Annotated in this window: 42 protein-coding genes and 2 tRNA genes; 28 read left to right on the top strand and 16 right to left on the bottom strand. The window is 64.2% G+C overall.

Features of this window, described 5'->3' with window-relative positions:
• The first annotated feature begins 54 nt into the window (after positions 1-54).
• A complete protein-coding gene (locus QM590_RS20485; RefSeq protein ID WP_269596170.1) occupies positions 55-285 on the top strand; it encodes a hypothetical protein in 231 nt (76 codons plus the stop codon).
• A 52-nt stretch (positions 286-337) separates the two neighbouring features.
• On the opposite strand, the gene QM590_RS20480 is transcribed toward QM590_RS20485, so the two are convergent.
• From QM590_RS20480 to leuS, 4 genes are all read right to left on the bottom strand, one after another.
• Complete coding sequence (locus QM590_RS20480) at positions 338-2,173, bottom strand: DUF262 domain-containing protein (RefSeq protein WP_269596171.1); 1,836 nt, start codon at positions 2,171-2,173, stop codon at positions 338-340.
• 62 nt (positions 2,174-2,235) lie between these two features.
• Positions 2,236-2,664, bottom strand: coding sequence for a hypothetical protein (locus tag QM590_RS20475; protein WP_269596172.1), 429 nt, complete (start codon positions 2,662-2,664; stop codon positions 2,236-2,238).
• Positions 2,661-3,533 carry a hypothetical protein gene (locus tag QM590_RS20470; protein WP_269596173.1) on the bottom strand — a complete coding sequence of 291 codons (873 nt, stop codon included), beginning with the start codon at positions 3,531-3,533 and terminating at the stop codon, positions 2,661-2,663. Before QM590_RS20470 ends, QM590_RS20475 begins: the two co-directional genes overlap by 4 nt.
• A gap of 264 nt (positions 3,534-3,797) precedes the next feature.
• Positions 3,798-6,620, bottom strand: a complete 2,823-nt coding sequence (gene leuS, locus QM590_RS20465; protein ID WP_269596174.1) for a leucine--tRNA ligase — start codon at positions 6,618-6,620, stop codon at positions 3,798-3,800.
• Between the two features lie 68 nt (positions 6,621-6,688).
• Here leuS and QM590_RS20460 point away from each other — a divergent pair, with 68 nt between their 5' ends.
• The 4 genes from QM590_RS20460 to gad are packed head-to-tail and all read left to right on the top strand — an operon-like array spanning position 6,689 to position 10,487.
• Entirely contained in the window at positions 6,689-7,093 is a 405-nt protein-coding gene (locus QM590_RS20460) for an SdpI family protein (protein ID WP_094611645.1), read from the top strand.
• Positions 7,094-7,097: 4 nt separating this feature from the next.
• Entirely contained in the window at positions 7,098-8,078 is a 981-nt protein-coding gene (locus tag QM590_RS20455) for a DUF1648 domain-containing protein (RefSeq protein WP_269596175.1), read from the top strand.
• A gap of 9 nt (positions 8,079-8,087) precedes the next feature.
• Positions 8,088-9,089, top strand: coding sequence for a bile acid:sodium symporter family protein (locus QM590_RS20450; RefSeq protein ID WP_149408152.1), 1,002 nt, complete (start codon positions 8,088-8,090; stop codon positions 9,087-9,089).
• A gap of 36 nt (positions 9,090-9,125) precedes the next feature.
• On the top strand, positions 9,126-10,487 hold the full coding sequence (gad, locus tag QM590_RS20445) for a glutamate decarboxylase (protein ID WP_269596176.1): 1,362 nt from the start codon (positions 9,126-9,128) through the stop codon (positions 10,485-10,487).
• Positions 10,488-10,498: 11 nt separating this feature from the next.
• Here the strand turns inward: gad and QM590_RS20440 are convergent, their stop codons facing one another.
• Positions 10,499-11,116: a YqgE/AlgH family protein gene (locus QM590_RS20440; RefSeq protein ID WP_068047637.1), complete on the bottom strand. Its 618-nt coding sequence runs from the start codon at positions 11,114-11,116 to the stop codon at positions 10,499-10,501.
• Positions 11,117-11,204: 88 nt separating this feature from the next.
• Positions 11,205-11,894 (bottom strand): TetR/AcrR family transcriptional regulator, encoded by a 690-nt coding sequence (locus tag QM590_RS20435; RefSeq protein WP_149408154.1) that lies wholly within the window; start codon positions 11,892-11,894, stop codon positions 11,205-11,207.
• A 118-nt stretch (positions 11,895-12,012) separates the two neighbouring features.
• On the opposite strand from QM590_RS20435, the gene QM590_RS20430 reads away from it, so the two are divergent.
• Genes QM590_RS20430 through QM590_RS20420 form a run of 3 tightly spaced genes read left to right on the top strand, consistent with a single transcriptional unit; the run spans position 12,013 to position 15,815 of the window.
• Positions 12,013-12,945, top strand: coding sequence for an NAD-dependent epimerase/dehydratase family protein (locus QM590_RS20430; RefSeq protein ID WP_149408155.1), 933 nt, complete (start codon positions 12,013-12,015; stop codon positions 12,943-12,945).
• Positions 12,946-12,969: 24 nt separating this feature from the next.
• Positions 12,970-14,256 carry an MFS transporter gene (locus QM590_RS20425; RefSeq protein WP_149408156.1) on the top strand — a complete coding sequence of 429 codons (1,287 nt, stop codon included), beginning with the start codon at positions 12,970-12,972 and terminating at the stop codon, positions 14,254-14,256.
• A gap of 59 nt (positions 14,257-14,315) precedes the next feature.
• Positions 14,316-15,815 carry a glycoside hydrolase family 183 protein gene (locus tag QM590_RS20420; RefSeq protein ID WP_269596177.1) on the top strand — a complete coding sequence of 500 codons (1,500 nt, stop codon included), beginning with the start codon at positions 14,316-14,318 and terminating at the stop codon, positions 15,813-15,815.
• 53 nt (positions 15,816-15,868) lie between these two features.
• On the opposite strand, the gene QM590_RS20415 is transcribed toward QM590_RS20420, so the two are convergent.
• Entirely contained in the window at positions 15,869-17,335 is a 1,467-nt protein-coding gene (locus tag QM590_RS20415) for a CCA tRNA nucleotidyltransferase (RefSeq protein ID WP_269596178.1), read from the bottom strand.
• 101 nt (positions 17,336-17,436) lie between these two features.
• Here QM590_RS20415 and QM590_RS20410 point away from each other — a divergent pair, with 101 nt between their 5' ends.
• From QM590_RS20410 to QM590_RS20375, 8 genes are all read left to right on the top strand, one after another.
• Entirely contained in the window at positions 17,437-17,997 is a 561-nt protein-coding gene (locus QM590_RS20410) for an NUDIX hydrolase (RefSeq protein ID WP_068047657.1), read from the top strand.
• On the top strand, positions 17,994-20,405 hold the full coding sequence (locus QM590_RS20405) for a glycoprotein (RefSeq protein WP_269596179.1): 2,412 nt from the start codon (positions 17,994-17,996) through the stop codon (positions 20,403-20,405). Before QM590_RS20410 ends, QM590_RS20405 begins: the two co-directional genes overlap by 4 nt.
• Positions 20,402-24,595, top strand: coding sequence for a lipid II flippase MurJ (locus QM590_RS20400; RefSeq protein ID WP_269596180.1), 4,194 nt, complete (start codon positions 20,402-20,404; stop codon positions 24,593-24,595). The genes QM590_RS20405 and QM590_RS20400 overlap by 4 nt, the downstream gene beginning before the upstream one ends.
• A gap of 99 nt (positions 24,596-24,694) precedes the next feature.
• A complete protein-coding gene (sigM, locus tag QM590_RS20395; RefSeq protein ID WP_094687344.1) occupies positions 24,695-25,276 on the top strand; it encodes an RNA polymerase sigma factor SigM in 582 nt (193 codons plus the stop codon).
• A gap of 59 nt (positions 25,277-25,335) precedes the next feature.
• Complete coding sequence (locus QM590_RS20390) at positions 25,336-26,064, top strand: RsmA family anti-sigma factor (protein ID WP_149408159.1); 729 nt, start codon at positions 25,336-25,338, stop codon at positions 26,062-26,064.
• A 126-nt stretch (positions 26,065-26,190) separates the two neighbouring features.
• The gene (trxB, locus tag QM590_RS20385) at positions 26,191-27,180 is read left to right on the top strand and encodes a thioredoxin-disulfide reductase (protein WP_094638551.1); all 990 of its coding nucleotides are present in this window, start codon (positions 26,191-26,193) and stop codon (positions 27,178-27,180) included.
• A gap of 34 nt (positions 27,181-27,214) precedes the next feature.
• Positions 27,215-27,547, top strand: coding sequence for a thioredoxin (trxA, locus tag QM590_RS20380; protein ID WP_068047667.1), 333 nt, complete (start codon positions 27,215-27,217; stop codon positions 27,545-27,547).
• A 136-nt stretch (positions 27,548-27,683) separates the two neighbouring features.
• The gene (locus QM590_RS20375) at positions 27,684-28,877 is read left to right on the top strand and encodes an N-acetylmuramoyl-L-alanine amidase (protein ID WP_149408160.1); all 1,194 of its coding nucleotides are present in this window, start codon (positions 27,684-27,686) and stop codon (positions 28,875-28,877) included.
• Between the two features lie 34 nt (positions 28,878-28,911).
• On the opposite strand, the gene QM590_RS20370 is transcribed toward QM590_RS20375, so the two are convergent.
• The 9 genes from QM590_RS20370 to rpmH form a co-directional block, all read right to left on the bottom strand.
• Positions 28,912-29,592, bottom strand: coding sequence for a GNAT family N-acetyltransferase (locus QM590_RS20370; RefSeq protein WP_269596181.1), 681 nt, complete (start codon positions 29,590-29,592; stop codon positions 28,912-28,914).
• Positions 29,593-29,826: 234 nt separating this feature from the next.
• Positions 29,827-30,903 carry a ParB/RepB/Spo0J family partition protein gene (locus QM590_RS20365; RefSeq protein WP_149408162.1) on the bottom strand — a complete coding sequence of 359 codons (1,077 nt, stop codon included), beginning with the start codon at positions 30,901-30,903 and terminating at the stop codon, positions 29,827-29,829.
• A gap of 4 nt (positions 30,904-30,907) precedes the next feature.
• Complete coding sequence (locus QM590_RS20360; RefSeq protein ID WP_149408163.1) at positions 30,908-31,918, bottom strand: ParA family protein; 1,011 nt, start codon at positions 31,916-31,918, stop codon at positions 30,908-30,910.
• A gap of 81 nt (positions 31,919-31,999) precedes the next feature.
• A complete protein-coding gene (gene rsmG, locus QM590_RS20355; protein WP_068047690.1) occupies positions 32,000-32,677 on the bottom strand; it encodes a 16S rRNA (guanine(527)-N(7))-methyltransferase RsmG in 678 nt (225 codons plus the stop codon).
• 1,728 nt (positions 32,678-34,405) lie between these two features.
• A complete protein-coding gene (locus tag QM590_RS20350; RefSeq protein ID WP_269596182.1) occupies positions 34,406-35,080 on the bottom strand; it encodes a Jag family protein in 675 nt (224 codons plus the stop codon).
• Between the two features lie 25 nt (positions 35,081-35,105).
• On the bottom strand, positions 35,106-36,197 hold the full coding sequence (yidC, locus tag QM590_RS20345) for a membrane protein insertase YidC (RefSeq protein WP_149408164.1): 1,092 nt from the start codon (positions 36,195-36,197) through the stop codon (positions 35,106-35,108).
• Between the two features lie 4 nt (positions 36,198-36,201).
• Complete coding sequence (yidD, locus tag QM590_RS20340; RefSeq protein ID WP_149408165.1) at positions 36,202-36,531, bottom strand: membrane protein insertion efficiency factor YidD; 330 nt, start codon at positions 36,529-36,531, stop codon at positions 36,202-36,204.
• The gene (gene rnpA / locus QM590_RS20335) at positions 36,528-36,908 is read right to left on the bottom strand and encodes a ribonuclease P protein component (RefSeq protein ID WP_149408166.1); all 381 of its coding nucleotides are present in this window, start codon (positions 36,906-36,908) and stop codon (positions 36,528-36,530) included. The genes yidD and rnpA overlap by 4 nt, the downstream gene beginning before the upstream one ends.
• A gap of 30 nt (positions 36,909-36,938) precedes the next feature.
• Positions 36,939-37,082 (bottom strand): 50S ribosomal protein L34, encoded by a 144-nt coding sequence (gene rpmH / locus QM590_RS20330; protein WP_026347786.1) that lies wholly within the window; start codon positions 37,080-37,082, stop codon positions 36,939-36,941.
• A 621-nt stretch (positions 37,083-37,703) separates the two neighbouring features.
• Between rpmH and dnaA the strand changes: the two genes are divergently transcribed.
• The 12 genes from dnaA to QM590_RS20270 all read left to right on the top strand — a co-directional run bounded on the left by dnaA (position 37,704) and on the right by QM590_RS20270 (position 52,775).
• Positions 37,704-39,236 (top strand): chromosomal replication initiator protein DnaA, encoded by a 1,533-nt coding sequence (gene dnaA, locus QM590_RS20325; protein ID WP_269596183.1) that lies wholly within the window; start codon positions 37,704-37,706, stop codon positions 39,234-39,236.
• Positions 39,237-39,820: 584 nt separating this feature from the next.
• Positions 39,821-41,005, top strand: a complete 1,185-nt coding sequence (dnaN, locus tag QM590_RS20320; protein ID WP_269596184.1) for a DNA polymerase III subunit beta — start codon at positions 39,821-39,823, stop codon at positions 41,003-41,005.
• A gap of 65 nt (positions 41,006-41,070) precedes the next feature.
• Positions 41,071-41,997 carry a phosphogluconate dehydrogenase (NAD(+)-dependent, decarboxylating) gene (gnd, locus tag QM590_RS20315; protein ID WP_149408167.1) on the top strand — a complete coding sequence of 309 codons (927 nt, stop codon included), beginning with the start codon at positions 41,071-41,073 and terminating at the stop codon, positions 41,995-41,997.
• Entirely contained in the window at positions 41,998-43,248 is a 1,251-nt protein-coding gene (recF, locus tag QM590_RS20310; protein ID WP_149408168.1) for a DNA replication/repair protein RecF, read from the top strand.
• Positions 43,245-43,808: a DUF721 family protein gene (locus QM590_RS20305; RefSeq protein ID WP_269596185.1), complete on the top strand. Its 564-nt coding sequence runs from the start codon at positions 43,245-43,247 to the stop codon at positions 43,806-43,808. The genes recF and QM590_RS20305 overlap by 4 nt, the downstream gene beginning before the upstream one ends.
• Before the next feature lie 169 nt (positions 43,809-43,977).
• On the top strand, positions 43,978-44,895 hold the full coding sequence (locus QM590_RS20300; protein WP_269596186.1) for a metal-dependent hydrolase: 918 nt from the start codon (positions 43,978-43,980) through the stop codon (positions 44,893-44,895).
• A gap of 32 nt (positions 44,896-44,927) precedes the next feature.
• Positions 44,928-46,025, top strand: coding sequence for a PDR/VanB family oxidoreductase (locus tag QM590_RS20295; RefSeq protein WP_149408173.1), 1,098 nt, complete (start codon positions 44,928-44,930; stop codon positions 46,023-46,025).
• A gap of 257 nt (positions 46,026-46,282) precedes the next feature.
• Positions 46,283-48,325 (top strand): DNA topoisomerase (ATP-hydrolyzing) subunit B, encoded by a 2,043-nt coding sequence (gyrB, locus tag QM590_RS20290; protein ID WP_094638409.1) that lies wholly within the window; start codon positions 46,283-46,285, stop codon positions 48,323-48,325.
• A 68-nt stretch (positions 48,326-48,393) separates the two neighbouring features.
• A complete protein-coding gene (gene gyrA / locus QM590_RS20285; protein WP_068047539.1) occupies positions 48,394-50,937 on the top strand; it encodes a DNA gyrase subunit A in 2,544 nt (847 codons plus the stop codon).
• Positions 50,938-52,329 (top strand): DUF3566 domain-containing protein, encoded by a 1,392-nt coding sequence (locus QM590_RS20280; protein WP_269596187.1) that lies wholly within the window; start codon positions 50,938-50,940, stop codon positions 52,327-52,329. It begins immediately after the preceding gene.
• 109 nt (positions 52,330-52,438) lie between these two features.
• A tRNA-Ile gene (locus QM590_RS20275) sits at positions 52,439-52,512 on the top strand.
• A gap of 190 nt (positions 52,513-52,702) precedes the next feature.
• A tRNA-Ala gene (locus tag QM590_RS20270) sits at positions 52,703-52,775 on the top strand.
• Positions 52,776-52,933: the final 158 nt, after the last annotated feature.

Genomic DNA, 52,933 nt, shown 5'->3' with positions numbered 1-52,933 from the left:
GAGACCCGCCCTCGTTGGCGGTGCCACACGGGTGGGGAATTTCAGTGAGCGTCAGTGGGGAATTTCGATGAGCGCCGTCAGGAGCGAAAGCGGGAAGCCGCCGCGTTGCGTGAAACGGCAAGGGCGAAAGCGACACACGAACAACAGGAACGCGCAAGGAAAGCCAGCATCGCCCGCAAAGAAGCACAAAGCCGCCAGCTGATGGATGAGATCCGTCGTGACGTACCGATCGGAGATCTACAAGAGGCCCTGTCGAAGCTTCAGGGGCGCTGGAACGAATGCTGACTTTTGTCTAGGAACGCCTACGCCGGTGCCAGAACGAATGGGACTTCTCCGCTCAAGCTGAGAAGTGTTCGCCCTCAGGCCAGATTTTTCCAACGATCTCGGCAAGCGTAGTCGCGCGAGCTGTGATGGCCGATTCGTCCCATAGACCGATCTTGGCCACCTCCGCGTTGATCTGCAGCTTCGATTGGGTAGACAACGCCGGCCTCTTCACGTGCCAGGCACTGTCGCTCTGAGACCCATTGAACGAACCGGTAATCAGGGTTAAGTTGCCAAGCCTATGGACATGCTGTGAGCGTTCATACTCTGCACGCAAACGCTCCGCTTCGTCAGCGGCGGCGACGGCCCAGTTCGCCTGCCAGTTGACGGGCATGATGTGCTCTATTTGAAGGTCGTCGTACGCAAAGTCGCCCTGCTCGGTTTTCGGATTCTTAGATCGCAGGTATCTGTCGACCTCAGCGAGCAGGTATCGAAGACGCCCGCGAGACAGGACACCATCATAAAATCTTCGCGTGGTGAAGCTTTCGAGAATATCGTCATCGTTAGGCCACCATAGGGACTTGCTCGATCCGTTCAATGCTGACGCGACGGCTTTCGAGACGGACAACCCTTCGGCTGCGGCCCTCTGACCGTCGCGCAGTACGTCAACGAACGTCCTACCGTATCCACGTGTCGTCGCATTCACGAGAGCTCGCCGCATGAGCCAAGACTCGACCGCTGCTACAGCACGCGCGTGCTCATCCACCGATAGCTTTCCACTGGGGAGCGTGCGCAGCCACAATAGGAGGGGCGTTGCAGTCACAACATCGAGCTCGCGAATTCTCTTGTAAGAGTTCGCAATCCGCGGTTCACCCACCGGAATTCGGTCGTAAATTGTTGCGTAGCCGACTGCGTAGGAGTGAATCTCCGCCAAGATGTCACTCGTCTTGCGTTGGCCGACTGCAAGGTAGCTCCGGACCTCAGCGTAAAGGTGACCGACGTTGACATCGTGGCCCGCAACCGCCGTCAACCATGAGGAGAGGAGAACGTCGCGCCGACCACGAGCAGCGTGCCCGCGACCGACAACCACCTTCCACCAGTCTTCGTCGAACTCGGCCCAGTATTGGTCGTACAGCGTGTCGATGATCGAATCGTCGACGAAATCACCACGCAGAAAGAGTAAATTCTTCACCAAGTCCGATGCCGACAACGGCGTTTGACGTCCGTTCAGGACCTCGAAGATCACTTGCGCGTCATCGTTGTCCTCGAGGTCGATGACAACCAACTTGAACAGGCCGATCAGGGCGTTGACAACAACTTCTGAACGGTCCGAACCATCTTCGGCAACGATGACTTCACGGGTCTGATCGCCGAAGAACCGCCGGGCTTGCTCGTAGAGATGGTTGCCATCGGGTGGCGTCACATCGTCCATGATCCGCTTCCAGATTTCGCGGTCTTTCCGGCGTGGCCACAGCTTGTAGATCTCGTGAGGTTCCTTTTGGAGCTCGACCGGATTCCAAAGCAGTCTCTTGATTGTGCCTGCCAGGTCCGAACCGCGCTCGACCAGAACGTCGAGTACGCCACGCAACAGCAGCATCAGTGTGGTCAATCGCTGCTGACCGTCGATCACAGTCCGCTTGTCCACACCACCTGTGGAAGAAGGCAGTTGCTCGCAGACAACCGCACCCAAGAAATGAGGCGCTACATTCTTCTCCAACACAGCAGCCGGAATATTCACTGCGATCGCTTTGGCGCGGGCGTCCTCCAACCGATCCACCGCTGCAACCAGGTCCTCGAAAAGGAGCGCCCACTGGCCCTGCTCGGTCCACTCGTAGTCCCTTTGAAAAGTGGGGATGACGTACTGAGTGGGCGTTGTGACGACCTGAACGAGCTCGCGAGTTTCGGCCTTCAAGACATTCCTTCTAGATGCTGACACGGTGGAGCAGAGAAACTCCGCTAACTAACTACCACAGGCTACAACTCCCACACGTGATTGGGATCGTCGAGGACCGCTCGGATTTGGCTCAGGTCACCGGCATTCGCCAGCGGAGAAGTCTTGGCTGTCTCGACGATGGTGTCCAGGACCGAGCTGACAGCCTCGCCGTTGCCCTGGTCCAATGCAGTATCCAACCGAGCGAACAGTGCGTCGAAGTTCTGGCGACGCTCCACGAAGGACTTCTCGAAGTAGTCCGACAGCAAGGACTCTGCTGCTCGGATCTTCGCGAGCTCGGTCGACGCGTAAGCCCTGATTTTCTCCTGCTTCGTGTTCTCCGTTGCGTGAATGCTGATGCACGCTTGCGCTGCGTCGACCAACTGAGTAAGTGCGTTGAACCCATCCAGTGCGTTCAGGGGGCCTTTTTTGGGTCCGAGAACGTCACCCTCGTAGACCTTGCGTTCCGTCATGCTCTGCCCTCTGCCATCTTTCGGTACTTCACGGTCACTATGGATCCCTCGGCTGAAAGGTTGCCGTCGGAGTCGAGCACCGGCGCGAGAGCTACCTCCTTGACCGCCTTGACCAGCAACAAAGCTAACTGGAAGAGCTCCGCGTGTTCGGCTGCGACAAACGGCTCGGCGGACTCGAGGGTCTCGAGCGCGTCGAGGGCCTGGGAAACGAGGCTCGATAGAACTGAGCGCAACTCGTTGACTCGGGTTTCAACGGAGTCGAGCAGGGTTTTCGTTGCATCCAGCTCCGCGATGGCGATCTCTACCTCGGCCTGCTTCTCCATGGCCTTGGTAATCGCCTTCTTCCCTTGACCTTTGGCGACAAATCCGCCCAGAAGCAATGCCGGCCCGATCGCGACGACATTGAGCACCGCCGTACCTAATGCCACGCCGCCACCGCCCGCCGACAATGCACCACCACCGAGCCACGCCAGCGTCGCGCTTTGTGCTGCGGCACCCGAAAGTCCAGAGATGGCAGCACCCGTACTCGCGGCACCCAGGGACGCAACAGCCGTCGTAGTCGCAACGTTCACTCCACCTCCAACGGCGGCCGACGCTACGACACCCGTCACCCAGGACCACGCATTCCGGTCGATACCGTCGGGTCCTACAACACGCTCATCAGATACTTCGAGGCCATCGGCCAGCAGTTTCTCCGAGTCACGCACTTGCTTCGCGTTGCGTTCCAGAAAAGCAGCGAATCGAACCACCACCGCGTTCAGCGCACGCTCCTGCTCCGCACCCCAATCGGTCAGACGGCCATTCACCTCATCCAGGTGCTGCTCTGCGTCTGAACGGCGGGCCTCGTACCTCTGCTGCGACTCGTTCATGCGGTCGGTCGCCCTCTTGAATGTCGAGCGCACCCTTGCCACCCAGCACCAAACCACTTCCACCCGTCAAAGCACCCACAGCAATGATTGCCACAGGTATCAGCGGTAAGACCATCGTTCCTCCTCGGACGTCGGCACAGTCTGACATCCGAGTCCGACAAATGGGTCGTAACGGGTCTCGGCTGGATGCCGAGTTCGCAGTTATGCGGGTCATATGGCCCAAATGCGCGTCATAAGTGCGAATTCGGCGCGCTGCATCCCCGATTACTTCAGGACGATGTTCACCATTCGACCCGGGATCACGATGATCTTGGTCGGGGCCTTGCCGTCGAGTAGAGCGACGATCTTCTCGTCGGCCAATGCAGTCTTCTCGACGTCGTCCTTGGTCGCATCGGCCGGGACGGTGATGCGGCTGCGTACCTTGCCGTTGACCTGGATGGGGTAGTCGACGGTATCGGCGACGAGCCACTTCTTCTCCACGCGCGGGAAGGGACCGTGTGCCAGCGACTTCTCGTGGCCGAGCTTGCTCCACAGTTCCTCGGACAGGTGCGGAGCCAGGGGAGCGAGCATCAGGATCAGCGGCTCGACGACCCCACGCGGCGCACCGTCGGGGTACGCCTTGGTGATGTGGTTGGTCAGCTCGATGAGCTTGGCACCGGCCGTATTGTCGCGCAGCGCAGCGTAATCCGCGTGCACACCGTCGATCACCCGATTGAGCACGCGCAGTGTGTCCTCGGTGGGCTTGTCGTCGGTGACGCGGACCTCGCCGGTCACCTCGTCGAGTACCAGTCGCCACACCCGCTGCAGGAACCGCTGCGCGCCGACGACGTCCTTGGTCGCCCACGGGCGTGACGTGTCCAGCGGACCCATCGACATCTCGTAGAAACGCAGGGTGTCGGCACCGTACTCGGCGAAGATTTCGTCGGGGGAGACCGAGTTCTTCAGGGACTTACCCATTTTGCCGTATTCACGGTTGACGGGCTGGTCCTGATGGAAGTACCCGCCGTCGCGCTCGATCACCTCGGCCGCGGGCACGTAGACGCCGCGAGCATCGGTGTAGGCGAAGGCCTGAATGTAGCCCTGGTTGTACAGGCGACGGTACGGCTCGCTAGAGCTGACATGGCCCAGATCGAAGAGCACCTTGTGCCAGAAGCGCGAGTACAGCAGGTGCAGCACCGCATGCTCGACGCCACCGACGTAGAGATCGACTCCGCCGGGATCGTGGGGTCCGTGGATCTCCGGACGCGGTCCGACCCAGTACTTTTCGTTCTCCGGGTCCGCGAAGGCCTCGGAGTTGGTGGGGTCGATGTAGCGCAGCTGGTACCAGGAACTACCGGCCCACTGCGGCATGACGTTGGTGTCGCGGGTGTAGGTCTGCAACCCGTCGCCCAGATCGAGTTCGACCTCGACCCAGTCCGACGCCTTGGCCAGCGGCGGGGACGGCTCGGAGCCGGCGTCGTCCGGATCGAAGGAGACCGGTGCGTAGTTCTCGACCTCCGGAAGTTCCACCGGCAGAGCAGAATCCGGCAATCCGTGCGGGTTGCCCTCGGCGTCCCAGACGATCGGGAACGGCTCGCCCCAGTAGCGCTGGCGAGCGAACAGCCAGTCGCGCAGCTTGTACTGGATGGTTTCGCGGCCGGTGCCGTCTGCCTCCAACCGCGCGATGACGGCGGCTTTGGCCTCGTCCACCGGCAGACCGTCGAGGAAGTCGGAGTTCACCAGGCCGCCGTCGCCGACGTACGCGGCCTCGGTGACGTCTCCGCCCGAAATGACCTCGCGCACCGGCAGACCGAATGCCGTCGCGAACTCCCAGTCGCGGGCATCGTGTCCGGGAACGGCCATGATCGCGCCGGTACCGTAGCCCGTCAGCACGTAGTCGGCGATGAACACCGGAACCTGCTCACCGTTGACCGGGTTGCTCACGTAGGCACCGATGAAGACGCCGGTCTTCTCCTTGTTCTCCTGCCGCTCCAGATCGGACTTTGCGGCAATCGAAGCACGGTATGCCGCAACGGCTTCCGCGGGAGTTGCGGCTCCGCCGGTCCACTTCTCGGATACGTCGGAAGGCCACTCGGGTGCAACCAACCCGTCGACCAGTTCGTGTTCGGGGGCGAGCACCACGTAGGTGGCACCGAACAGCGTGTCCGGGCGAGTGGTGAACACCTCGATGTTCGAGAACGAGACCTGCGCACCGCGGGATCGCCCGATCCAGTTGCGCTGCATGGTCTTGACCTTCTCCGGCCAATCCAGGTACTCGAGATCGTCGACAAGACGGTCGGAGTACGCGGTGATTCGCATCATCCACTGCCGCAGGTTCTTTCGGAACACCGGGAAGTTGCCGCGATCGCTGCGTCCGTCGGCGGTGACCTCCTCGTTGGCGAGCACCGTACCCAGACCGGGGCACCAGTTGACCATCGAGTTGGACTCGTACACCAGACGGAAGCCGTCGATCACCTCGCGGCGCTCACCGACGGTCAGCGATTCCCAGGAGCGGCCGTCGTCCAACGTGCGCTCACCCGAGGCGAACGCCGCCTCCAGTTCCGAGATGGGCCTGGCTTTACCGAGGTCCGCGTCGAACCACGAGTTGAAGATCTGCAGGAAGATCCACTGTGTCCAGTGGTAGAAGTCGACGTCCGTCGTCGCGAGGGACCGTCGGCGATCGTGCCCGAGGCCCAGCCGACGCAACTGGCGTCGCATGTTGGTGATGTTGTTCTCGGTGGTGCTGCGCGGGTGCGTGCCCGTCTGCACGGCGTACTGCTCGGCCGGCAGACCGAACGCGTCGTAGCCCAGCGCATGCAGCACGTTGCGGCCCTGCATGCGGTGATACCGCGCGAAGACGTCGGTGGCGATGTAGCCGAGGGGGTGACCGACGTGCAGGCCACTGCCCGACGGATACGGGAACATGTCCTGGACGAACAGCTTGTCCTTCGGGACGTCTCCGGCGAGGGTTCCGACCGGGTTGGGAGCGTCGAAAGTGCCCTGTGTCTCCCACAGGTCCTGCCACTGCTCCTCGATGTGCCCGGCGAGTTCGGCTGTGTAGCGGTACTCGGGGGCGGACTCGGTGGGTGCTTCAACGGAATCGGTCACACCTACCAGCCTAAAGTGTGATGCGGCCCGCCTGGTACCAGGACCTCGCTGCGCCGTATCCTGGCCAGGTGGTCATCGTCTCGGTTGTGTTGTTCGTGCTCGCGCTCGTCGTCGGCGCTGTCGCTGCCCTGTCGCTGCTGGGTCGGCTCCCACGCAACCGCTTCGCCGGTGTCCGCACCGCCGAGGCCATGCGTGACGACGAGACGTTCACCCTCGCCAATCGCGTCGCCGGACCCACGACAGCCGCATCGGCGCTGGTACTGGCCATCGGCGCGGTGGCCGCCCTCGCACTGAGCGGTATCGCCGCCGTCGTCGGCGTCGTCGTTGCCCTCGTGGCCGCGCTGTTCATCGCCGCAGCCGGCGGATCCATCGGGGCCCGCGCAGCAGCGGCCGTTCCGCCACCCGCCGAGGCGGACGGATGCGGAAGCTCGTGCATCTCGTGCAGCCTCAAGGACGCCTGCCAGCCGAGCTGAGCGGATGAAGGCGAAGGCACTACGCACGTTCGACCCGGCCGGGGTCGTGTTCGGCGTTGCCGTCCCCCTGGTCGTTGCCGCACTCGGACTCGTCCTGGCGTACCTGTGGCAAGGCCGTCTGCCCGAACAGGTCGCCACTCACTTCAGCGGAACCGAACCGGACGACTTCTCCAATCCACTCTCCAACGCCTGGACCCTCGCGATCGTGATCGTGCTGGTGGGCGGCGGGTGCAGTGCGGTTGCGTCGTTGACTCGGGTGCTGCTGATCATGCGTCGAACCATGCTGATCATCGGGCTGACCGTCGTCGGAACGATCGGTGTTCTGCAGATCGCGACCCTCGTCCGAGAGTTGGACATGGCGTCCGAACGGAGCGTGACCATCCCCGGCTGGGCGATCGCGGTGGGGACCGTCGTCGGATTCGCGGCCGGGTTGTTCGGTGCGTCCAGGCTGCGTGACTACCGCGAACGCGTCGACGCCACATCACCGCCGCACGTAGATCTTCCGCGCTGCAGCCCGGAGTTGCCGCTGGTGGTCCGCGTCGGAGCCAGCCGGGTCGCCGGCATCACCGTCGTGGCAGTCTCTCTGGCCGGAGCCGCTCTGACGTGCTGGCTGTCCGGCTCACTGTGGCCGATCTTCCTGTTCGCCCCACTGACGATTCTGATTCTGTCCCTGCTGCGCTTCACGGTGCACATCGACAGCGACGGCCTCTTCGTCTCGAGCCTGGGCATGGCGGCATTCGACTACGACATCGACGAGATCACCGGCGCCTCGGTGCGGGCGGTCGATCCGTCGAAGGAGTTCGGTGGTTGGGGACTTCGGGCCAAGGGACGCGGGAACTACGCCGTCGCCACCGACGCCGGTCCCGCGGCCTTCGTCACCTTCGCCAATGGCGATCGGCTCACCATCGGATCCGTGCACGCCGAGAAGATCGCGGGCACGCTCAACACCCTGACCGCCCGCACTCGCAACGCCACGGTGGATTGAGTTAGCCAAGTGAAGTTGTTGCGGGATACCGTGCTGGATCCCTTCCTGTTGGGCATCTTCGCGGTCGCAGCGCTGGCAAGCCTGTTCCCTGCCACCGGCACAGCGGAGGACGTCCTGGGCTGGGTGACGCGCATCGCCATTGCTCTGCTGTTCCTCATCTACGGCGCTCGACTCTCGCCGCGCGACGCCTGGAACGGCGTCAAGCACTGGCGGCTGCACTCGGTGATCCTGGCGTGCACGTATCTGCTGTTCCCGGCACTCGGGCTGGCCCTGCGGATTCTCGTCCCCGGCGTGATCAGCGACGACCTCTACACCGGAATGCTGTTCCTCTGCCTGGTCCCGTCGACCGTGCAGTCCTCGATCGCCTTCACCTCCATCGCCCGCGGTAACGTCGCCGGTGCCGTGGTGAGCGCCTCGTTCTCCAACATCATCGGAGTGTTCGTCACCCCACTGCTCGTGATCGCCCTGATGACCACGACCGGTTCCGTTACCATCGACCCCAGCTCGGTACTCGATATCGCCCTGCAACTGCTGCTTCCGTTCGCCGTCGGTCAGTTGATCCGGCCCTGGGTGACGGGCTGGCTCACCCGGCACAGCGCGCCGACGAAACTCGTCGACCGTGGTTCGATCCTGCTGGTCGTGTTCGCCGCGTTCAGCGAATCCATGAACCAGAACGTGTGGTCCTCGGTGCCGGTGTGGCGCATCGGCATCGTCGTCGCAGTGTGCGCTGCGCTGCTCGCGGTGGTGCTGGCGATCACCTGGTACGGAGGCAAGTGGCTGGGCTTCGCTTTCGAGGATCGGGTGGTGCTGCTGTTCTGCGGATCCAAGAAGAGCCTGGCCAGCGGGCTGCCGATGGCCGCAGTGCTGTTCGTCGGCCAACCCGTCGGACTGATCGTGCTGCCGCTGTTGATCTTCCACCAGATTCAGCTGATGGTGTGCACCGTGATCGCCCAGCATCTCGCGCGACGACCGGAATCGGAACAGAGCCCGGTGGGCAGCGTCGCGGACTAGATTGGGTGTCACTCGAGCCGATCACGGGAGAAGACGATGACCAGGAAAATCCATGCCGACGGTATCGTCTCTGCGGCCTACACCGGCCGCCTCGCCACCAATCCTGTACCCGCACTGCGGCTTCCCGAGGAACAGCTCGATCCCGACGCCGCCTACCGCTTCATCCACGACGAACTGATGCTCGACGGCAGCTCACGCCTCAATCTGGCGACGTTCGTCACCACCTGGATGGATCCCCAGGCCGAGAAGCTCATGGCCGAGACGTTCGACAAGAACATGATCGACAAGGACGAGTACCCGTCCACCGCCGCCATCGAGGAACGCTGCGTCAACATCGTCGCGGACCTGTTCCACGCCCCTGGACTCGACCGGGAGGACCCGTCGTCGGCCACCGGGGTCTCGACCATCGGCTCCAGTGAGGCCGTCATGTTGGCCGGCTTGGCACTCAAATGGCGCTGGCGAACGAGGGGAGCAGGTACCGGCACTCCGAACCTGGTGCTCGGCAGCAATGTTCAGGTGGTGTGGGAGAAGTTCTGCCGCTACTTCGACGTGGAGCCCAAGTACCTGCCCGTCGAGCGCGGACGCTACGTCATCACCCCGGAACAGGTTCGAGATGCAGTGGACGAGAACACCATCGGTGTCGTCGCGATCCTCGGCACCACGTTCACCGGAGAACTCGAACCGGTACAGGAGATCTGCGCTGCACTGGACGAGATCGCGGGCGGCGGCGGACCCGACGTACCGGTCCATGTCGACGCAGCCAGTGGCGGATTCGTCGTACCGTTCCTGTACCCGGAGCTCGTGTGGGATTTCCGATTGCCTCGGGTCAAGTCCATCAACGCCAGCGGCCACAAGTACGGACTGACCTATCCGGGAATCGGATTCGCCGTCTGGCGAACCAAGGAAGACCTGCCCGAGGACCTCGTGTTCCGCGTCAACTACCTCGGCGGCGACATGCCCACCTTCACGCTGAACTTCTCCCGGCCGGGCAACCAGGTGATCGGGCAGTACTACAACTTCCTACGCCTCGGCAGATCCGGTTACACCGACATCATGAAAGCGCTGCGCGACACCGCAGTTCGCGTCAGCCGACACCTCGCGAAACACCCCGACATCGAGGTCATCACCGACGGATCGGCCATCCCGGTCCTGTCGTTCATGCTGAAGGATCACTGCGAGTTCACCGTCTTCGACGTCTCCCACGAACTACGCGCCCGCGGCTGGCAGGTGCCGGCATACACGATGCCCGACAACGCAACCGACGTCGCCGTGCTCAGAGTCGTAGTGCGAGAGGGTTTCAGCGCGGACCTGGGCCGAATGCTGTGCATCGCCATCGACGAGGTGCTCGCCGGCCTGAAGTCAGGTGGACACTCGACGGCGCAGGCTTTCGCTCACTAGTGCCTGCGGCACTAGTTGCGGTCGACGTCGATCGGATGAGATGCCAGCAGCGCCAACGGCATCGGCTGCCTACGAAGTACGTGTGCCCACAGGTCGATCCGCGGCGGACCGATCACGTCGGATGCCAAGGCCGACAACACGATCCAGTCGTCGCGGTCGAGTTCGCCTTCGAGTTGCCCGAACGTCCAGCCCGAGTATCCGGCGAAGATGCGCACGCCCTCGACGAGTGGGGCGATATCGGCAGGATCGGAATCGAGATCGACCATCACCACTCGGCCGTCGACGCGGCGCAGACCGGGAACACCGTCGATCGACACACCGGTCCGCAGCGTCGCCAGGCACAGGGCCGAATCGCGCTTGACCGGGCCACCGACGTACAGCGCCTGCGGTTTGGCTGCCAGCTCGGACCAATTGGGCAGCACGTTCTGCACCGCCGTCTCGCTGGGACGGTTGATCACGACACCGAGGCTGCCCGCATCGTTGTGTTCGATGATGTAGATGACGGTGCGCCGAAACGTGGGCTCGACGAGTTCGATGGACGACACCAACAGACTGCCGGGACGGACATCGCGCAAGGCCGATGCCGTCTGGTCCTCGGGTTCCTCCGCATGCGCTGCCACGCTAGTCATTGTGGCACCGCCCACCGCCGGATGTGGCGCAAGCGATACGGCCAGTCCTCATGGGTCGTTCCGCAGGCTCCACTCCCGCCCTTGTTACCTACTCGAGCCCGGCGACCTTCGTCAACAATCCCAACTGGTACTCGAACAACGCGTCCCTGCTGGAGAACGTCGTGGCACCGTACTGATCGAACACATCGAAGCTGATGGCCCCGAACAGCGACGCCCACACCATGACGCCCAGTGCGATCAGCCCGTCGGGCAGGTCCATCTCCATCTGCGCACGGATGTCCTCGAAGCTGCCGTGCAGTGACGCCAGCTCGGGCGGGTCGGTCTCGACGTCCGGTCGACGTGTCTGCCACGCCGAGTTCAGGACGGCCACCAGGGTGGTGATCACCCTGGTGCCCGGCCCGGTGGTCTGCTCCGCGGGGGCGTGATAGCCGGGCACGGGGCTGCCGAACAGCAACGCATACCGCGCCGGCTCCCGCAATCCCCACTGGCGAACCGTCCGACCGAGAGCCAGGAACTTCTCCTTGGGCCCGTCGGCCGCGTCGACCGCTGCGTCGACGGTGTCCCCGAGCTCGGTGTATCCGTCGACGACGAGCAGGGTCAGCAACTCATCGCGACTGGCGACGTAGCGGTAGACGGCCGAGGAGACGACACCGAGGTCCCGCGCGACAGCGCGCAACGACAGAGCCGCGGCACCGTCGGCGGCCAGGTGTTCGCGGCCGATGCGCGTGATATCGGCCAGGGTCTGGGCGCGGGCTCGGGTGCGGGGAGTGCTCACCATGGCTGCCACTGTAACTGCTGCTCTTTTCAGAGAGCAGTGCTCTTGCTTTATCGTCGCCGCGGGTGCACACTCTTCGCAACAGAGAGCACCGCTCTCGTTTTCCTCGAATGGAGCGATCATGACCGAACTTCACGTCGTCACCGGAGCCGGGCCCGTCGGCTGGACAGTTGCCGAACAGCTTGCAGCACAGGGTCATTCGGTGCGGGTCCTGACCCGATCCGGCAGCGGGCCCGAGCACCCGATGATCGAACGCCGCGCAGTCGACATCGAATCCGACGATCTCCGTCGACACCTCGACGGAGCCACCGCCGTCTACCACTGCACCCACGTCGCCTACGAGAACACGGTGTGGCGGAACAAGCTCGTCGCCATAGAGAACCGCGTGCTCGACGCGGCCGCGGGCACCGTTGTCGCGTTTCCCGAAAGTCTGTACGCCTACGGCCGAGCCGACGGACCGATACGCGAGGACTCACCCCGGGATGCGACGTTCCGCAAGCTGGGTGTGCGCACGCAGCTACTCGCCGCGCGCGACGCTCACGCGACCCCCACCGTCAGCGTCGCCGCCTCGGATTTCTACGGGCCTCGGGTGATCACCTCGCACATGGGTGAGCGGGTGATCTCGCCGATTCTCGCCGGAAAGCCGGTCCGCGTCCTCGCCTCCGCCGACCTTCCTCACTCGTTCACCTACGTCCCCGATCTGGCAGCTGCGATGATCACGGCCGCGGCCTCACCGTCGATGTGGAACACCGTCCTGCATGCGCCCACCGCGCCCGCGGTCTCGCAGCGCACGATGATCGAGATGTTCTCGGCTGCTGCAGATCTGCCGACTCCGAAGGTCGGTGCCATTCCGGCCTGGGCACTGCGACTGCTGAGCGCGGTACCCGGTCCGATGAAGGAGCTCGGCGACACCCTCTACCAGTTCCGCTACCCCTACCTTCTCGACTCGAGCCGCAGCGAGGCGATCCTCGGGCTACAGCCCACTCCACTCGCCGACGGCACGGCCGCAACGATGGCGTGGTGGACAGCCTCGACGCCCGCCGTCTCCGTATGACGGGCGGGGGCTAAAGTCCCGTCGGTGAGCGACGCTTCCTTCCGTACCCGACTGCGTGAGTCTCCGGGGGTCGGCAAGCTGACGACCATTCGGTTCGCCGGTCAGTTCGGCGACGGGTTGTTCCAGGCCGCGCTCAGTGGTGCCATTCTGTTCAACCCCGAGCGCGCGACCAATCCGGCCGAGATCGCGGCCGGATTCGCGGTGCTGTTGGTCCCGTATTCCTTGGTGGGTCCGTTCGCCGGAGCGCTTCTCGACCGCTGGGATCGCCGGTCGGTCCTGCTGTGGGCCAACATCGTTCGTATGGTGCTGATCGTCGCCACCGCAATCCTGCTGTGCGCCGGGGTGGATGCCACACCGTTGTTGCTGTTGGCTCTGGCCACCGTAGGGCTCAGTCGGTTCGTGCTCGCGGGAGCGTCTGCGTCGCTGCCGCACGTGGTTCGGCAATCGTGGCTGGTACCGATGAACTCGGTGCTGGCCACCGTCGGATCCGGTTTCGCAGCGGCAGGTGCGGGTCTCGCCGTAGCGGTGATCGGAGTGATCGGTGCCGGGGATTTCGGCTCGGGTGTCGCCGTGGGTCTCTCGGCCACCGGGTCGGTCGTCGGGGCGCTCGCCGCCGCGCGGTTCCGACCACGATCCCTCGGACCGGGCATCGAGAACCGCACCGACAGTCCACTGAAAGACGTTGCTGCAGGACTGAAGTCGGGTGCCCAGGCCGTCTGGCGCTCCGCCGGTGTCACGACCGCGATGCTCGGCATCGGCGCGCACCGCATCGTGTTCGGCATCAACACACTGATCATGGTGTTGGTTCTCCGCGAAACGACGAGCAGCACCCTGCCCGGCGGCCTTGCCGGCTTCGGCATCGCCGTCGGTGCCTCGGCGGTCGGCATGTTCCTCGCCGCCCTGATCACCCCCTTCGCCGTTCCCCGGTTCGGGCGCACCCGCACGATCGCTGCCGCTCTGGTGCTCGCCATCGTGGCGCAACTCGGTGCCGTCTCGGGCCTGACGCAGACCAGCCTGCTGCTCGGAGCCTTCCTCCTGGGTATCGCCGGGCAGACCGTCAAACTCAGTGGCGACGCTGCCATGCAGATCGAGATCGACGACGCCCATCGCGGACGCGTCTTCGCGTTGCAGGACACCGTGTTCAACGTCGCCTTCGTCGCCGCCCTCGCTGCTGCGGCCTTCGCCGTCGGCCCCGACACGACCGATCTGAGCCAGGACCCCACCGCGCACATCCTGGTGTTCGTCGGGGCAGGTATCTACGCCCTCGGCCTGGCGGCAGCGGTGGTGAACACCGGGCGCACACGCCGCTGACGTGGTGTATCTTTCCGTATCGGACCGATGGGTTTCGTCGGAGAACACGGGGGCACCGCATGCACGGCCGCTTGACGTCACTCGGCTGCATACTCGCGGTTGCCGCAGGTACGGCCGTTCTCGCTGCGCCACCGGCGTTCGCGGCGCCGCCTCCGCCGGTGAACTCCTGTGGCGAAACAGGATTCGACCCCAAGGACTACCCACCCGAGCCCATCGGACCGGGCAATCCACCACAGCTGCCGCCGTTGCCGGATCGTGTGGTGATCCCCGTGCCCTATCCGTCGATCGAACTCGTACCGGTTCCCGATTTGGCCCCGAACAACACCCGCGTACGGGCCGAACCGTTGACCGACCCGTGTGCGGACCCGTGCCCCGATCTCACCGACGACACCGATTCACCGACGCCGGCAACGGGCTCGGCAGACCATCTGCCGTTCCCGCGCATCGAGATCGACCCGCAACCCGAGACCATCCCGATCCCGATTCCCGGCCCCGCTGCCCCGGGAACGCCGCCGCCCGCGCCCGCCGTCAACCCAGCGGAGCCAGGACCCACGACGGTCCCGCCAGGAGCACCTGCCGTCGGACACGTCGAGGTCGTCTCCCAGCTGACCGGACCGGGATCGGAGAACCGCACCGACAAGCGATGGCAGGTGAACGGAACCGACCTCGGCATCATGTGGGAGAGCAAGCCCGGTGAGGTCGCCGTCGCCTTCGGCGATTCCTTCGGCAAAGGGTGGGAATTCGGCGTCGTGGGCGGCGGCGACTGGCGTTCGAATGCGCTCGGCCACAGCACCGACACCGACCTGTCCGACGGCATGACCCTGGACTCCAGGGTGCAGGATTCCCGTTGTCACGCAGCCGAACTGCTGCCGTCGCGCAAGATCAAGAACTGGGAGACAACGGTCATTCCCACGTCCGGTTTCGCGATCGACGACCGGCAGTACATGTCGTACATGTCCATCAGGCGCTGGAGCACGATTCCCGGCATGTGGTGGACCAACTACGGTGGCATCGCCTACTCGGACGACAACGGTTCCACCTGGGTCAAGGACGAGCATGCCAAGTGGGACAACGTCTTCGGCTTCTCCAAGTTCCAGGTGTCGACGATGGTCCCGGCGGGGGAGTACGTCTACATGTTCGGCACCGTCAACGGACGCGCCGGACAGGTCGGGCTCGCCCGCGTCCCGAAGGCCGACGTGTTGAACAGGACCGCCTACCAGTACTGGGTGAACGGCACCTGGGCTCCCGTCGGATCGAACGAGGCCACCCCCATCGCCGACGGTATGGCCGGGGAACTGTCGGTCCATCACGACGAGGCCCGAGGCCTGTGGCGGTTGACGTATCTCGATCCGCTGCGCGGCGATATCGTTCTGCGCGAGTCGAATTCACCGCAAGGTCAGTGGACCGCGCCGACCACCCTGATCGACACCGCCGAGTACCCCAAGACCTACGGCGGGTTCGTTCACCCGTGGTCGACGGCGAACGAGCTGTACTTCACCGTCTCGGAATGGGACAGCTACAACGTCTATCTGGTCAAGGCCGAGCTTCGCTCGTCGTGAGCGGAAACTCGTAGCAGGCTACGAGGTTTCGTGCACGTGCGGCGCAGCCGCTCCTACTGCCTGGGCCACCACTCGAGCAGCGCGGCCTCCGCGTCCTCGCGGGAGAGCGGTCCCCGGTCGAGACGCAGTTCTTTCAGGAACTTCCACGCCTTGCCCACGTCGGGTCCGGCCGGGATGTTCAGCAACTCCATGATCGCGTTGCCGTCGAGGTCGGGCCGCACCCGCGCCAGATCCTCCTGCTCGGCGATGCGGGCGATGCGTTCTTCCAGGTCGTCGTAGGTGGCCTGCAGCGCGGCGGCTCGACGCTTGTTCCTGGTGGTCGAGTCGGCCCGAACCAGCTTGTGCAGCTTGGGCAGTAGCTCACCGGCATCGGTGGCGTAGCGCCGCACGGCGGAGTCGGTCCACTGACCCTTGCCGTAGCCGTGGAAACGCAGATGCAGGAACACCAGATGCGAGACGTCCTCGATCATCTTCTTGGAATACTTCAAGGCGCGCATGCGCTTACGCACCAACTTGGCACCGACGACCTCGTGGTGATGGAAGCTGACTCCACCACCCGGCTCGTTTCGCTTGGTATCGGGCTTGCCGATGTCGTGCAGCAATGCGGCCCAACGCAATACGAGGTCCGGATCGCCGTCCTCGAGATCGATGGCCTGCTTCAGCACAGTCAGCGAGTGGGTGTACACGTCCTTGTGCTGGTGATGCTCGTCGATCTCGAGCTTCATGTTGGGCACCTCGGGAATGATCCGCTGCGCCAGGCCCGTCTCGCACATCACGTCGATGCCGTCGATCGGGTGCTCGCCCAGGATCAGCTTGTCCAGCTCCACCTGGATTCGCTCGGCGGTGATGCGGTCGATCTGCTCCGCCATGTCCTCGATGGCCCGGTGCACCCGTGGCATCAGAGTGAAACCCAGCTGGGAGACGAACCGCGCGGCCCGCAGCATGCGCAGGGGATCGTCTCCGAACGAGACCTCCGGTGCCGACGGAGTATCGAGAACGCCCTCGAGCAGCGCGTCCATGCCGCCGAGCGGATCGACGAATTCCTGGACGCCGTCCGCTCCGAGACGTACGGCCATGGCGTTGACGGTGAAGTCGCGTCGAACGAGATCTTCTTCGAGGCTGTTGCCGTACTGCACCTCGGGATTGCGGGAGACCTGGTCGTAGGAGTCGGTGCGATAGGTGGTGATCTCGATCGTCTGGCCGTCCTTGGCCGCGCTGATGGTCCCGAACGCGATGCCGGTGTCCCACTGATGGTCCGCCCAGCCCGACAGCAACGCCTGAACGTCCTCGGGCCTGGCGTCGGTGGTGAAATCCAGATCGGTTCCGAGTCGACCGAGAACTGCATCGCGCACCGAGCCACCGACGAGGAAGAGCTCGTGCCCCGCCGCGGCGAACAGTGCGCCCAGCGGAGTCAACACCGGAGCGAGTTCGCGCAGCGTCACAGCTGCTCCCGCCAGCAACCTCTCCCGGCGGGCATCGGTCTGCTCGGCGGAAACGGAGGACAGGGACTGATCGGCCACGGTGGGAGAGCCTACTTGCGCCGAGCCGATCGATTGTCCCGGCCTTCACCCCGCGGTGCGGCACGGTAGAAGAGTGCGCACAGGCAACTAGTATGGATCGGGTGTCTGCTGCCGAACGTGCGAACAGGAGCCGCCGCAACCCGCGGCGGCGTCAGGCACGCGCCGACACCGAAGCACCCAAGCTGCGGACCGTCCGCGAGACCTCGGCAGGCGGCCTGGTGGTCGACGGCCTCGACGGCCCGCCGGCCAAGCGCTGCGCCGCCCTCATCGGCCGCACCGACCGCCGCGGACGCCTCCTCTGGTCCCTGCCCAAGGGGCACATCGAGCAGGGCGAAACCGCCGAGCAGACGGCCATGCGCGAGGTCGCCGAAGAGACCGGCATCCGCGGTACCGTCCTGGCCTCGCTGGGCAGCATCGACTACTGGTTCGTCACCGAGGGCCGACGCGTCCACAAGACCGTCCACCACTACCTGCTCCGATTCCTGGGCGGCGAACTGTCGGACGAGGACCTCGAGGTGACCGAGGTCGCCTGGGTCCCGCTGACCGAACTGCCCTCTCGACTCGCCTACGCCGACGAACGCAAGCTCGCCGCCATCGCCACCCGTCTGATCGAGGACATGAGCAGCGGCAACTCGGGCGCACCCATCCCCGGCGGGAAGTGATCGTGCGGGCCCGGAAGGTCGCTGCCGCCGCATTGACCACGTTCGTTCTTGCGGTGGCTCCGTCGGTCGGCTCCGCAGCACTGGTCCCCACGCAGCTTCCGAACGCCGCGGCCCAACCCGACTCCTCCGTCGGCGATGCGTCCGGCACCACCAGCGCCGTTCCGGACACTCCGATGACGCAGGACGGCAACCCCTTCCTGACGCTGAGCATCGAGACCGTCGCCCCCTCCACTGTCACCACCAGCAGCGACCCGTTCGTCACCGTTCGCGCCACGGTGACGAACACCGGGGACCGCCGCGTCGACGACGTCAGTGTCCGGATGCAGGCCGCTGCCGCCGTCGACACCACCGCGGGCCTGCGGACCTCCCTGACTCTCGACCAGGACCGATTCGAGCGGGTGGGCGATTTCGTCACGGTCGCCGACTCACTGGAGAAGGACGAGAGCCGCCAGTTCGACATGTCGATGCAGCTGCGCAGCACCACCGAACCTTCACTGGGAATCGAGGCGCCAGGCGTCTACCCGCTGCTGCTCAACGTCAACGGCACCCCCGAGTACGGCGGAACCGCACGACTCGACGACGCTCGCTTCCTGCTCCCGGTCGTCGGACTGCCCCGAAACCCGGGTGAGATGGATCCGACCGCACCGGGTGCGATGCCGCTGCCCCCGAACACCCGCAACCCCGTCGCGATGACGGTCCTGTGGCCGCTCGCCGACATCCCGCGCCTCGCTGCCGGAATCCCCGGATCCGTCGACGAGCGCGTGCGACTGATCGACGACGAACTCGCCGGCGAACTCGCCACCGGCGGGCGACTCGACACCCTCCTCAAGGCCGTCGAGTTCGCGACGCAACCCGGCCTCGATCCCGACGGCAGACTGGCGTCGAGCCTGTGTATCGGCCTGGACCCCGACCTGCTCGTCACCGTCTCGAACATGACCCGCGGCTACCTCGTCGTCGACAACCCGGCCGATCCCGCCAGCACGACGCGTGAGGGCACCGGAAGCGCAGCCGCAGGTCAATGGCTGTCCCGACTCGAGACGGTCGCGTCGAGCACCTGCGTGACGGCGATGCCGTTCGCCCAGACGGATCTGGGGGCAGTGGCCGACATCGGCGATCCCACGTTGCTGAGCAGTGCGGTCAGCGCCCCGGCAGACATCGTCGACGGCATCCTCGGCATCACCTCGACGCGCGGTTTCACCTGGAGCACCACCGGTGGCGTGGACGCGGACACCGCCGATGCCCTGCGCACGGCAGGAACCGGCACCGTACTGGTCGCCGACAACAGCATCAGCCCGCCGACATCGGCCCCGACATCGCTGCTGGTCTCGTCCGAGACCCAACCGTCGGACACCCAGCAGACCGAGACGCTGGCCGCCACCCACTACGACGCCGCCACCGCAGCGGCGCTGGCCGGCGTCGGAGACACCCCGTCCACCCCCGCCCTGACCCCCACCGAGCAGCGCTTCGACCTCGCCACCGACTCTCGTACCGCACGCCTGCAGGACGCGCTCGGAGCCGTCAACTTCCATGCGCTCGTCGGCACCGATCGGCCCGGGCGCACCGTCACCGTCGCGCCCCCGCAGTACTGGACCGCGGGGGGCGACGAACCGTCGGCCATTCTGTCGACGGTGTCCTCGCTGCTGCGTTCGGGGTTGGCTACGCCGCGCCCACTGGCCGAGTTGCTCGCCGAGCCCACGTCCGGACCTCCGGTGACCGGCATCGATGCAGCCACCGAACTCGATACCGGCACCATCGGCCTGGTGCAATCGCAGAGCGCCCGGGTCGACACTCTGATGCAATCACTCGTCGAGGACCCGCAGTCGGCGCTGACCCCGCGCCTGTACACCGCCCCGCTGCGCGAGGACATGCTCCGCGCGCTGTCGACGGCCGGTCGCGCAAGTGCCGCCAGTGACGAGACCGGCGTGATGGCGCGCGACCGACTCGCCGCCATTCGCATCGGGCTGGACACCATCTACGGGTCGGTGACCGTGCTGGCCCCTGGCGGGGTCTACACCCTCGCCTCGGAACAGAGTCCGCTGCTCCTCGTCGCCCGCAACGACCTTCCGGTCCCGGTCAACGTGCTGCTCAGGGTCGATGCGCCGCCGGAGATGACGATCAGCGACGTCGGCGTCACCCAACTTCCGGCCCGTGGATCACGGACCATCACCGTGCCGGCCGAAGTGGACGACACGCGCAATCTGTCGGTCGACTTCTCCGTCACGACGCTCGACGGGTCCCGGCTCGGTGAGGTCTCGACGGTGTCCGTGCGATCGAACGCATACGGCCAGGCATTGGCGATAATTACCGCCTGCGCCGGTGCTCTCCTACTGTTACTTGCAGGTCGACGCCTTTGGCACCGATTCAGAGGTCAACCCGACCCGGCCGACGAAGGGTACGAGAGACCATGACAGGCAACGTCCCGTACGACGGCGACCTGCCGCGGTCACGCATGCCCGCATCGCAGGTGTTCCGACGCACGACGCCACCGCGGTCCGCCCCCTGGGAGCGGCAGTCGCGGCCGGAGCTGCGCTCCTACCCGGCACCGCCCTCGCTCGACGGTCAGCCGGCCGCCGACGACACCGTCACGCAGATGATCCCGCGATTCCGGGACGAGGACTACCCCTATCCTTCGTCGAGCACAGCACCGTCCGGAACGGTTCCGCCGACGAGAGTTCCGCCGGGCGGGTCCGACCCGGCACCGCAGCCCGAGCCGCGGCCGCAGAAGTCACTGCTGGCCGCGTCGGGTTCGATCGCGGTGGCGACCCTGGTCAGCCGCATCACCGGATTCGCCAAGCAGGTCGCCATGACGGCCACCCTCGGCGCGGCGCTGGCCAGTGCGTTCACCGTCTCGACGATCCTGCCGAACATGATCTCCGAGCTCGTCCTCGGCGCAGTGCTCGGAGCCATCGTCGTGCCGGTGTTGGTCCGAGCCGAGCAGGAGGACGCCGACGGCGGACGGGCATTCGTGCGACGCCTCTTCACCATCGCAGTGGCGCTGCTCGGAACCGTGGCGCTCGCGGCGACGATCGCAGCCCCGCTGCTGGCGAGGCTGATGCTCGACGGCGATCCGAAGGTCAACGAGGACCTGACCATCGCGTTCACCTATCTGGTGCTGCCCGCGCTGATGTTCTACGGACTGTCCGGCCTGCTCACGGCCGTGCTCAACACCCGGCAGAACTTCAAGCCCGGCGCCTGGGCACCGGTGTTCAACAACCTGATCGTGCTCGCGGTGTTCGCCCTGTACCCCTTCGTCCCGGGCGAGATCACCGCGAACACCATCGAGATGAGCAACCCCAAAATCCTCGTTCTCGGCCTCGGTGTGACCGCGGGTGTCGTCACCCAGGTTCTCGCGCTGATCCCGGCCCTGCGCCGCGAACGCATCGACCTGCGTCCGCTTTGGGGATTCGACGAGCGACTCAAGAAGTTCGGCGCGATGGCCGCCGCGATCGTGCTCTACGTCGTCATCAGCCAGATCGGGCTGATCGTCGCCACCAGGATCGCGTCGGGCACCGACGATGCCAGCAACGTGATCTTTTCGCAGGCCTGGATCGTGCTGCAGTTGCCCTACGGCATCCTCGGCGTGACGGTACTGACGGCCATCATGCCCAGACTCAGCCGCAATGCCGCCAACGGTGACACCCCGTCCGTCGTCGACGATCTGTCGGTCGCGACCCGCCTGACGATGGTCGCGCTGGTACCGATCGTGGTGTTCCTGACCTTCGCGGGGCCGTCGGTGGGCGAGGCGCTGTACGGCTTCGGCCGGTTCGCCGAGGTCGCACCCAGACTCGGCGAGGCCGTCAGCTGGTCGGCGTTCTCCCTCATCCCGTACGCCCTGGTGCTGATTCACCTGCGTGTCTTCTACGCCCGTGAGAAGGCCTGGACGCCGACGTGGATCATCCTCGGCATCACCGCCGTAAAGATCGGCCTGTCGTTGCTCGCCCCGATCGTCGCGTCCTCGCCGGAGCAAGTGGTGCTGCTCCTCGGCGCAGCGACCGGCCTGGGCTACACCGTCGGCGCGATCATCGGCGGATACCTGCTGCACAAGAGCCTGGGCAGTCTGCGGATGGCCAACGTCGGCAAGACGGTCTGGCTGGTGCTCATCGCCTCACTGGCCGGCGGCGCGGCCATGCTCGCGATCGACCGGATCCTCGGGCTCGACGCCATGATGAACGGCTGGGTCGGCAACTTCGCCCGCGTGGCGATCGACGCCGTCATCATGCTCGGCATCACGTTCTCGATCCTATGGTTCGGCAAGATTCCCGAAGTTCTGGCGGTCACCGTGGCCCTGAGCCGCCTCGTCCGCAGGTTCCGCGGAGGATCCGACACGCGGGACGCAGATCTGGCCGCTGCAGAAACCGGCGTTATTCCGGTTATTCGAAGCGAGCCCACATGGGACACTGCGCGGGATCGGCTCCCGTACCCTGGTCATCGGCACCCGGGGGCACAAGCTCATGAGGGTCGACCGTTCGTAGATCAACACGGGGCATATTCGCCTGAAGGAGTGACAGTGACCGACGACGAAGTTGCTGGGGGGCCGGCACAATCTCCAGCAAGCGAAGCCGACCGAACGAGCGGCGGCGTCGAGGTCGACACCCAGGACCGCACCGAGCCCGTGAAGGCCGAGGCTTCTTCCTCCAAGACTCCGAATCCCGCCGAGACGCCGGCGAAGACCGCGCCCGAATCGAAGACTGCAGCCGAGTCGAAGGCACCTGCTCCCGAGAAGGACGTCGAAAAGTCCGCCGACGAGCCAACGGCCGTCGAGCCCGCTGTCGACAAGCCTGCTGCCGCCAAGTCTGCTCCGAAGCCGGCCGACAAGACCGTCTCCATCTCCAAGGCTGCTCTCGCGGCGCGTCCGACCGACAAGACCATCTCGATCTCCAAGGCCGATCTGCCGGTCGAGACCGAAGACGAGAAGTCCACACAGGAGTCGAAGCCCGCGGCGGATGCGGATTCCGAGAAGACCGCAGCAGTACCGGCCACACCCGCTAACGACGACTCGTCTTCCACGGACAACGTCGATACTGCTGCGGCTGCGGCGAGCGCTCCCGGGCGCACGCTCCGCGGCCCGACGCTCATTCCCGGTGCCTCCGTTGCCGGTGGACGGTACCGACTGCTGGCACCGCACGGCGGCGCGCGCGGCCTCAAGTTCTGGCAGGCCCACGACGTCAAGCTCGATCGCGAGGTCGCGCTGACGTTCGTCGACGCCGACCAGCAATCCACCGCCTCGACCGACGACCGCACTCAGGGACCGCAGGCGATCCTCTCGCGCACGCTGCGTCTGGGTCGGATCAATTCGCCCGGCCTCGCACGCGTGCTCGACGTGGTGCGTGGCAGCTCCGGCGGCATCGTCGTCGCGGAGTGGACGCCCGGCCGGTCACTGCGCGAGATGGCCGACACCGTGCCTGCACCCACCGGCGCGGCACGCGCGATCAAGGTCCTGGCCGCAGCGGCCGAGGCCGCACACCGCAGCGGAGGTGCGCTGTCGATCGATCATCCCGATCGCGTGCGCATCAGCTCGAGCGGCAATGCCGTCCTCGCCTTCCCCGCAACACTGGCCGACGCCGACCCCAGTTCGGACGTCCGCGGACTCGGCGCGATGCTCTACGCCCTGATCACCGCCAGGTGGCCCCTGTCCGACACCACCGGCGGCGCCGTCGTATCCGGCGACGCAGCTCCGGCACGCAGCGTCGGCGGTATGCGTCCGGCCGACCGCGACGACAAGGGTGCCCCGCTCGAGCCGAGGCAGGTTCGTCCGGACGTTCCGTTCGAGATCTCCGCCGTCGCAGTGCGGGCGCTGGAACAGAACAGCGGAATCCGTACCGCTGCCACCGTGCAGCACGTCCTCGACCAAGCAGCCGTGGTCAACGACAAGACGGATCTGATGCCGGCTCTGCGATTGGGCCAACGTGCGCCGGGTGCCAGTGGTCATTCGCTCGCCGACCCCGAGGAGATCGCCGCCGAGAAGGCGAAGTCGATGCGCACCAACATCGCCATCGCCGTACTCGGCGCCTTGACGGTCGTCGTGCTCGCGTTCGCGGGCTTCTGGCTGTTCACCTCGATCGCAGGCGACAACACCGAAACTCCGCTCGACACCCAGGACTTCGGACTCACGACTCCGGCCGAGGCACCGCCCGCAGCCGATTCCGCGGCCCCCCCGGCTCCAGCCGGTGGCCCGGTAGCGATGGACGACGTCAGCGTCTTCTCACCCCAGGGTTCCGCCGACAACCCGAGCACCGCGTCCAACGTGATCGACAACGACCCCAGCACCGCGTGGACGACCGACTCGTACTTCCAGCAGTTCCCGGCTCTCAAGAACGGCGTCGGCCTGCTCGTGTCCATCCCGTCCTCGACGCTGCAGAACGCCTGGATCGAATCGACGTCTCCGGGAACCGTCGTCGAGATCCGGTCGGCCCCGAACGACTCACCCAGCCTGAGCGACACCACGCTGCTCGGTGAGGCCACGTTGCAGAACGGCCGAACCGACATCGCCCTCAGCGACGCGGAGCCGACCGGGAACGTCCTCGTCTGGATCACCAGTCTCGGCGAACAGGGTGGCCGCATCGCCACCTCGATCTCCGGGATCGGTTTCGACACCTAATTCGGGCATTCGGTAATCAATACCGGCTCGTTTCGTACTTCACGGTATTCATGGCCTAGGCTCCCCCCAATGCGTTAACACGGGGGGAGCCGTTTTCGTATGACCGAACGTTTCGATTCGGCGCCAGGGGAGCGCACGGATGCGGAGCTTCTGGCTGCTCATGCGGCCGGAGAGCCGAACGCCTTCGCCACGCTGATCTACCGACACCACGAACACCTGTGGCTGACGGCTCGGCGCACCAGCTACACGCCCGAGGACGCCTCCGATGCTCTGCAGGAGGCGTTGCTCTCCGCTCATCGCACGGCCGGGTCGTTCCGCGCCGACGCCGCGGTCCGAAGCTGGTTGCACAAGATAGTCGTCAACGCCTGCCTCGACCGCATCCGCAGGAACAAGGCACGACCGTCGGTTCCGTTGAGCGAGAACGAAAGTCACGAGCCCGTATCTCCCAGGGATCGAATTTCCGAGACGGAGACCAGCATTCTCGTTCGGCAGGCTCTGATGACGTTGCCACCCGACCAACGCGCAGCCGTCGTCATCGTGGACATGGAGGGCTACTCGGTGGCCGACGCTGCCGACCTGCTCGGCGTTCCCACCGGTACCGTGAAGAGTCGATGCGCCCGCGGTCGACTCAAGCTCTCGACGCAACTCGCGTACTTGAAAGATGCAGGGAACCGAATCTGACCCCCTCGCGTCTATACCGTGTGAGAGAGAAAGCAGACTCGGCGAAGGGAGGCAGGATCGTGCCGTCGAGCACCGACGCTCTACAAGCCCCGTTCTCGCCGGAGCTACTCGCCGATCTGCATGCCGATGCACTTCCCGAGGACGTCAGTAGGCGACTGTGGCCACTGGTTCGCCTCGACGAGGATTCGCTGCGGATCCTCGCCGGTCTCGACGCCGTCTCGGCTCGACTGCACGAGTTGGGCGAGGACCCCACCGGGACGTTGTCGATTCCGCCCGACGTCGCCCAACAGATCGATCGCACCCTGCACACGGTCGAGCAATCGACGTCCCCGGTGGACGTCGTCGTTCCGCTCCGTCCGCGCAGACGCCGTATGGTTCTCGGAACCGCCGCTGCCGCAGCACTTCTGACGGCCGGATCGGTTGCTGTCGCGGCGGCCGTGTTCACTCCGGACGAGCCCGAATCGATCGTTGCCGACCCCACTCAGGCTCCGGATTCGTCTCTGGTGCTCGATTCCGCCGACCTCGACTCCGGTTTCGCGTTCGGCATCATCGGCAAGCGGGATCCCGGAGCATTGGCCGATCCGGCCGACCTCGCTGCCTGTCTGCAGTCCAACGACGTGGATCCGGCCACCACCGTTCTCGGATCGAGTCGAGTGCGCGTCGACGGCCGAGACGGAACGCTGCTCATCCTCGCCGGAGAACAGCCCTCACAGTTCATCGCCCTTGCGGTGGGCAACGACTGCAGCACTGCGAACCCGGACGTGCTGACGCGTCGCGATATCGGCTGACAGATCTCTCACCGGGGAACAACTGCCTCTAGGGTGGTGTTGACCAGATGTACGTCGACCGGCGTGTGCGCTGAACACTCGCTTGTCGACTGCACGTATACGCCGCACATGATCGGAAGGTCTGCATTGAGTACCCCCAAGGTTCACGATCTCATCATCGTCGGCTCGGGACCGGCCGGTTACACCGCCGGCGTCTACGCCGCACGGGCGGAGCTGGAGCCGATCCTGTTCGAGGGAACACAGTTCGGCGGTGCGCTGATGACCACCACCGAGGTCGAGAATTTTCCCGGGTTCCGCGAGGGCATCATGGGCCCCGATCTGATGGAACAGATGCGCGAACAAGCGGCGCGATTCGGTGCCGACATCCGGACCGAGGACGTCGAGGAGCTCGATCTGACGGGCCCGATCAAGACGGTGTCCGCCGGCGGCGAGACCTACCGGGCTCGGGCGATCATCCTCGCCATGGGCGCAGCAGCTCGCTATCTGTCCATCCCGGGTGAGGAGAAGTTGCTCGGACGCGGCGTCAGCGCCTGCGCCACCTGTGACGGCTTCTTCTTCCGTGATCAGGACATCGCCGTCATCGGTGGTGGCGACTCGGCCATGGAGGAAGCAACCTTCCTCACTCGCTTCGCACGCAGCGTCACGATCGTGCACCGCCGCAGCGAGTTCCGCGCGTCGCGCATCATGCTCGAGCGCGCCAAGAACAACGACAAGATTCGATTCCTCACCGACACCAAGGTGCTCGAGGTCCTCGGTGACACCAGCGTCACCGGGCTTTCGCTCGAGCACGCCGAAACCGGCGAGAAGACCACTCTGGACGTGACCGGAATGTTCGTCGCGATCGGCCACGATCCGCGCAACGAGCTGGTCAAGGGCCAGGTCGAGCTCGACGACGCCGGCTACGTCAAGGTCGCGTCGCCCACGTCGGCCACGTCCGTCGAGGGCGTCTTCGCTGCCGGAGACCTCGTCGACCACGTGTACCAGCAGGCCATCACCGCTGCGGGTACGGGCTGCACCGCGTCGATCGACGCCGAGCGGTGGTTGGCCGAGCAGGGCGACATCACCAGCAACACGCTCGAACACGCCGACCAGCCGGTCGACGCCGTCAACGCCTGACAGGCACCGAACTTCCACATCGAGGAGATAGAAAATGTCCGACGACAAAAGCACTGTCACCATCACCGACGCGTCGTTCGCCGACGACGTCCTGACCAGTGAGAAGCCCGTCCTGGTCGACTTCTGGGCCACCTGGTGCGGCCCGTGCAAGATGGTCGCCCCGGTTCTCGAGGAGATCGCGGCCGAGCACAAGGACAAGCTCACCATCGCCAAGCTCGACATCGACGCCAACCCGCAGGCCGCTCGCGACTTCAAGGTCATGTCGATTCCGACGATGATCCTGTTCCAGGGTGGCAAGCCGGTCAAGCAAATTGTCGGCGCAAAGGGCAAGGCCGCGCTGCTCAAGGACCTCGAAGGCGTTATCTGACTCACCTGCACACAGTGTGGATTGCAGCGGAAGCCAGTCTTTCTGCGACAATCATCTGATGTGCCGATGCTTCGGCATCGGCACATCAGCCGCAAGGTGTGAGTGCCGTCGGAACGATCGAGAGGCTTTGTCGAGGATGCAGGAACTCAGTCACGGCGATTCCGGACCCGCCGTCGCCGAGGTCCGCGGCACTCTGTCGGCTCTCGGCTTTCTCCACGAAGCGGTAGTTCCGCCCGGTCCCATGGACGACGGCCACTGGACGGCTCCCGGTTCCGTCTTCGACGGTGCCCTCGGAGGTGCTGTCCGCGCGTTCCAACAGCACCGCGGTCTGTTGGTCGACGGCGTCGTAGGCCCGGCCACATATCGCGCACTCAAAGAAGCGTCGTACCGCCTCGGCGCTCGAACCCTCATCTACCAGCTGTCCGCTCCGCTGTACGGCGACGACGTCGCCTCGTTGCAGACGAGACTCCAGGACCTCGGTTTCTACAGCGAGCGCGTCGACGGCTTCTTCGGTCCCCGCACGCACGAGGGACTGTCCTCGTTCCAGCGCGAGATCGGCCTCTCCCCGGACGGCATCTGCGGACCGGCAACTCTGCGCTCTCTCGACCTTCTCGGCACGCGCGTCACCGGTGGATCCCCGCACGCCATGAGCGAGGAAGAACTCGTCCGTAAATCGGGACCGCAGTTGACCGGCAAGCGCATCGTCATCGATCCAGATCTCGGCGGAGCAGACACAGGACGCATTGTCGACGGAACGTTCGGCCGCGTCTCCGAGTCCGAGATCCTGTGGGATATGGCGAGCCGACTCGAGGGCCGCATGGCCGCGACCGGCATGGAGACCTTCCTGTCCCGTGCGCGCGGCACCAACCCCTCGGTAGCCGACCGCGCCGAGACCGCCAACGCCTGGGGTGCCGATCTGATGATCTCGCTGCGCTGCGCATCGAGCACCAGTCCCGTGGCCAACGGCGTCGCCAGCTTCCACTTCGGTAACTCGCACGGCTCCACCTCGATGATCGGTCAGGTACTGACCAGCTACGTGCAGCGTGAAATTGTCGCTCGCACACCACTTTTGGACTGTCGCAGCCATGGCCGCACGTGGGATCTGTTGCGTCTGACCAACATGCCGACCATCCAGATCGATCTCGGCTACCTCACCAACGAGTCCGACGTCGAGGTGCTCAGCGATCCGCGCTTCCGCGACATCATCGCCGAAGCAATTCTGATCGCCGTCAAGCGTCTGTACCTACTCGGTCAGGACGATCAGCCGACCGGAACGTTCACCTTCGCCGAGTTGCTCGCCGAGGAACTCGCTGCTTCCGATCGCCCCTGAACCACCGCGCGGGAACGCGTCGGTGGGTGAGGTGTCACCGCGCCCCGACCGTCGACTTCTGCTCGATGTCGACGACGGAGATGCTGGCTGCGATCAGTAGCTGCTCGAGTGCAGATTCGACGTCCTGCTTCCAGCCGTGATCGCGATCGAGCTCGAGCCGCAGTCTCGGAAATCTGTGGTGGGGAGCAATCACCTCGAACCCGACCTTCTCGAGGAAGTCCGCTTCGATCATGCACGTCGACGCCGAACACATCAGCTGTGCCGTGGCGTTCGGAACCACCGGCGCAGCATCGTCGGCGTTGCGTCGAATGCCGAACGCTTCCAGAGCACGGACTCCACGATTGACGAGATCGCCCACGACGGCCTGGATCAACGTGGCCGAATGCATGTCGGCGTCATCCGGCGAATCGATTCGCAACTGAGTCAGTAGAACTGCATCGTGGCTCACCGGCGACGTCGGGAACGTGCCGGCTCGTGGAACTGCTCGGGGTGGGCAGTAGAGCGCGCAGCCGATGGTCTTGCCGTCGACGGACAGCAACTGTCCGCAGGATCCCCATTCGAGCATGATCGTCGACAGCCATACTTCGTTCTCGAATTCGAGATCGACCGAGGAACTCTCCGACGCGGGATCGAGTACCCAGAAGCTGCACCGCCGCGAATGCGTCGGCAAGTGCTCGAACGAACCGAGCGTCACTCCGGTCACCATCGCCGACACCGCTTACCTCAGCCTTCGTGCACTCGTTCACCGCGAGAATTCTCGATCGGAGCCGATCTGCCCCTCGATCAGGATAGGCGATTGATTCGCTTGACCCGTCGGGTGGAGCCGATCATTCAAATGTGTTGTTTCACAGTACTTTTCGAGCAGATTTTGAGATTTCGGGACCACCTCCGACCGAGCTACGTCACAGTGACGTTTCGACCGGGTATGACTGGTCCTGAAAAATCGTGGCTACTTTTTCTTCTGTGCTTCCATCATCTCGACGATCCTCTGAAGGTCATCGACGGATCCGAATTCGACCACGATCTTGCCTTTTCGCTTGCCAAGGCTGACCGTGACCCGCGTATCGAACGAATCCGAGAGGCGATCGGCGACGTCTTGGAGGCCCGGCATCTGGATGGGCTTGCGCCGGGGCGCCGGTTCCGGGCTCTTCCCGTCCTCTCGGTTGGCGAGGGTGACGGCTTCTTCGGTCGCGCGGACGGAGAGACCTTCGGCGACAATTCGCGCCGCCAATGACTCCTGCGCATCCGACCCCGCGTCCAGAGATAACAGAGCGCGAGCGTGTCCGGCCGACAGAACCCCGGCCGCGACTCGTCGCTGCACGGGAATCGGCAGCTTCAACAGACGAATCATGTTGGTCACGACCGGACGCGACCGACCGATTTTCGCGGCCAGTTCCTCGTGCGTGACATCGAATTCTTCGAGTAGCTGTTGGTACGCGGCTGCCTCTTCGAGCGGATTGAGCTGGACGCGGTGGATGTTCTCGAGCAATGCATCGCGCAACATCGCGTCGTCCGCGGTCTCCCGAACGATCGCCGGAATCGACTCGAGGCCGGCTGCCTGGCTTGCACGCCACCGACGCTCGCCCATGACGAGCTGATATTTTGCATCTCCGGCCGCAGCGGAACCCGACACGAGACGGACAACGATGGGCTGCATGAGCCCGAATTCACGGATCGAGTGGACCAGTTCGGCCAACGATTCGTCGTCGAAGACGTGCCTCGGCTGCTTGGGATTGGCTTCGATTCGATCCGGTGCGATCTCTCGGTAGACGGCACCGACGGGGGAGAGGTCGTCTCCGTTCAGCACCGGCGGGGTCGGTGTGGGTGCCGTCGCGGTCTCCGTGAGTTCATCCGCCGGTGCAGTCCGTTTCGGCTTGGTGGACGTATCCGGCCGGTCCTTGGCGTTGCGATCCGCGCCGATGATCACGTCTGCCGCCGCGTTGCCGAGGCGTGGTCCGGCATCGGGTCCGGTGGGGATGAGTGAGGCCAGGCCGCGGCCCAGACCACCCTTACGTGTGGAACTCATCTGTTCACTTCTTCCGTGCTTCGTCGATGCCGGCCGATCGGGCAGCGAGCTCTCGTCCGGCGTCCAGGTAACTCATCGCTCCGCGTGAACCGGGGTCGTAATCCAGCACCGTCATGCCGTATCCGGGAGCCTCGGACACCTTGACGCTGCGAGGGATCACGGCGCGTAGGACGGCGTCGCCGAAGTGCTTGCGTACCTCTTCCGCGACCTGGTCTGCCAACTTGGTGCGCCCGTCGTACATCGTCAGGATCACGGTGGAGACGTGCAGTTCGGGATTCAGATGCGACTGCACCAGCTCGATATTGCGGAGGAGCTGACCCACACCTTCGAGCGCGTAGTACTCGCACTGAATGGGGATGAGTACCTCGGTCGCTGCGACGAGTGCATTGACCGTCAGCAGACCGAGCGACGGGGGGCAGTCGATGAGGATGAAGTCGGCGTCGATACCGGAGAGTTCCTCCACCGACAGGGCCGTCTTGAGGCGACCTTCGCGGGCCACCATCGACACCAACTCGATCTCGGCGCCGGCGAGGTCGATGGTCGCCGGGATGCAGAACAACCTGTCGCTGTGCGGACTCTTCTGCACTGCGTCCTTGGCGCTCACTTCACCGATGAGGACCTCGTAGCTCGACGGCACACCCGAGTGATGCTCGACGCCCAACGCCGTGCTGGCGTTGCCCTGAGGGTCCAGATCGACCACCAGAACGGTCAGTCCTTGGAGGGCTAGCGCGGCAGCAAGGTTCACGGCGGTCGTCGTCTTCCCGACGCCACCCTTCTGATTGGCGATCGTCAGCATGCGTCGCTTCGCCGGCTTCGGCAGCGACACCGATCCGGGATGCAGAACCTGGCTGGCTCGATGTGCCGCGGCGCCGATCGGGGTGTCGTTCGGAGAGATCGCGTTGGTGTACTCGAACCCGGAGCTGGCCGCCACCCCCGACTGTTTCCCCGAGTTGCTCGACGCGTTCTTCTTGGACGCTGTTTCACGTGAAACAGCGCGATCGGACCCACCCGACATATGTGCTCCTTAGTGCGGAACTGACTGTGTTCAATACGATCGATCGGATCGAGCGCGGGATGTGTGAGCCCACGATCGAAATCAGTGACGACTCAGTCTCCGCGGCTCACGCACCGCTCTGACGACGATGGTGGGAGTGGGCAACAGACCCACTCCGCACTCCACTACCTCCAGCTTGCCAGCACCCATCCGGGTGAGGGAAGTCCGGTCGCGTTCGATCTCTTCGCCGGCGCTCGATCCCTTCAGAGCCAGCATCCGCCCGTGCTCGTGCACCAGAGGGAGCGACCACTTGGCGAGCTTCTCCAATGGTGCCACCGCCCTGGACGTGACCACATCGGCACCGCCGGCTTCCTTCTTTACGCCGGGCTGTTCCGCGCGCCCGCGCACGACCAAGATGTTCAGATCATGTTCCTCGATGAACTCTGCGAGATAGACGGTTCGGCGGAGGAGGGGCTCGACGAGCGTCACCCGCAAGTCAGGCCGCGCGATCGCCAACGGGATACCGGGCAAGCCGGCACCGCTGCCGATATCGACGACGGTCTCGCCCTCGTCGATGAGCTCACCGATCGCCGCGCAGTTGAGGATGTGTCGCTCCCAGAGCCGTGGAACTTCACGCGGTCCGATGAGTCCTCGTTCGACGCCGGCCGTAGCCAACGAGTCGTGGTACCTCCGTGCCAACTCGAGCCGATCACCGAAGATCTGCTCCGCCACGGCCGTCAACTGATTGCTATCCGAGCCTTCTTGTTCCACGTGAAACATCTTCCCGTGCCCGGGCACGGAACGCCAAACGACATCGCTGTAACTCGATCGAATCGATGTCGAACCGCCGAGATCAGGTACCAACGCGACCGACAGGTGGCCGGCCGCGCGGGGGTCCTCGATGAGTGGATCCGTCGCGATTCTCAGCGCGGGCGGACCATCGGAATCGATCTCCCGTTTGTTTCGGTCCGACTATCTGCCGACTCCGCACGGTTCGACAGACCGCCCGTCCGCCGGCCCCGCCAGTTGGTCCCGCCGCGACTGGGGTGTCTCGATGCCCCGCGCTGTTTCACGTGAAACTGCTTTGCCATTGCCTCACTATCGTCAGTGCCGCGTGACGGCTCGATGACGTATTCAGCGTTGACTCTCAAGGATCTCGACAGCAGGCATCGGTGTCGGAAGAGCGGTTCGTACATGCTCGGACGACAGATAACCGACCTGCACAAACCAGGGACTCGGTCCAACAGGCGTAGTACCGACCGACCCTGTACCGCGAGCGGCTGACGCCATTCCAATCGAACACATTTATGCCTCCGTCCGGCTGGCGAGGTACGACTGATCGGCTCGTGGATGTTTCACGTGAAACTACGTACCTGTACGAGTCCTACGTTTCTGAAAGGTGTTGATCGACAACCGTCAGCCGGTGGAGATTTGAACGAGTCTCTGGCAACCACGAGGACAGTTCCGGGCACCTCGATGCCGTGACACACATAGTCGGAGGACACCCGCAGGCGTGCTTCCATTCTCGGACGCGTCCCCGATCGACCGGGAAATCTTTTCGGTGCATCCGAACTTCGGCCGTCGTCCGGGCTCACGGTGGTCTCGATTTCCCACGAGCTCAGCGGTCCCACACGTTCGTACTCTCGAAGTGTCGTCGTCCAGACATTCGTCATGCCGATTCCAGCCCTCGAATTGAGACTGCCAAGATTCTCGATCGGCAAAAGTCGCGGGAACGTCAGGTCGCCCGCCGCGTTGCCCGGATGAAGACGAACACATCCGGACTTTCGATAGCGCGATCCCTGAAGCTCGATCGCCGCGGATACATCCACCATCGAGATGACATCGATCGGGCGTCGCAAATTTTCCGTACACCGGCAATACCGACCGACGCAGCTTCCATCGACCGTCGGACGAAGAAGTCACGGAATCGTCGACTGCGTGAACCGTAGTGCGTCGCTCGGTAGCGGCGCCGAATCCGACAAGACCCACTGGAGTCAGATTCGATCCTTCCCTGAGTCGGACCACGTTCGACTCGATCGCACGTGCTCGTCGATAGGTCGAGGCATCCATGATCGCCCGCAATGTTTCACGTGAAACTGCACCGACTACAGACCGTGTCGATCCGGCACTCAGATCTCGGAACCTAGGGGGGCTCTGGAGATCGTTCTACCCCGACCCTATAGATAGAACGACAGTCCCCGAATCCAGAACTCACACGGGCGTATCGGCAACAAATTCGCTCACTTCGGATGCCGCCTGTTTCACGTGAAACAAACGCGACCGTGGCGAGCAACAGGTAAGAAAGACACCATCGACTTTGCCGTCACAGTGACGAAAGCGCAGTGCATGACTGATCTCGAGAATCCGGCGAGAAAATCGATCGCACCCGCGCCGACGTCCGCCATGGTCGAGCAAATTACATCGATGACATTCGACCGAAGGATCTACCACATCCGGATACGACGATGGCCCCCACCGAAGTGGGGGCCATCGACTGGGGACGCTCTGTTACGCCTTGACGACGACTACTCGTCGAGCCGGCTCGACGCCGGTGCTTTCGCTCGCGACGCCGTCGATCTTGGCGACCGCGTCGTGCACGATCTTTCGCTCGAACGGAGTCATCGGGGTCAGCTCTTCGCGCTCACCGGATTCGAGTACACGACGCGCAGCTTCGGCACCGAGGTTGCCGAGTTCGGTGCGCCGATTCGCACGCCAGCCCGCGACGTCGAGCATCAGCTTGCTGCGCTCACCCGTCGACTGCTGGACCGCGAGGCGAGTCAGCTCCTGCAGTGCATCGAGAACCTCACCCTTGCGGCCCACGAGCTTGGCGAGATCGTCGCCACCGTCGATGCTGACGATGGCGCGGTCACCTTCCACATCCAGATCGATGTCGCCGTCGAAGTCCAGGACGTCGAGGAGTTGCTCGAGGTAATCGCCGGCGATCTCGCCTTCCTCGACGAGGTAGTCCTCGTCGTCCTCGTCGTCGTCATCCGACTCGTCGTCGGTCTTGTTCTCGACGACGCCCGAGTCCTCGGACTTCTCTACCACGGGAGTCTCGTCTGCCTCCACGTCGACTGCACTCACCTGATCGGCCTCGACCACCACGTCACTTGCTCCATCCCCGGATACCGCCCCAGCTGTCTGCACTTCGTCGTTCTGAGCTTCTTCTACGTCCGCTGCCATGTTCGTCCTTCTCTCGACGCGTCGGTCAGCGCCGCTTGCGCTTGGTCGACTTGTTCCGGTTCGCCTGCGGTCTCGGTTTGGCCGGCGATGCGGCACCGGACGTCGAACCGGCGATACCCTCACCGGTCTCGGCCGTCGCCGAATCACTCGTCGGCGTCATCTTGGAGAGCTTGGGGCGAGCGCCGGGCTTCGGCTTGGTGGTCGACACAGGCTTCACACCGGGCTTCGGCGCATTCTCGGAACGCTTCTCCACTGCGGCAGCGGCCTTGGCAGCTTCTTCCTTGTCGATCTTTCCGAACACCAGGTGCTGCTGCGCGTAGGTCCAAGTGTTGTTGCTGACCCAGTACAGCAGGATGGCGATGGGAAGCAGGGCACCGAACACCAGCACACCGAGCGGGAACACGTACAGGGCGAGCTTGTTCATGATGGCGGACTGCGGGTTCGCTGCCGCAGCGGCGCTCTGACGGGCCACGGACGCGCGCGAGTTCATGTGCGTCATGATCGCCGCGATGATCATCAGAGGAACGGACACCGCGACAATGACCCAGGTGGACGGAATGGTCGCGCCCGGTCCCACGGCGAATGCGTTGAGCTGGTCCTGCGGCATCGTGATCCACGCCGAGATCGGCGCACCGAACAGACGAGCGTCCAAGAAGGACTGCACGTCCGACACGTTGAACGCGTAGTTGGACAGCTCGCGGTTCTCCTCGGGAGTCAATCCGAGCTGGCCGATGCCGGTACCGGTGCGGTTGAACGAGCGCAGCACGTGGAACAGACCGATGAACACCGGCGCCTGCGCCAGCACCGGCAGGCAGCCCATCAGCGGATTGAAGCCGTGCTCCTTCTGGAGCTTCTGCATCTCGACGGCCATCTTCTGCTTGTCTTTGCCGTACTTCTTCTGCAGAGCCTTGATCTGCGGCTGTAGCTCCTGCATCTGCCGAGTGGTGCGGACCTGCTTGACGAAGGGCTTGTACAGAATCAGGCGGAGGGTGAAGACCAGGAAGACGACGGACAGTGCCCAGGCGAACCCATTGCTGGGATCCTGGAACACAAAGCCGAACACCTTGTGCCACACCCAGAGAATCCAGGCAACCGGGTAGTAAATGAAGTCGAGCACGGCTCTATGTACTCCTCTGTTCTTCCACTCGCGCGAGATCGTGGTGTTCTTCGGTTTCGGTCAGCTCGGTGACGGTCGCGCGCCACCTACCGGGTTCGGGCACCGGGTCCCACCCTCCAGAGTGCCAGGGAGCACATTTGAGGAGGCGGACGACTGCCAGCAACGAGCCCTTCGTCATCCCGTGCACCTGGAGCGCCTCGATGGCGTACTCACTACAGGTGGGGGAGAAGCGACAGGTGGGAGGCCTCATCGGGGACACGTACATCCGGTACAACCCGATGAAGTAGACGAGTGTTCGAGCAGGAATGGAACGAAGGTTGCCCATGAATGTCATGACGGCGGACCCTTCGGAGCTTCGAGAAGACCGAGCTTCTTCAATCCTGAACGCAGTTGAATCAGTAGATCTGTCGAGGACGCGCTCGCGGCTCCGGGCAATGCGCGGATCACCACGTCGGTGGTCTCGGGGAGTTCACCGATGACGTCGGTACAGATATGCCGAAGCCGGCGCGCAACTCGATGACGAGTTACGGCCGGCCCGACTGCCTTGCTGACGATCAATCCGAATCGTGGACCACGAACAGTCGATGCGATGTCCTGTTCGTCACGCACGACGGCGTGAACCACAAGATCCGATCTACCCATTCGGCGTCCTCGACGCACCGCTACGGAGAAATCACGTGCTCGGTGTAGTCGATTCGGCTCAGGAAGCATCCCGAGCTCCAAGCTTCGGACGAACAGATATCAGGCTGTGAGTTCTTTACGGCCCTTGCCGCGACGTGCGGAAACGATTGCACGACCCGCACGGGTACGCATACGAAGACGGAAGCCATGAACGCGCGCGCGGCGGCGATTGTTCGGCTGGAACGTCCGCTTGCCCTTGGCCACGGTCAACACTCCTCGAGATTGAAAAGACGCCGTTCGTCGGCGCCTGCTGGAAAGGTACTCAGCGAGTCCGGATGGACTTGCTTGCCTCCCGAGCGAGAAATCCGAGTGAAGACAGACTGTAAGCAGCCAGCAAGCATCGGCCACCTCGCCATTGGGTGACTGTTCGAGAGTACTGATCGAGTCACCGCCGGTCAAACTCGCTCTCGAGCGGACAGTGTCGTCGTTCATGCACAGGCAGCGTCGGTTTCCGGCCGCAGACGGTGTGATGTACGTCGAAATCGCCACCGGACGGCCGCTCGCTCCGACGCACGTCGTCCGATCGCACTACAGACAGTCGACATCGGTGCAGGTCAGACTGGCGTAATTGCCATAGCACGGGCCGGAACGCGTTCTGGGGTCACATCGGTGTCGTTTATCCACACCTGTGGATAATTGTGTGGAAACACAGTTCAGGTGGCATATTCGTACCTTGCGGGGTCCATCCACGGACCCTGGTCTCGGCCGCAGCGACGCACGAACGACGACGCTATCCGACGACGTTGCCGCGCGGGTACGAATCGGCGCGCGGATTCCTGCGTCGAACACCGCCCGAGACCAATGCTCGACGACGGAGGGCCCAACGTGAACGACGATCCGGATGCGCTCGCGCGCATCTGGCCCGAGGTGGTCGCGGAGCTCACATCCGACCGACACAGTGGGTCTCCGCTGACCAAAGGCCAGAAGGCCTGGCTCGCTCTGGTCAAACCGCTGACCTTGACGCAGGGGTTCGCGCTGCTCGCAGTGCCGTCGACTTTCGCGCAGGAAGCGATCGAACGAGATCTTCGCGAACCCATCCTCGGCGCCCTCGGCCGTCATCTGGGACAGGGTGTCGAGGGACTCGGCGTGCGTATCTCCGCTCCCGAGGACGAGAAGATCGACTCCGAGCGATCGACGTATCCCGATGCCGCCAGCTCTCCGACGTACCGGCGCCGCGTCCTGACCAGCAGAGACGACGAGCCGTCGGACTCCGAGACGGCCGACTACGAAGAGGTCGACGACGAACGCGAGGCTCTCGCCAGCGTCCAGAACTCGTGGCCGGCGTACTTCACGAAGCCTCCCGACTCGACGCCTCCGTCCTCGGGTGCCAACAGCCTCAACTCCAAGTACACCTTCGACACCTTCGTCATCGGTGCCTCCAATCGGTTCGCCCACGCAGCTGCGGTAGCGATCGCCGAAGCACCTGCTCGCGCGTACAACCCGCTGTTCGTGTGGGGGGCGTCGGGTCTGGGCAAGACTCACCTCCTGCACGCGGCCGGGCACTACGCGCAGCGCCTGTTCCCAGGCATGCGCGTCAAGTACGTCTCCACCGAGGAATTCACCAACGACTTCATCAACAGTCTTCGTGACGACCGCAAAGTGGCGTTCAAGCGCCGCTACCGGGAGACCGACGTGCTGCTGGTCGACGACATCCAGTTCATCGAGGGCAAGGAAGGCATCCAGGAGGAGTTCTTCCACACCTTCAACACCTTGCACAACGCGAACAAACAGATCGTCGTTTCCTCCGACCGCCCACCCAAGCAGTTGGCCACCCTCGAGGAGCGGCTTCGTACCCGCTTCGAGTGGGGCCTGATCACCGATGTGCAGCCACCCGAGCTCGAGACGCGGATCGCCATTCTGAGCAAGAAGGCTCGGATGGACCGGCTCGATGTGCCACACGACGTGCTCGAGCTCATCGCCAGCCGAATCGAACGCAACATTCGTGAGCTCGAAGGCGCCCTCATTCGAGTGACGGCGTTCGCATCGCTGAACGGACAAGCACTCGACCTCACTCTCGCCGAGGTGGTTCTCCGCGATCTCATCCCCGACTCGTCGAGTCTCGAGATCAATGCGGCGACGATCATGGCTGTGACAGCCGAGTACTTCAACACCTCCATCGAGGACCTGTGCGGGCCGGGCAAGGCCCGAGCACTGGCCATGGCCAGGCAGATCGCGATGTATCTCTGTCGCGAGCTCACCGATCTGTCGTTGCCCAAGATCGGGCAGACGTTCGGTCGGGATCACACGACGGTGATGTACGCGGACAAGAAGATCCGCAAGGAGATGACCGAGCGTCGCAAGGTGTACGACCAGGTTCAGGAGCTCACTGCGCGGATCAAGCAGCGCTCCAAGCGGTAGCCACCGAAGACGGACGGACTCCGAGAAGACGGCACCGAATCCCATCGAGGGTTCGGTGCCGTTGCTGTTTCCGGTCGTTCGTCGGACCGATTCTCGACGCGGATTCGGCGAGTTTTCGAGCCGTCGACCATTGATTCACACCTGTGGATAACCATGTGGACAACATCGAAGTTCTGGGGATGGAATGTGGGCGCCTGTGCACCGATGTGATTCGTCCACAGGCAGCCGCGCGTCAACCGCGTATTGGTCCCGAGTTCATCCCCACGACACCACGCTCGGCCACCAGCGGATCGAACGGTCCGTGCACAGATTCCACAGGACCTATTAATACTTCTGTTTTCTCCTTGAAAGAACTTCTTTGAAAACAGGTGTTGGGGAACGATCCGTTCACAGGCCCTCCGAGAACCCCCGAATCCCACGTTCGACGTGAACCTCGCGCTTTCGTCTTCGCTTCGGAGGGCATACGGTGTGCTTGCGCTGGATGTGCCACACTCGTCGTTGCAGCGGTTCGAGCCGCAACCATCGTGGTTGCACCGCTCCGGCCGTAACGCCGAACACCACCGAACGAGAGGAAATGCCGAGCGATGGAGCTTGGAAGTTTGAAGTTTCGCGTTGCTCGTGAAGATTTTTCCGATTCCGTCGCGTGGGTAGCCCGCAGCCTGCCGTCTCGGCCGCCCGTTCCCGTTCTCGGCGGAGTTCTTCTCGCTGCCGACGAGCAGGGTCTGACGGTTTCCGGATTCGACTACGAGGTCTCCGCTCAGGTCAAGGTGTCGGCCGAGGTTGCCACTGCAGGTCGAGTTCTGGTGTCGGGCAAGCTACTTGCCGATATCACGAAGTCGTTGCCGAACAAGCCGGTCGACGTCACGGTCGACGGAACCCGCGTTCTGGTCAACTGCGGAAGCGCCAAGTTCTCACTGCCCACGATGCCGGTGGAGGACTACCCGCAGCTCCCCGAGTTGCCCAGCAACACCGGCTCGCTGGCCGGTGATGTCTTCTCCGAGGCAATCGCCCAGGTCGCCATTGCGGCGGGCAAGGACGACACGCTTCCGATGCTCACCGGTATCCGCGTGGAGATCGACGGCACCAACGTCGTTCTCGCGGCCACCGACCGTTTCCGGTTGGCGGTTCGTGAAGTGGAGTGGGCTCCCGCCGGTGCCGACACCACCACCGCGGTGCTGATTCCCGCCAAGACTTTGTCGGAGTCGGCGAAGACTCTGGGCGGCAACTCCGGCTCACCGGTGGAACTGGCCCTCGGTTCCGGCTCGTCCATCGGTAGCGACGGTTTGCTGGGCATCGTCAGCGACGGGCGCCGCACCACGACCAGGTTGCTCGACGCAGAGTTCCCGAAGTTCCGTCAGTTGCTGCCCGCCGAACACACTGCGGTGGCGACCCTCGACATCGCATCGCTGGTCGAGGCCATCAAGCGTGTCGCTCTCGTCGCCGAGCGTGGTGCGCAGGTGCGCCTGGAATTCAATTCGGACGGTGTGTTGCTGTCCGCAGGTGGCGACGACGCCGGCCGCGCCGAGGAAGCTTTGCCTGCCGACTTCCAGGGCGAGGCACTGACCATCGCCTTCAACCCGGGATACCTCATCGACGGGTTGTCCTCGCTGCACAGCGAGAAGGTCACCTTCGGATTCACGACGCCGAGCCGGCCTGCAGTGCTGCGGCCGACCTCCGACGAGGAACTCGTGCCCGACGACGCAGGCAAGTTCGCGGCGCCGAAGTCCGACTACACGTATCTGCTGATGCCCGTCAGGCTGCCGGGCTGATCCTGCCTCGTTACTGTTGAATCCGCGAGAATTTTCGCACCTGACACAGACAAGGACGCGTCATCATGCAGCTCGGCTTGGTCGGTCTCGGAAAAATGGGTTTCAACATGCGCGAGAGATTGCGCGAGCACGGTCACGAGGTGATCGGCTACGACCCCCGACCCGAGGTGACCGATACCCCGTCACTGGCCGGGCTGGCGCAATCGTTGACGGCGCCCCGGGTGGTGTGGGTGATGGTCCCGTCCGGTCAGATCACCCGCGACACCGTCAACGGCCTTGCGGATGTGCTCGAGCCCGGCGATCTGGTGATCGACGGCGGCAATTCACGCTTCACCGATGACAAGCCCAACGCAGAGTTGTTGGACGCCAAGGGAATCGGTTACATCGACGCCGGAGTATCCGGCGGCGTCTGGGGTCTGAAGAACGGCTACGGCCTGATGGTCGGCGGCCAGGACGAGCATGTCGCCAGAGCGATGCCGATCTTCGACGCGTTGCGTCCCGAGGGCGAGCGCGCGGACGGTTTCGTGCATGCCGGCCCGGTCGGTGCCGGTCACTACTCGAAAATGGTGCACAACGGTATCGAATACGGGTTGATGCAGGCCTATGCCGAGGGGTACGAGATCCTCGAAGCCGAAGAGCTCGTGCAGGATGTGCAGGGCGTGCTGCGGGCCTGGAGCAAGGGCACGGTCGTGCGGTCGTGGCTGCTCGATCTGCTGGTCGAAGCTCTCGGTCATGATCCGGAGTTCAGTGAGATCTCCGGGTACACGGAGGACTCCGGTGAGGGTCGCTGGACCGTCGAGGAAGCCATCCGTCATGCCGTCCCTGCGCCGGTGATCTCAGCGGCACTGTTCGCCAGATTTGCTTCGCGGCAAGAGGATTCGCCTGCCATGAAGGCTGTCTCTGCCCTGCGGAACCAGTTCGGCGGGCATGCGGTCAAGAAGGCCGACGCCGACGAGACCCTGCGCGCCCCGGCGCCGAAGAACACCGAGTAAGTGTTCGTCCGGTCTCTGCAGCTACACGACTTCCGATCCTGGGACGACCTGACGGTCGACCTCGGACCGGGCTCGACCGTGTTCGTAGGGCCCAACGGACACGGAAAGACAAATCTGCTCGAGTCACTCAACTATCTGTCGACGTTGTCCTCCCATCGTGTGTCCTCGGATGCCCCCATGATCCGGGCAGGTGCCGCCAAAGCATTCGTGGGTAGTGCCGTGGTCAATCACGGTCGCGAATTGATCATCGACGTCGAGCTGCTCGAAGGCCGGGCCAACAAGGCTCGGATGAACAGGTCGCCGCTGCGTCGCCCACGGGAGATCCTGGGCGTGTTGCAGAGTGTGTTGTTCGCTCCAGAGGATCTCTCGCTCGTCCGCGGTGATCCCGGTGAGCGCCGACGCTACCTCGACGAGCTGCTCACCACTCGAATTCCTCGAATGGCCACTGTCCGTGCCGATTACGACAAGGTTCTGCGGCAACGATCGGCTCTGCTCAAGACCGCGAGTGGATCGTTGCGCCGCGGTTCGTCGTCGGGTGACGGCGCCAGCGCTCTTGCCACCCTCGACGTCTGGGACGGGCATCTCGCGGCGCACGGTGCTCGATTGCTGGCTGCCAGAATATCTTTGGTGCACGAGCTGATGCCTTTCGTACAGCAGGCCTACAGTTCGATCGCGCCGGAATCGCGGTTGGCCGCAGTTGCCTATCGCTGCAGTCTGGCCGATGCGCTCCCACCGGAATTCTCCGATGCCGATCGCGCACCCGAACCCGATGACACCGAGGTGCTGGAAGCAGCGTTCCTGCATCAACTTTCGGTGATGAGACAGCGCGAGATCGAACGCGGGGTGTGTCTGGTGGGACCGCACCGCGACGACTTGGAATTGATGCTCGGTGATCAACCGACGAAAGGCTTTGCCAGCCATGGTGAGTCGTGGTCGTACGCACTGTCTTTGCGGCTCGGGTCATTTGCGTTGCTGCGGGAAGACGGTACCGACCCGGTTCTGATGCTCGACGACGTGTTCGCCGAGCTCGACCGCAAGAGGCGCGCGGCGTTGGCGACGGTGGCCGCCGGCGCAGAGCAGGTGCTCATCACCGCGGCGGTACCGGAGGACGTACCTCCCGAACTCGATGCTCGGCGGTACGGGGTCGAAGCGACGCAGAATTCGGATTCCGGTGCAGCAGGACGTATCTCGCGTATCTCGGACCTGTCGGCCGATACCGGCACCGCAGCTTCGGAAGGTGAGGTTCGATGACCGACGACGATGCAGCGCCCACGGGCAACGGTGAGGTACCGGAACTGAAAGGTGTCGATCTGGCGCGTCGAGCACTGGAGGACGCCCGAGCCGCAGCCAAGGCCAGTGGCAAATCGGTGGGGCAGGGACGGTCGTCTCCTACCGGCGGGGTTCGAGCACTGCGGGGGCGTCGTCGACGTGGTTGGTCGGGAGCCGGGCCGGACGACCGTGATCCGCAGGCGTTCGGGGCGTTGGCGAACTCGATCGCGTCCAAGCGTGGGTGGTCGGCCAAGGTGTCCGAGGGCGCGGTGTTGGGCCGGTGGCCCAGCGTGGTCGGCGAGGACATCTCGGCTCATGCGGAGCCGACCGGTCTCAAGGACGGTGTGTTGAGCATTTCGGCGGAGTCCACGGCGTGGGCGACGCAGTTGAGGCTGATGCAGTCGCAGATTCTGGCCAAGATCGCGGCCGCCGTGGGTCACGGCGTTGTGACGTCTCTGCGCATCACCGGTCCGACGACGCAGAGCTGGAGAAAAGGTGAGCGCCACGTGCGTGGGCGGGGCCCGCGCGACACTTACGGATAGTGAGACGTCCCAACGTAGGCTTCTCGAAGCGCCTGGTCCAGGTGATCCTCAACAGATGTTGGGGCCAGTGTTGCTGTGACATGGTCGATGTGCGTAGCGTGATTCGCGACACTCAGCGGTCGGGGGATCGATGAAGATGTTCTACGCGGCCATCGGACGAGGAGAAGTTGTGTCTGCACCAACGAAGAAGGCATCGACGGCGGCCGTCGATGTCGACGGGACCCCCGAAGACCGATTCGTTCTCCATGCCCGGAATGTCGAGTTCGACTGGAATTCCCTGCCGTTGCACTACATGGACGGCAATCCGCTCGCGACGCACCTGATCAATGTGATGCACCTGCTCCTGCCCGAGGGTGAGGAATGGTTCGTGCGCACCTTCAAGGAAGCGTTGCCGCTGATCCACGACGATCAGCTGCGCGACGACGTGATCGGGTTCATCGGTCAGGAAGCCATGCACGCGCAGGCGCACACCGATATCCACGATCAGCTTCGGGCACACGGCATCGATGTCGACCCGTACGTCGATCAGATGAAGTTCCTGTTCGGCCGCGCTTTGGGCAACAGGTCCGGTCACGGTCAGAACAGTCTGGTCGAACGTCTCGCCCTCATCGCTGCCGCAGAACACCTGACCGCCTTCCTGGGCGATTGGGTGCTCAATGCCTCGGAGTTGGACGAGGCCGACGTCGATCCGATCATGCTGGATCTGCTGCGGTGGCACGGAGCCGAGGAGGTCGAGCATCGGTCGGTGGCCTACGAGGTGATGCGGTACTTCGACGTCCGCCCGGCCCGCCGTATTCGTACCTACGTCGTCATCGCGCCCACGTTGGTGTGGTTCTGGACCCGCGGTGTTCGCTTTCTGATGAGCCAGGATCCGACGCTGGCGCACCTGCCACCCAAGCAGCGCACACCGTCGTTCCGAGAATTCCGTCGAGTTGCCCAGGCCGGCCTGTTCCCGACCCCGATGTCGATGGTGAAGGCGTCGTTGCGTTACTTCAAGCGCACCTACCACCCTTCCCAGGAAGGTTCGACGGCGCAGGCAGTGCAGTATCTGGCCACCTCACCGGCAGCTCGGTCCGCCGATCGATGACCAAACGCACGTTGCGGAGCAAGCTCGGCGCAATGGCACAGATGGTGGACTCGTTCCGGGCTGGACGCACCATTCCGAAGAATCTGTACGGCCGTGACGAGCCCGATCAGACCGTGTCTCTGGTGACCGATGCGCTCGACAAATGGTTCGCTCTGCTCGACGGTGACGACTACGACGCGTCGTTCGCTGCGCCGCCCGTGGCTCGGACCCGGTTGCTGACGTTGGTCTCGCGCGAGGTGCTGTGCGTCGACGAGCAGGTGGTCCAACTGACCTTCTCGGCCGCCGACGGTGAGGTGCTGCCCGCGTGGGCACCGGGAATGCATCTGGACTTCTATCTCCAGTCCGGACGTCGTCGGCAGTACTCGTTGTGTGGGCAGCCGGATGCCGACTCGTACTCCATCGCGGTGCGCTTGGTGCCCGACGGCGGCGGTGGGTCGCGTGAGATGCACGATCTGAAGGTCGGCACCGAGGTCGCAATTCGCGGGCCGCGCAACGGTTTTCCGTTCGTACAGTCCGAGCACGCGGTGTTCGTGGCCGGCGGAATCGGCATCACAGCCATCATCTCGATGGTGCGTCGCGCTCGAGAGACGGGGATGGATTGGCACCTCGTCTACTGCGGCCGCTCACGTGAATCGATGCCGTTCCTCGACGAGATCGCCGGCTGGGACGCCGACCGCGTGACGGTGCGGACCGACGATGTGGACGGCATGCCGTCGAGCATGGATCTGCTCGGTGCCGCGGCACCCGGCGGTTCGGTCTACGTGTGCGGACCTCCGCCGATGATCGATCTGGTTCGGGCGTCGTTCGACTCGTTGCCGGCGACGCATCTGCACTTCGAGCGTTTCTCACCGCCGCCGGTGAAGAACGGCGCGGAGTTCGAGGTGCAGCTCGTCGATTCCGGACAGATCATCGCAGTGGCTCCGGACGAGACTGCGTTGCATGCCATTCGGCGTCTGAGGCCCGATGTGGCGTACTCCTGCCAGCAGGGGTTCTGCGGCACGTGTCGCGTTCGAGTACTCAGCGGAACACCGCAGCATCGGGAGAACCGGCTCACCGCCGAGGAGCAGGAACACGAGATGTTGATCTGCGTGTCCCGTTCCGAGGGTGAACGGATCGTGCTCGATCTCTAGCCGAGCCGCCGCATTTACCCTTCATCTTTGTCGCCCGGCACCCTGAAAATGCGCCTGTGAAGCAATCAGAGGCCTTTTAGGGGTGTCATCGTGCCCATGCTGTCGCAGGCAACCAGTACTATGGACCGGTACGACATCAAGCCCGGAACAACGCATGGACCCGGGCGCGGCCGGAATCGACTGCGCTCGCCCCTGCGGTAGCACCCTGTCGGGGTGTGAGCGGGGTAGTGGACGCGTAGAAGGAGAACCAGCTAACCGTGGCTGCCCAGAAGTCAGGTAACAACGAGAACAGCAAGGATTACGGCGCTTCGTCCATCACGGTCCTCGAGGGCCTGGAGGCGGTTCGTAAAAGGCCCGGTATGTACATCGGTTCCACCGGTGAACGAGGCCTGCATCACCTGATCTGGGAGGTCGTCGACAACTCCGTCGACGAGGCCATGGCCGGTTATGCCTCCACCGTCGGCGTCACCATTCACGTGGACGGCAGCGTCGAGGTCACCGACGACGGTCGAGGAATTCCCGTCGCCATGCACTCGTCCGGCGTCCCCACCGTCGAGGTCGTCATGACCCAGCTGCATGCCGGCGGCAAGTTCGACTCCGATTCCTACGCGGTGTCCGGCGGACTGCACGGTGTCGGTATCTCCGTGGTGAATGCCCTCTCGACCAAGGTCGAACTGCAGATCGCGCGTGACGGTCACCGCTACACCCAGACCTACGACTACGCCAAGCCCGGACCGCTCGAAACCGTCGGGAACACCGACGAGACCGGCACCACCGTCCGCTTCTGGGCCGACGGCAAGATCTTCGAGACTCTCGACTACAGCTTCGAGACCGTGCACCGCCGCCTGCAGGAGATGGCGTTCCTGAACAAGGGACTGACCATCAACTTCACCGACGAGCGAGTGGCAGCGACCGACGCCACCGAGGAGGAATTGGGCGAGACCGCCGAGGCCCCCAAGACCGCCGAGGAAGAGCAGGCCGATGCGGCCAACGCGAAGCCGGCCAAGGTCCGCAAGCGGACGTACCACTACCCCGACGGCTTGGTCGACTTCGTCAAGCACATCAACCGCACCAAGACCGCGATCCACAACTCGGTCGTGGGCTTCACAGGCAAGGGTGAAGGCCACGAGGTCGAGATCGCGATGCAGTGGAACGCCGGTTACTCCGAGTCGGTGCACACCTTCGCCAACACCATCAACACGCACGAGGGTGGTACCCACGAAGAGGGCTTCCGCACCGCGTTGACCTCGACGGTGAACAAGTACGCCCTCGAGAAGAAGCTGGTCAAGGAAAAAGACATCAAGCTGACCGGCGACGACATCCGTGAGGGCCTCGCCGCGGTCATTTCGGTCCGAGTCGGTGAGCCGCAGTTCGAGGGGCAGACCAAGACCAAGCTCGGCAACACCGAGATCCGATCGTTCGTCCTCAAGGCCTGCAACGAGCACCTCTCGCACTGGTTCGAGTCCAACCCGGCCGACGCCAAGACGATCATCAACAAGGCGGTCTCCTCCGCGCAGGCCCGGATGGCTGCGCGAAAGGCCCGAGAGATGGTGCGCCGCAAGAGCGCAACCGATATCGGTGGCCTACCCGGCAAGCTCGCTGACTGCCGATCCAACGACCCGAGCAAGTCCGAGATCTACATCGTGGAGGGCGACTCCGCAGGCGGCTCGGCCAAATCCGGACGCGACTCGATGTTCCAGGCGATCCTGCCGCTGCGCGGAAAGATCATCAACGTCGAGAAGGCTCGCATCGACCGCGTCCTGAAGAACAACGAGGTCCAGGCGATCATCACCGCCTTCGGAACCGGCATCCACGACGAGTTCGACATCACCAAGCTGCGCTATCACAAGATCGTGCTGATGGCCGACGCCGACGTCGACGGTCAGCACATCTCGACGCTGCTGATGACTCTGTTGTTCCGGTTCATGCGTCCGTTGATCGAGAACGGCCACGTCTACCTCGCCATGCCGCCGCTGTACAAGCTCAAGTGGAGCCGCGGTGAACCCGACTTCGCCTACTCCGATCGTGAACGCGACGGACTGCTCGAGGCCGGCATCGCCAACAAGCGCAAAATCAACGTCGAGGACGGCGTCCAGCGCTACAAGGGCCTCGGCGAGATGAACGCCAAGGAGCTGTGGGAAACCACGATGGACCCGGCTGTGCGAGTGCTGCGTCTGGTCACCCTCGACGACGCGGCCGCGGCAGACGAATTGTTCAGCGTCCTGATGGGCGAGGACGTCTCCGCACGCCGAAGCTTCATTGCCCGCAACGCGAAAGATGTTCGCTTTCTTGACGTTTAGTCACTTCCCTTCACGCACCGATGAGGTTTCTCGGTGCGTGGAGGTGACCGTTTCTCGAGGAGATTTGCATGTCTGACATCACCGAACCGCCGGTAGGACCCCCGCCGGGTTCGACCACCAACGCCGAGGGCGGAGACCGGATCGATCCGGTCGACATCCAGCAGGAAATGCAGCGCAGTTACATCGATTACGCCATGAGCGTCATCGTCGGTCGTGCCCTGCCCGAGGTGCGTGACGGCCTCAAGCCGGTGCACCGTCGCGTCCTGTACGCGATGTACGACTCGGGCTTCCGCCCCGACCGCAGCTACGTCAAATCCGCACGCCCCGTTGCCGAAACGATGGGTAACTACCATCCCCACGGCGACACCTCGATCTACGACGCACTGGTGCGTCTGGCTCAGCCGTGGTCGATGCGGTACCCACTGGTCGACGGCCAGGGCAACTTCGGCTCACGCGGCAACGACGGTGCCGCAGCCATGCGATACACCGAAGCCCGGTTGACCCCGCTCGCGATGGAGATGCTGCGCGACATCGACGAGGAAACCGTCGACTTCATCCCCAACTACGACGGCAAAACCCAAGAGCCGACGGTACTTCCGTCGCGGGTGCCGAACCTGTTGATGAACGGCTCCAACGGCATTGCCGTCGGTATGGCCACCAACATCCCGCCGCACAATCTGCGTGAACTGGGCGATGCGGTGTTCTGGGCCCTGGACAACTTCGAGGCGGACGAGGAAGCAACCCTCGCCGCGTGCATGGAACGCGTCAAAGGCCCTGACTTCCCCACCCACGGACTCATCGTCGGCGGCCAGGGCATCCAGGACGCGTACTCGACCGGTCGCGGCTCCATCCGGATGCGCGGCGTCGTCGAGATCGAAGAAGACTCCAACGGTCGCACCACGATCGTCATCACCGAGCTGCCCTACCAGGTCAACCCGGACAACCTGATCACCTCGATCGCCGAGCAGGTACGCGACGGCAAGATGTCCGGTATCTCCAAGATCGACGACGAGTCGTCCGACCGAGTCGGTATGCGCATCGTCGTCACGATCAAGCGCGACGCGGTCGCGAAGGTCGTGCTCAACAACCTCTACAAGCACTCGCAGCTGCAGACGAGCTTCGGCGCGAACATGCTCTCCATCGTCGACGGCGTACCGCGCACGCTTCGCCTCGATCAGATGATTCGCTTCTACGTCACCCACCAACTCGACGTGATCGTTCGGCGTACTCGGTACCGGTTGCGCAGAGCGGAGGAACGGGCTCACATTCTGCGTGGCCTGGTCAAAGCGCTCGACGCACTCGACGAGGTCATCGCGCTCATTCGTGCGTCGCAGACGGTGGATCTCGCCAAGCAGGGCTTGATCGACCTGCTCGACATCGACGAGATCCAAGCTCAGGCGATCCTCGACATGCAGCTGCGGCGCCTCGCAGCTCTCGAGCGTCAGAAGATCATCGACGAGTTGGCAGAACTCGAACGCACCATCGCAGACCTGCAGGACATCCTGGCCAAGCCTGAGCGACAGCGACAGATCGTGCGGGACGAGCTCGCCGAGATCGTCGAGAAGTTCGGCGACGACCGTCGCACGCGCATCATCGCCGCCGACGGGGACGTCAACGACGAGGATCTGATCGCGCGGGAGAACGTGGTCGTCACGATCACCGAGACCGGATACGCCAAGCGCACCAGAACCGACCTCTACCGCTCGCAGAAGCGCGGCGGCAAGGGAGTGATGGGAGCGGGCCTCAAGCAGGACGACATCGTCAGCAAGTTCTTCGTCTGCTCGACGCACGACTGGATCCTGTTCTTCACCACCAAGGGTCGCGTCTACCGGGCCAAGGCCTACGAGCTGCCCGAGGCGAACCGAACCGCCCGCGGTCAGCACGTCGCGAACTTGCTCGCCTTCCAGCCGGACGAACGCATCGCCCAGGTCATCCAGATCAAGACCTACGAGGATGCCCCCTACCTGGTGCTCGCCACCAAGGGTGGTCTCGTCAAGAAGTCGCGTCTGACGGATTTCGATTCCAACCGCAGCGGCGGCATCGTCGCGGTCAATCTGCGCGGCGACGACGAGTTGGTCGGCGCGGTTCTCGCGTCCTCGGACGACGATCTGCTGCTGGTCTCGGCGCAGGGTCAGTCCATCCGGTTCTCGGCCACCGACGAAGTGCTGCGCCCGATGGGTCGCGCCACCTCGGGTGTGCAGGGCATGCGATTCAACGGCGAGGACGCGTTGCTCTCGCTCAACGTCGTCAGCGAGAACAAGTTCTTGCTGGTCGCGACGTCGGGTGGCTATTCCAAGCGCACCGCGATGGAGGATTACCCGCAGCAGGGCCGCGGCGGAAAGGGAGTGCTGACAATTCAGTACGACCCGAAGCGTGGCACGCTGGTGGGAGCTCTCATCGTCGACGACGAGGACGAGCTGTACGCCATCACGTCCAGTGGTGGTGTGATCCGGACCGCTGCCAAGCAGGTTCGGAAGGCCGGCCGACAGACCAAGGGCGTGCGGTTGATGAATCTCGGTGAAGGCGACACCCTGCTCGCGATCGCGCGCAACGCCGACGAGATCGAACCGGATTCTCTGGGCACCGAAGACGATGCAGCGAAGGAGTCGTAAGTGAGCACTCCCAACCGGCCTGGTAGCAGGCCCGGCCCCAGCGGTGGACCGGACAGCCGGGAGGCCGAGCAGCCCGCGCGTCCCGCGCCGCCCGAGGGAGCTCGCCCGGGCAGCCGCCCGCAGCCGGCCAATCGTCCCGCGCCCGCCGCGGGTCGTGGCCCGGCCCCGCAGGGGGGTGCTCGTCCTCCGATCAGACCGGCACCCGGAAATCCGAACGGTCCGGCACGCCCGGCTCAGGGACCCCCGCCCCCGCAGCGACCGCCTGCACCTCAGGGACCGCCGGGGGCCGCCACGCAGCGTCCGCCTGCACCCCAGCAGGGACAGGCTCCTGCCGGTCAGTCCCAGCCGCCGCAGGCTCCCGGCCGTCAGCCAGGTCCGGGTCAGCAGGCTCCCGGACGGCCCGTCGGTCCGCCGCCGAACGGCCAACCGCCGCAGCGGCAGGCACCGGCCGGTGAAGCTCCTCGGCAGGCAGGCCCGCAGCCCTCGGGACAGCAGCCCTCGGCCGCGCCCAACGAGACCGTCCGCACACCGCAGGTATCCGCCGACTCGGCTGCCACCGGTGACGGATCTCGTGCATCCGAGCCCGCTCGGGGTCAGGATCAGGCAGCTCGCGCAGCAACTCAGGCGATGCCGGCTCAACAGAACGACGATCCGCAGGCCGGTGCCGGAACCCCGCCCTGGCAGCGCGGAGCCGCTCAGCGGCCCGCATCGCAGGGAACGGACCGGCAGCAGCCGCAGAATCAGCCGCAGACCAACCTGTCCGGACGCGGAGCGGCACTGCCACCGAACGGTGAGTTCGATCGAACCGCTCGTACGGCCGCCGAGCCCACTCAGCGTGAGTCGACGGAGGACAAGACCGAACGGCGAGAAGCTGCCCGGTCGAAGGCTGCGGTCATCGACGGACCGACACGGCACATCGAACGCAAGGATCTGGCGAAGGACATGCCGGACCTGTCTGCCGTCCGGCACCCGGAGCCGTCCCAGTCCGAGCGCGCAGCACCGGCAGCCATCACGGCCGTGGCCAGTGCGGACGGCGACCCCCTGCGGGCGACCATCCAGATTCGCAAGATCGATCCCTGGTCGACGCTCAAGATCGCCCTCGTGATCGCAGTGTCACTGTTCTTCGTGTGGATGGTGTCCGTCGGCTTGCTGTACGCCGTGCTCGACGGCATGGGCGTCTGGGAACGTCTCAACAGTGCGTTCACCGAGATCGTCAACGAATCCGGCGGCGGAGGACTCGTCAGTGCCGGGCAGGTGTTCGGCTACGCAGCGGTGATCGGTGTGATCAATGTCGTACTCTTCACTGCTCTCACCACCATCGGCGCCTTCATCTACAACCTGTCGTCGGACCTGGTCGGTGGCGTCGAAGTGACACTGGCAGACCGCGACTGACCTGCACCATCGAGAGCCGTATCGGGCCGTTTTGGAAGACAGCGGCCCGATACGGTAATCTCATCCCTCGGTTCGAGGAGAGCTTTTCTTCGGCCCGAAGTAGTGATGAGGGCCTATAGCTCAGGCGGTTAGAGCGCTTCCCTGATAAGGAAGAGGTCGGAGGTTCAAGTCCTCCTAGGCCCACACCGAACGAACGAAAAGAGGCAGGACATGAAAATCCTTCTTCTTGTCGCATCGGCGGTGATCGCAGTGCTGACACTATCGAAGGTGCGCTCGCAGCGCAGCTCGGATGGCGTCTGGCACAGCATCCCCACCGCGTGACAATCGCTCGGAGTGGACGTGTAGAGTTCGTCCACGATTACCGGCAACACCCGGGGCCTTAGCTCAGTTGGTAGAGCGCTGCCTTTGCAAGGCAGATGTCAGGAGTTCGAATCTCCTAGGCTCCACAAAGAAAAGGACGTCCACTTCGGTGGGCGTCCTTTTTCGTCTCTCCAGCCGACCCCCCAAGTCCACTCGATGTGACATTGACCCCCGAAAAGTCCACTGGATGATGCTCCTATGTCTGTCAAGGGCTGGGTGTGGGCTTCAGTAGGCCGAATATTTC

Origin of the sequence: Rhodococcus sp. IEGM 1372 (genome assembly GCF_030056835.1) — a bacterium.
GTDB lineage: Bacteria > Actinomycetota > Actinomycetes > Mycobacteriales > Mycobacteriaceae > Rhodococcoides.
Note: the sequence above shows the minus strand (reverse complement) of the source record. Positions and strands in the feature narration are given on the sequence as shown.

Excerpts from the sequence above, each read along its gene's own strand:
- sigM (WP_094687344.1), top strand. The coding sequence starts at position 24,695 with ATGACCGAACGTTTCGATTCGGCGCCAGGGGAGCGCACGGATGCGGAG.
- yidD (WP_149408165.1), bottom strand. The coding sequence starts at position 36,531 with ATGACATTCATGGGCAACCTTCGTTCCATTCCTGCTCGAACACTCGTC.
- QM590_RS20455 (WP_269596175.1), top strand. The coding sequence starts at position 7,098 with ATGAAGGCGAAGGCACTACGCACGTTCGACCCGGCCGGGGTCGTGTTC.
- QM590_RS20440 (WP_068047637.1), bottom strand. The coding sequence starts at position 11,116 with ATGACTAGCGTGGCAGCGCATGCGGAGGAACCCGAGGACCAGACGGCA.
- QM590_RS20420 (WP_269596177.1), top strand. The coding sequence starts at position 14,316 with ATGCACGGCCGCTTGACGTCACTCGGCTGCATACTCGCGGTTGCCGCA.
- QM590_RS20305 (WP_269596185.1), top strand. The coding sequence starts at position 43,245 with ATGACCGACGACGATGCAGCGCCCACGGGCAACGGTGAGGTACCGGAA.
- QM590_RS20475 (WP_269596172.1), bottom strand. The coding sequence starts at position 2,664 with ATGACGGAACGCAAGGTCTACGAGGGTGACGTTCTCGGACCCAAAAAA.
- dnaN (WP_269596184.1), top strand. The coding sequence starts at position 39,821 with ATGGAGCTTGGAAGTTTGAAGTTTCGCGTTGCTCGTGAAGATTTTTCC.
- rnpA (WP_149408166.1), bottom strand. The coding sequence starts at position 36,908 with ATGCTTCCTGAGCCGAATCGACTACACCGAGCACGTGATTTCTCCGTA.
- QM590_RS20350 (WP_269596182.1), bottom strand. The coding sequence starts at position 35,080 with ATGGCAGCGGACGTAGAAGAAGCTCAGAACGACGAAGTGCAGACAGCT.
- gad (WP_269596176.1), top strand. The coding sequence starts at position 9,126 with ATGACCAGGAAAATCCATGCCGACGGTATCGTCTCTGCGGCCTACACC.
- QM590_RS20430 (WP_149408155.1), top strand. The coding sequence starts at position 12,013 with ATGACCGAACTTCACGTCGTCACCGGAGCCGGGCCCGTCGGCTGGACA.
- rsmG (WP_068047690.1), bottom strand. The coding sequence starts at position 32,677 with ATGTTTCACGTGGAACAAGAAGGCTCGGATAGCAATCAGTTGACGGCC.
- QM590_RS20435 (WP_149408154.1), bottom strand. The coding sequence starts at position 11,894 with ATGGTGAGCACTCCCCGCACCCGAGCCCGCGCCCAGACCCTGGCCGAT.
- QM590_RS20400 (WP_269596180.1), top strand. The coding sequence starts at position 20,402 with ATGACAGGCAACGTCCCGTACGACGGCGACCTGCCGCGGTCACGCATG.
- gnd (WP_149408167.1), top strand. The coding sequence starts at position 41,071 with ATGCAGCTCGGCTTGGTCGGTCTCGGAAAAATGGGTTTCAACATGCGC.
- QM590_RS20375 (WP_149408160.1), top strand. The coding sequence starts at position 27,684 with ATGCAGGAACTCAGTCACGGCGATTCCGGACCCGCCGTCGCCGAGGTC.
- gyrA (WP_068047539.1), top strand. The coding sequence starts at position 48,394 with ATGTCTGACATCACCGAACCGCCGGTAGGACCCCCGCCGGGTTCGACC.
- QM590_RS20360 (WP_149408163.1), bottom strand. The coding sequence starts at position 31,918 with ATGTCGGGTGGGTCCGATCGCGCTGTTTCACGTGAAACAGCGTCCAAG.
- QM590_RS20295 (WP_149408173.1), top strand. The coding sequence starts at position 44,928 with ATGGCACAGATGGTGGACTCGTTCCGGGCTGGACGCACCATTCCGAAG.
- trxA (WP_068047667.1), top strand. The coding sequence starts at position 27,215 with ATGTCCGACGACAAAAGCACTGTCACCATCACCGACGCGTCGTTCGCC.
- QM590_RS20365 (WP_149408162.1), bottom strand. The coding sequence starts at position 30,903 with ATGAGTTCCACACGTAAGGGTGGTCTGGGCCGCGGCCTGGCCTCACTC.
- QM590_RS20470 (WP_269596173.1), bottom strand. The coding sequence starts at position 3,533 with ATGAACGAGTCGCAGCAGAGGTACGAGGCCCGCCGTTCAGACGCAGAG.